This is a genomic window from Paenibacillus macquariensis (assembly GCF_900156375.1).
Taxonomy (GTDB): domain Bacteria; phylum Bacillota; class Bacilli; order Paenibacillales; family Paenibacillaceae; genus Paenibacillus_AQ; species Paenibacillus_AQ macquariensis.
Genome location: NZ_FTNK01000013.1, coordinates 57,672 through 115,342, shown reverse-complemented (window position 1 = coordinate 115,342; position 57,671 = coordinate 57,672). Strand labels below are relative to the sequence as shown.

51 protein-coding genes and 1 riboswitch (1 of these 52 only partly in view) are annotated in these 57,671 nt (G+C 40.6%); of the genes, 38 read left to right on the top strand and 13 right to left on the bottom strand.

Annotated elements, in window-relative coordinates; translation table 11 throughout:
- The first annotated feature begins 65 nt into the window (after positions 1-65).
- The 4 genes from BW961_RS20625 (at position 66) to BW961_RS20610 (ending at position 5,620) form a co-directional block, all read left to right on the top strand.
- Positions 66-962: a carbohydrate ABC transporter permease gene (locus tag BW961_RS20625; RefSeq protein WP_068591419.1), complete on the top strand. Its 897-nt coding sequence runs from the start codon at positions 66-68 to the stop codon at positions 960-962.
- Positions 955-1,779 (top strand): carbohydrate ABC transporter permease, encoded by an 825-nt coding sequence (locus tag BW961_RS20620; protein WP_068591421.1) that lies wholly within the window; start codon positions 955-957, stop codon positions 1,777-1,779. The genes BW961_RS20625 and BW961_RS20620 overlap by 8 nt, the downstream gene beginning before the upstream one ends.
- 83 nt (positions 1,780-1,862) lie before the next feature.
- Entirely contained in the window at positions 1,863-4,901 is a 3,039-nt protein-coding gene (gene lacZ / locus BW961_RS20615) for a beta-galactosidase, LacZ type (protein ID WP_068591422.1), read from the top strand.
- Positions 4,902-5,074: 173 nt separating this feature from the next.
- Positions 5,075-5,620: a hypothetical protein gene (locus BW961_RS20610; protein ID WP_068591424.1), complete on the top strand. Its 546-nt coding sequence runs from the start codon at positions 5,075-5,077 to the stop codon at positions 5,618-5,620.
- A 98-nt stretch (positions 5,621-5,718) separates the two neighbouring features.
- Here BW961_RS20610 and BW961_RS20605 read toward each other — a convergent pair whose 3' ends face one another.
- Positions 5,719-6,330 carry a DedA family protein gene (locus BW961_RS20605; protein ID WP_068591425.1) on the bottom strand — a complete coding sequence of 204 codons (612 nt, stop codon included), beginning with the start codon at positions 6,328-6,330 and terminating at the stop codon, positions 5,719-5,721.
- 196 nt (positions 6,331-6,526) lie between these two features.
- On the opposite strand from BW961_RS20605, the gene BW961_RS20600 reads away from it, so the two are divergent.
- Complete coding sequence (locus BW961_RS20600; RefSeq protein WP_068591427.1) at positions 6,527-8,473, top strand: ATP-dependent DNA helicase; 1,947 nt, start codon at positions 6,527-6,529, stop codon at positions 8,471-8,473.
- Positions 8,474-8,618: 145 nt separating this feature from the next.
- Here BW961_RS20600 and BW961_RS20595 read toward each other — a convergent pair whose 3' ends face one another.
- On the bottom strand, positions 8,619-9,860 hold the full coding sequence (locus BW961_RS20595; protein ID WP_068591428.1) for a serpin family protein: 1,242 nt from the start codon (positions 9,858-9,860) through the stop codon (positions 8,619-8,621).
- 183 nt (positions 9,861-10,043) lie between these two features.
- Between BW961_RS20595 and BW961_RS20590 the strand changes: the two genes are divergently transcribed.
- A complete protein-coding gene (locus BW961_RS20590) occupies positions 10,044-12,677 on the top strand; it encodes a PAS domain S-box protein (protein ID WP_169810353.1) in 2,634 nt (877 codons plus the stop codon).
- A 95-nt stretch (positions 12,678-12,772) separates the two neighbouring features.
- On the opposite strand, the gene BW961_RS20585 is transcribed toward BW961_RS20590, so the two are convergent.
- From BW961_RS20585 to BW961_RS20575, 3 genes are all read right to left on the bottom strand, one after another.
- Positions 12,773-13,480 (bottom strand): DUF3600 domain-containing protein, encoded by a 708-nt coding sequence (locus BW961_RS20585; protein ID WP_068591432.1) that lies wholly within the window; start codon positions 13,478-13,480, stop codon positions 12,773-12,775.
- On the bottom strand, positions 13,470-14,030 hold the full coding sequence (locus tag BW961_RS20580; RefSeq protein ID WP_068591433.1) for a sigma-70 family RNA polymerase sigma factor: 561 nt from the start codon (positions 14,028-14,030) through the stop codon (positions 13,470-13,472). The genes BW961_RS20585 and BW961_RS20580 overlap by 11 nt, the downstream gene beginning before the upstream one ends.
- 195 nt (positions 14,031-14,225) lie before the next feature.
- The gene (locus BW961_RS20575) at positions 14,226-15,509 is read right to left on the bottom strand and encodes an MFS transporter (RefSeq protein WP_068591435.1); all 1,284 of its coding nucleotides are present in this window, start codon (positions 15,507-15,509) and stop codon (positions 14,226-14,228) included.
- Between the two features lie 204 nt (positions 15,510-15,713).
- A riboswitch (cobalamin riboswitch) is annotated at positions 15,714-15,908 on the top strand.
- A 152-nt stretch (positions 15,909-16,060) separates the two neighbouring features.
- On the opposite strand from BW961_RS20575, the gene metE reads away from it, so the two are divergent.
- The 6 genes from metE to BW961_RS20545 all read left to right on the top strand — a co-directional run bounded on the left by metE (position 16,061) and on the right by BW961_RS20545 (position 24,546).
- A complete protein-coding gene (metE, locus tag BW961_RS20570) occupies positions 16,061-18,346 on the top strand; it encodes a 5-methyltetrahydropteroyltriglutamate--homocysteine S-methyltransferase (RefSeq protein ID WP_068591437.1) in 2,286 nt (761 codons plus the stop codon).
- A gap of 159 nt (positions 18,347-18,505) precedes the next feature.
- On the top strand, positions 18,506-19,369 hold the full coding sequence (locus tag BW961_RS20565) for a VanW family protein (RefSeq protein WP_068591439.1): 864 nt from the start codon (positions 18,506-18,508) through the stop codon (positions 19,367-19,369).
- Between the two features lie 429 nt (positions 19,370-19,798).
- Entirely contained in the window at positions 19,799-20,614 is an 816-nt protein-coding gene (gene speD, locus BW961_RS20560) for an adenosylmethionine decarboxylase (RefSeq protein ID WP_068591442.1), read from the top strand.
- A gap of 320 nt (positions 20,615-20,934) precedes the next feature.
- Positions 20,935-22,260 (top strand): glycosyltransferase family 2 protein, encoded by a 1,326-nt coding sequence (locus BW961_RS20555; RefSeq protein WP_068591444.1) that lies wholly within the window; start codon positions 20,935-20,937, stop codon positions 22,258-22,260.
- A gap of 44 nt (positions 22,261-22,304) precedes the next feature.
- Complete coding sequence (locus BW961_RS20550) at positions 22,305-23,405, top strand: acyltransferase (protein ID WP_068591446.1); 1,101 nt, start codon at positions 22,305-22,307, stop codon at positions 23,403-23,405.
- A 4-nt stretch (positions 23,406-23,409) separates the two neighbouring features.
- On the top strand, positions 23,410-24,546 hold the full coding sequence (locus BW961_RS20545) for a glycoside hydrolase family 18 protein (protein WP_068591597.1): 1,137 nt from the start codon (positions 23,410-23,412) through the stop codon (positions 24,544-24,546).
- Between the two features lie 70 nt (positions 24,547-24,616).
- Here BW961_RS20545 and BW961_RS20540 read toward each other — a convergent pair whose 3' ends face one another.
- Complete coding sequence (locus BW961_RS20540; RefSeq protein ID WP_068591448.1) at positions 24,617-25,327, bottom strand: peptidylprolyl isomerase; 711 nt, start codon at positions 25,325-25,327, stop codon at positions 24,617-24,619.
- A 176-nt stretch (positions 25,328-25,503) separates the two neighbouring features.
- Between BW961_RS20540 and BW961_RS20535 the strand changes: the two genes are divergently transcribed.
- On the top strand, positions 25,504-26,433 hold the full coding sequence (locus tag BW961_RS20535) for a hypothetical protein (RefSeq protein ID WP_068591449.1): 930 nt from the start codon (positions 25,504-25,506) through the stop codon (positions 26,431-26,433).
- Between the two features lie 21 nt (positions 26,434-26,454).
- A complete protein-coding gene (locus BW961_RS20530) occupies positions 26,455-26,823 on the top strand; it encodes a hypothetical protein (RefSeq protein WP_068591451.1) in 369 nt (122 codons plus the stop codon).
- A gap of 88 nt (positions 26,824-26,911) precedes the next feature.
- On the opposite strand, the gene BW961_RS20525 is transcribed toward BW961_RS20530, so the two are convergent.
- On the bottom strand, positions 26,912-28,192 hold the full coding sequence (locus BW961_RS20525; protein WP_068591453.1) for an ArsB/NhaD family transporter: 1,281 nt from the start codon (positions 28,190-28,192) through the stop codon (positions 26,912-26,914).
- Between the two features lie 213 nt (positions 28,193-28,405).
- On the opposite strand from BW961_RS20525, the gene BW961_RS20520 reads away from it, so the two are divergent.
- Both BW961_RS20520 and BW961_RS20515 read left to right on the top strand, forming a co-directional pair.
- Positions 28,406-29,149, top strand: a complete 744-nt coding sequence (locus BW961_RS20520) for a GTP pyrophosphokinase (protein ID WP_068591455.1) — start codon at positions 28,406-28,408, stop codon at positions 29,147-29,149.
- A gap of 578 nt (positions 29,150-29,727) precedes the next feature.
- Positions 29,728-31,674, top strand: coding sequence for an endonuclease MutS2 (locus tag BW961_RS20515; RefSeq protein WP_068591457.1), 1,947 nt, complete (start codon positions 29,728-29,730; stop codon positions 31,672-31,674).
- A 121-nt stretch (positions 31,675-31,795) separates the two neighbouring features.
- On the opposite strand, the gene BW961_RS20510 is transcribed toward BW961_RS20515, so the two are convergent.
- Positions 31,796-32,281: a GAF domain-containing protein gene (locus BW961_RS20510; RefSeq protein WP_068591458.1), complete on the bottom strand. Its 486-nt coding sequence runs from the start codon at positions 32,279-32,281 to the stop codon at positions 31,796-31,798.
- Between the two features lie 243 nt (positions 32,282-32,524).
- A complete protein-coding gene (locus tag BW961_RS20505; RefSeq protein WP_068591460.1) occupies positions 32,525-33,304 on the bottom strand; it encodes an alpha/beta hydrolase in 780 nt (259 codons plus the stop codon).
- A 311-nt stretch (positions 33,305-33,615) separates the two neighbouring features.
- Between BW961_RS20505 and BW961_RS20500 the strand changes: the two genes are divergently transcribed.
- From BW961_RS20500 to BW961_RS20470, 7 genes are all read left to right on the top strand, one after another.
- On the top strand, positions 33,616-34,368 hold the full coding sequence (locus BW961_RS20500; RefSeq protein WP_068591462.1) for a DsbA family protein: 753 nt from the start codon (positions 33,616-33,618) through the stop codon (positions 34,366-34,368).
- 2 nt (positions 34,369-34,370) lie between these two features.
- A complete protein-coding gene (locus tag BW961_RS20495) occupies positions 34,371-34,802 on the top strand; it encodes a disulfide oxidoreductase (RefSeq protein ID WP_068591464.1) in 432 nt (143 codons plus the stop codon).
- Between the two features lie 128 nt (positions 34,803-34,930).
- On the top strand, positions 34,931-35,512 hold the full coding sequence (locus BW961_RS20490) for a GNAT family N-acetyltransferase (RefSeq protein WP_068591466.1): 582 nt from the start codon (positions 34,931-34,933) through the stop codon (positions 35,510-35,512).
- Positions 35,509-36,282 (top strand): energy-coupling factor transporter transmembrane component T family protein, encoded by a 774-nt coding sequence (locus BW961_RS20485; RefSeq protein WP_068591468.1) that lies wholly within the window; start codon positions 35,509-35,511, stop codon positions 36,280-36,282. The genes BW961_RS20490 and BW961_RS20485 overlap by 4 nt, the downstream gene beginning before the upstream one ends.
- Before the next feature lie 95 nt (positions 36,283-36,377).
- A complete protein-coding gene (locus BW961_RS20480; RefSeq protein ID WP_280175215.1) occupies positions 36,378-36,995 on the top strand; it encodes an ECF transporter S component in 618 nt (205 codons plus the stop codon).
- On the top strand, positions 36,976-38,577 hold the full coding sequence (locus BW961_RS20475; protein WP_068591470.1) for an ABC transporter ATP-binding protein: 1,602 nt from the start codon (positions 36,976-36,978) through the stop codon (positions 38,575-38,577). Before BW961_RS20480 ends, BW961_RS20475 begins: the two co-directional genes overlap by 20 nt.
- 150 nt (positions 38,578-38,727) lie before the next feature.
- Positions 38,728-40,236: an MDR family MFS transporter gene (locus BW961_RS20470; protein ID WP_394327650.1), complete on the top strand. Its 1,509-nt coding sequence runs from the start codon at positions 38,728-38,730 to the stop codon at positions 40,234-40,236.
- 131 nt (positions 40,237-40,367) lie between these two features.
- On the opposite strand, the gene BW961_RS20465 is transcribed toward BW961_RS20470, so the two are convergent.
- Positions 40,368-40,832, bottom strand: coding sequence for a MarR family winged helix-turn-helix transcriptional regulator (locus BW961_RS20465; RefSeq protein ID WP_394327651.1), 465 nt, complete (start codon positions 40,830-40,832; stop codon positions 40,368-40,370).
- A gap of 454 nt (positions 40,833-41,286) precedes the next feature.
- On the opposite strand from BW961_RS20465, the gene BW961_RS20460 reads away from it, so the two are divergent.
- Genes BW961_RS20460 through BW961_RS29995 form a run of 3 tightly spaced genes read left to right on the top strand, consistent with a single transcriptional unit; the run spans position 41,287 to position 43,279 of the window.
- Positions 41,287-41,997 (top strand): ABC transporter ATP-binding protein, encoded by a 711-nt coding sequence (locus BW961_RS20460; protein WP_068591605.1) that lies wholly within the window; start codon positions 41,287-41,289, stop codon positions 41,995-41,997.
- Between the two features lie 17 nt (positions 41,998-42,014).
- Positions 42,015-42,881 carry an ABC transporter permease gene (locus BW961_RS20455; protein ID WP_068591472.1) on the top strand — a complete coding sequence of 289 codons (867 nt, stop codon included), beginning with the start codon at positions 42,015-42,017 and terminating at the stop codon, positions 42,879-42,881.
- On the top strand, positions 42,809-43,279 hold the full coding sequence (locus tag BW961_RS29995; protein WP_139331703.1) for an ABC transporter permease: 471 nt from the start codon (positions 42,809-42,811) through the stop codon (positions 43,277-43,279). The genes BW961_RS20455 and BW961_RS29995 overlap by 73 nt, the downstream gene beginning before the upstream one ends.
- Positions 43,280-43,443: 164 nt before the next feature.
- On the opposite strand, the gene BW961_RS20450 is transcribed toward BW961_RS29995, so the two are convergent.
- Positions 43,444-44,706 (bottom strand): BaiN/RdsA family NAD(P)/FAD-dependent oxidoreductase, encoded by a 1,263-nt coding sequence (locus BW961_RS20450; protein ID WP_068591474.1) that lies wholly within the window; start codon positions 44,704-44,706, stop codon positions 43,444-43,446.
- Between the two features lie 157 nt (positions 44,707-44,863).
- On the opposite strand from BW961_RS20450, the gene BW961_RS20445 reads away from it, so the two are divergent.
- The 5 genes from BW961_RS20445 (at position 44,864) to mutY (ending at position 49,970) form a co-directional block, all read left to right on the top strand.
- Positions 44,864-46,618 (top strand): two-component system sensor histidine kinase NtrB, encoded by a 1,755-nt coding sequence (locus BW961_RS20445; RefSeq protein WP_082867678.1) that lies wholly within the window; start codon positions 44,864-44,866, stop codon positions 46,616-46,618.
- A 137-nt stretch (positions 46,619-46,755) separates the two neighbouring features.
- Entirely contained in the window at positions 46,756-47,190 is a 435-nt protein-coding gene (locus BW961_RS20440) for a BrxA/BrxB family bacilliredoxin (protein WP_068591476.1), read from the top strand.
- A 138-nt stretch (positions 47,191-47,328) separates the two neighbouring features.
- Positions 47,329-48,138: an ammonia-dependent NAD(+) synthetase gene (gene nadE, locus BW961_RS20435; RefSeq protein ID WP_068591478.1), complete on the top strand. Its 810-nt coding sequence runs from the start codon at positions 47,329-47,331 to the stop codon at positions 48,136-48,138.
- Between the two features lie 222 nt (positions 48,139-48,360).
- Positions 48,361-48,759 (top strand): holo-ACP synthase, encoded by a 399-nt coding sequence (gene acpS / locus BW961_RS20430; protein WP_068591480.1) that lies wholly within the window; start codon positions 48,361-48,363, stop codon positions 48,757-48,759.
- Between the two features lie 47 nt (positions 48,760-48,806).
- A complete protein-coding gene (mutY, locus tag BW961_RS20425) occupies positions 48,807-49,970 on the top strand; it encodes an A/G-specific adenine glycosylase (protein WP_068591481.1) in 1,164 nt (387 codons plus the stop codon).
- A gap of 71 nt (positions 49,971-50,041) precedes the next feature.
- Here mutY and BW961_RS20420 read toward each other — a convergent pair whose 3' ends face one another.
- Positions 50,042-50,653, bottom strand: coding sequence for a superoxide dismutase (locus BW961_RS20420; RefSeq protein WP_068591483.1), 612 nt, complete (start codon positions 50,651-50,653; stop codon positions 50,042-50,044).
- Positions 50,654-51,136: 483 nt separating this feature from the next.
- On the opposite strand from BW961_RS20420, the gene BW961_RS20415 reads away from it, so the two are divergent.
- The 6 genes from BW961_RS20415 to folE all read left to right on the top strand — a co-directional run bounded on the left by BW961_RS20415 (position 51,137) and on the right by folE (position 56,116).
- Positions 51,137-51,568 (top strand): GNAT family N-acetyltransferase, encoded by a 432-nt coding sequence (locus tag BW961_RS20415; RefSeq protein WP_068591484.1) that lies wholly within the window; start codon positions 51,137-51,139, stop codon positions 51,566-51,568.
- Positions 51,569-51,711: 143 nt separating this feature from the next.
- Positions 51,712-52,317, top strand: a complete 606-nt coding sequence (gene lepB / locus BW961_RS20410) for a signal peptidase I (protein ID WP_068591486.1) — start codon at positions 51,712-51,714, stop codon at positions 52,315-52,317.
- A gap of 32 nt (positions 52,318-52,349) precedes the next feature.
- Complete coding sequence (queG, locus tag BW961_RS20405) at positions 52,350-54,068, top strand: tRNA epoxyqueuosine(34) reductase QueG (protein WP_068591487.1); 1,719 nt, start codon at positions 52,350-52,352, stop codon at positions 54,066-54,068.
- A gap of 44 nt (positions 54,069-54,112) precedes the next feature.
- Positions 54,113-55,147, top strand: a complete 1,035-nt coding sequence (locus tag BW961_RS20400) for an HD-GYP domain-containing protein (protein ID WP_068591489.1) — start codon at positions 54,113-54,115, stop codon at positions 55,145-55,147.
- A 92-nt stretch (positions 55,148-55,239) separates the two neighbouring features.
- On the top strand, positions 55,240-55,473 hold the full coding sequence (locus BW961_RS20395; RefSeq protein WP_068591490.1) for a YneF family protein: 234 nt from the start codon (positions 55,240-55,242) through the stop codon (positions 55,471-55,473).
- A gap of 46 nt (positions 55,474-55,519) precedes the next feature.
- Entirely contained in the window at positions 55,520-56,116 is a 597-nt protein-coding gene (folE, locus tag BW961_RS20390) for a GTP cyclohydrolase I FolE (RefSeq protein WP_068591492.1), read from the top strand.
- A gap of 84 nt (positions 56,117-56,200) precedes the next feature.
- On the opposite strand, the gene BW961_RS20385 is transcribed toward folE, so the two are convergent.
- Entirely contained in the window at positions 56,201-57,211 is a 1,011-nt protein-coding gene (locus BW961_RS20385) for an alpha/beta hydrolase (protein WP_068591494.1), read from the bottom strand.
- 170 nt (positions 57,212-57,381) lie between these two features.
- Between BW961_RS20385 and BW961_RS20380 the strand changes: the two genes are divergently transcribed.
- On the top strand, positions 57,382-57,671 hold the beginning of the coding sequence (locus BW961_RS20380) for an IclR family transcriptional regulator (RefSeq protein ID WP_068591495.1). It continues 454 nt past the right edge of the window; 290 of the gene's 744 nt are visible here — the first part of the coding sequence; the start codon lies at positions 57,382-57,384; its stop codon lies beyond the right edge, outside the window.

Here is a 57,671-nt window from a genome sequence, read left to right as displayed (position 1 = left end):
AAGGGGGTACGGGTCAGCACTCAAGGTTCTATTTAATATTACCTACAGAGAGGAGTGAGACAGGTATGAAGCAAGCCAAACCACACTTAAGTTTAGACAGAAGAAATGGTATTACCGGCTGGTTATTTATCATCATTTCTGTTGTGATGATCTTTACCTTTTATTTCTATCCGATGGTTCAATCGCTCATATTATCTTTCAAAACAGGTACAGGGGCTAACTTAACATTTGTGGGATTGGATAACTATATTCGGTTGTTCAGTGATCGTACTTTTCTAACAGCGGTTAAGAATACGTTTATTTATTTGATAATACAGGTACCTGTAATGATCATTCTGGCATTGATGATTTCAGTCCTTTTAAATGATAGTAAGCTGAAATTCAGAGGGTTTTTCCGCACAGCGATATTCCTTCCTTGCGTTACGTCGCTCGTTGCATACTCGATCATTTTTAAATATTTATTTGCAGGCGATGGCCTTGTGAACTCATTACTATTGAATATTCATCTGATTAATCAGCCGATCGAGTGGATCACAGATCCATTCTGGGCCAAGGTGACGATTATTATCGCAATTACTTGGCGCTGGACAGGGTACAACATGATCTTCTACTTATCCTCCCTACAGAATATTGATAATTCTATCTATGAAGCAGCTAGAATTGATGGCGCTTCATCGATCCAGCAATTTTTCAAAATAACAATTCCACTAATGAAGCCAATCATCTTATTTACATCCATCACATCAACGATTGGTACACTACAACTCTTCGATGAAATTGTTAACATTACGAAGGGTGGACCGGGGAACGCCACGATGAGTATTTCCCATTACATTTATAATCTTTCATTTAAATATTCTGCGGATTTCGGTTACGCCGCAACGGTATCTTACTCCATCGTAATTATGATTATTGTGTTAGCCTTCATTCAGTTTAAAGTGGCAGGTGAGAAGAATGGCTAAAATGAAAAGAACGTTTGTATATTTGTTTCTGAGTGTCGTTTCCTTCGTCTCTATATTTCCTTTTCTATGGATGATTATCAGTTCTACGAATCCATCAGTTGATGTTACTAAAGGTAAGCTTCTTCCAGGTAGCTACTTCATGGACAATTTAAGAAAACTAATGGATTCAACAGAATTGTTGCAAGCACTATATAACTCGGCTGTTATTGCTATCGTGACTACGGTATTGGCGATGGTTATCGCTTCACTTGCAGGTTATGGATTCGAAATATTCAGAAGTAAGACTAGAGACGCCGTATTTAACATTTTACTGCTCTCTATGATGATTCCATTTGCTGCACTTATGGTACCGCTATATCGCTTCTTCGCGGATATATCGCGCTTTGCGCCTGCTATAGGTATAAACAGTATTTCTGCAGTTATTCTACCGACGGTAACGACAGCGTTCTTGATATTCTTCTTTCGTCAAAGCACAAAGATGTTCCCGAAGGATATGCTTGAAGCAGGTAGAATTGATGGTCTAACGGAGATTGGAATTTTCTTTAAAATATTCATGCCAACGATGAAAACAACGTACGCTGCTGCAGGTATTATTACGTTCATGGCGAGCTGGAACAATTATTTGTGGCCATTGATTGTATTGCAGACACCAGAGAAGAAGACGATGCCACTCTTGATCTCGAATCTGGGTGCGGGTTATGCTCCAGATTACGGTGTGATTATGACAGCGATTGTCATTGCAACGATTCCGACAGCGTTAGTGTTCTTCCTATTGCAGAAGCATTTCGTAGCGGGTATGACAGGCTCGGTTAAATAAAGAAGCTATAAATCGGATGGACAATCCGTCATCGTAGCGGCCATCACATACAACTGTTTGTATATTTGAGGGGAGCGTTTCAGATGTTAATTAAGGATAATATACCTACATTAGAATGGTTAACGGACTTAAATATGTATGCGGTGAATCGATTGGATCCACATTCGGATCATCGATATTATGAAACGATGGAGGAGGCGGAAACATTAGGAGCAATGCCTCTTCGGTATTCATTAAATGGTGAGTGGAAATTTAGTTATGCTAAACATCCAGATAGCCGACCTCAGAACTTCTACAAAGTAGACTATAACTGTGCCGGATGGGATCATATTGATGTTCCAGGACACATCCAGCTACAAGGATACGGGAAACCACAGTATGCGAACACGATGTATCCATGGGATGGTGTTGAAGAATTACGTCCACCACACATTCCACAGAATGATAATGTGGTTGGAAGTTACGTGAAGTATTTCTCAGTACCCGATAACATGAAGAATAGACCTGTGATGGTATCTTTTCAAGGCGTGGAATCAGCCCTTTATGTGTGGGTAAACGGACAGTTTGTAGGGTACAGCGAAGATAGTTTTACGCCATCGGAATTCGATATCTCTTCTTACTTAGTGGAGGGAGAGAATAAGCTAGCGGTAGAGGTTTATCAGCGGAGTACAGGGGAATGGCTAGAGGATCAAGATTTCTGGAGATTCTCAGGAATATTCAGAGATGTATATTTGTACACGGTGCCGGAGATTCATGTTCGAGATCTATATGTTCATACGGGTCTGGATCAGGAATATTCCAAAGGAACGTTATCTGTAGAACTTGATTTTCTTAGTGATGTGAAAGCATCCTTAGAACTGGATTTAAGAGATGCAGATGGAGAACAGGTAACACTTGTTCATTCGTCCGTTGAAGGAAGAACGCTAGAGGTGTCTTTGGATGCTGGACGAGTTCAGTTATGGAGTGCAGAGAAGCCTTACTTATACACACTATTTATACACGTCCTTGATGCATCAGGTAATCTAGTGGAAGTCATTCCACAACGCGTAGGATTTCGTGTCTTCGAGCTTATAGATAAAGTGATGTGTCTGAACGGTAAGAGAATCGCCTTGAAGGGTGTTAATCGCCATGAATTTAACGCTAGACGTGGTAGATCCGTTACGAAAGAAGATATGTTGTGGGATATTCGAACATTAAAGCAACATAACATCAATGCTGTACGCACATCGCATTATCCCAATCAGACAGATTGGTATGAACTATGTGATGAGTATGGGATCTATGTGATCGACGAAATGAACTTAGAGACGCATGGTTCATGGCAGAAGCTAGGCGCTGTGGAGCCTTCGTGGGTCATTCCAGGAGATCGGCCAGAGTGGCAAGATATCGTTCTTGATCGTGCCAGATCGATGGTAGAAAGAGACAAGAATCACCCATCTATCCTGATTTGGTCCTGTGGTAATGAGTCTCATGGTGGCGAAGTCATCTATAACGTGTCGCAATACTTCAGAGAGAAGGACCCGGATCGATTGGTTCATTATGAAGGGATATTTCATGATCGGCGGTTCAATGATACGAGTGATATGGAGAGCCGCATGTATGCGAAGCCAGCTGACATCGAGACGTATTTACTTGATGATCCGCAGAAGCCATTCATTAGCTGTGAATACATGCATGCCATGGGTAACTCACTTGGAGGCATGCACAAATATACAGAACTTGAAAGGAAATATCCATTGTATCAAGGTGGATTCATCTGGGATTATATCGATCAGGCATTGTTCAAAAAAGATCGCTATGGCAAGGAATTCTTAGCGTATGGTGGTGATTTCGGAGACCGACCTACAGACTATAATTTCTGTACAGATGGCATTGTATATGCTGATCGTACGCTATCTCCTAAGATGCAGGAGGTTAAAGCGTTATATCAGAACTTCCGTTTGCAACCTGAACTTAAGGGTGTGACGATTGTGAATGAAAGCTTATTCCAGAATGCGAATGATTACAGGTTGGAATATAGCGTGAATTATGAAGGAAGCGAACTGTATCGTGGAAACATGGAAGTGGATGTAGCACCACGATCAGAACAATATGTGGCATTGCCTTATCTTGCAAACTTTGTTGATGTAGCAGGTGAATATTACATTAATACATCACTGGTCTTGAAAGAGGATATGGTTTGGGCGCAAGAAGGTTATGAGATTGCATTTGGCCAGAACATATTCCAACATGGTTCGGTAGACAGACAGCCAGAAGTAACAACAGGTAAGCTGAAAGTGATTCATGGCGACGTCAATATTGGTGTTCAGGGAACGAACTTCAGTATGTTGTTCTCTAGAGCGCAAGGTAGTCTGGTCTCACTTGGATATTCAGGCAGAGAGATGATCTCTCGTCCTCCATATCCAGAGTATTGGCGAGCGATGACCGATAATGATAGAGGTTGTAGCAAAGGGTTCACGCATAGTGGATGGTATGCAGCTAGTCTTATGCCTAAATGTGTTAACGTGGAGACGACGGAACAAGATGATTACGTCTTAGTATCGTTCACATATGCGGTTAGTATCAGTGACGATGTTAAAGTTACGGTGACCTACGGAGTGCGTTCAGATGGTGCTTTGCGAGTGAAGACACGATATCAAGGTGCAGCTGGATTGCCGTCATTACCGATCTTTGCACTTTCCTTCAAAATCCCGATGGATTACAGTCATTTAGATTGGTATGCTATGGGACCAGAGGAGAACTACATCGACCGTGTTCATGGCGCTAAGCTCGGAGTATTTCATAATGAAGTATCAGACAACGTATCAGGTTATGTTAAACCTCAAGAGTCAGGGAATCGTACGGGTGTTAGACAAGTCAGCATAACGGATGATCTCGGTCATGGTATCCTAATTGATGCGGACGTACCTGTAGAATGTAACATTTCGCCGTATACAGCATTTGAGCTAGAGCATGCAGCGCATCATTATGAGTTACCGCCAGTCTATTACACGGTTGTAACCGTAGCGGGTAGACAGATGGGTGTGGGTGGAGATGATAGTTGGGGTGCTCCAGTCCATGATGAATATCTAATTCCATCGGATGGTGAAATGGAGTTCGAATTTGTGATTAAGGGTTTGTAGTTAAATAGTGAGAGCAGCGCTTTATTATGGGTTGCAAGCCTTAGAGATCAATGAATTGATCTCTAAGGCTTTTTTTCATGTAAAAGGACTTCATGAGTATCCAAAAGGATTGCCAATTGGTATTATAAGGAACGTGTTAGGCGTGCCAAAAAGAGCTATAAGGGGACTAAGCTATGAATTGGATCATGTTCATGATTATAGGGTGTGAAATTGCCTTTTGGGTATTCATCTTGCTTGGGTTAACAAGTAGATATATCTTGAAGTTGGAGAAGTTAGGAATGCTATTATTAGCATGCACACCGGTTATTGATCTCATCTTATTAATTGTTACAGGTGTTGATTTATATAAAGGAGCGATAGCGACTACGGCCCATGCACTGGCAGCGGTCTATATTGGTGTGTCTATTGGTTTTGGTAAAAGCATGATTGCTTGGGTAGATACACGATTTAAATATTACGTCACAAAACAAGTTGTCGCGCCTATAAAATTATCAGGTATGGAGCATGCAAGGCATTATTCAAAAGGATTTGTTAGGCACTTGGTAGCCTATGGAATAGGATGTGGTCTTCTTGTAGGTGTTATTTACATTGTAAATGACACATCACGAACAGAGGCACTAATGAATATGATGAAGATTTGGAGTGTCATCCTAGGTGTAGATCTGATGATTACAGCTAGTTACTTCATGTGGCCACGTCAGGAGAAACGCAAAGCTTAGGCCTTTCACTATGTAAAGTAAATACGCTACTTAGCCGAATATAAGCTGGGTAGCGTACTATTGTTAGAGCATTAATAGGGTTTGTTTATGTTATAAGATTACGCTTTTTTTCTACTTCTTCGAATCCAAAAATACAACGCTGTCACGATACCAAGGGCGATGATTACATAAGCGACATTGGAATACACATCCATATATTCGACGACGTTCTCCCAATTGTCTCCGACTGCGGCACCCACCATTACAAGAGCGATATTCCATATTACACTGCCAGCTATTGTGAAAAGTAGGAATAGCCAGAACTTCATTTTAGCCATGCCTGCTGGGATTGAAATAAGACTGCGAATCAGAGGGATCATCCGGCAAAAGAACACCGTCCAATAACCGTAGCGCTCGAACCAAGCGTCTGCTTTACGAATGTCTTCTTTCTTTATACGGAGATATCGTCCCCATCGATCTATGATAGCTTCTAATCTATCCACGTTAAGCAGATGACCAACACCATATAGAATAATGGCACCAATCGTAGAACCAAGTGTTGCCACCGCAATAACGCCTGTGACCGTCAGATCAGAATGGGTTGTCATAAACCCCCCGAAGGTAAGAATGACTTCAGATGGAATCGGAGGAAATACATTCTCCAAGGCAATCAGTAGAAAAATTCCCCAATATCCGAATTGTTCCATAAAACTTGTAATCCAATTTTCCATGTTGAAAGATCCTCCAAGTAAGTGCTAGCTGATAGCTAGTTTTCAATAGTATAACTGAAATATTCATAATCTAACAATTGGGTGTAATTAAAGGGGTTAATTGCTTTTATTTTCATCCTATGGCATAATGAAACGTTAGCTCATGTTTAAATATTGGGCTTTTTTGCAATATAACTTCATGGAGGTAAACAATATAGTGGACCGTTATCCTTTTGAGCATGATCCTACCAAGCCTTTTATTTCGCAAGTTGGCGATTGGGTAGCAGATGTATTCTATGAACTATTACCAGAAGCGGGCTTTGAAGTCCGTGATGAACAGATATATATGGCGTTCCAATTGGAACGTGCTTTTGCAGATAAGAAAGCGATCTTTGCTGAGGCAGGGGTTGGAACAGGCAAGACGTTGGTCTATTTGTTGTATGCCATTTGTTATGCTAGGTATACTCGTAAACCGGCTATCATCGCTTGTGCGGACGAGTCATTGATTGAGCAGTTAGTGAAGCCAGAAGGGGATATTGCCAAGTTGGCTCAGCACCTTAGCTTAGCGATTGACGCACGGTTGGGCAAATCTCCAGATCAGTATGTATGTCTAGTGAAGTTGGATGAAGCTAGATTTAAGGACGAGCAGGGGGCACAGTGGGAAGACTTGTACGAGAATCTACCTGAATTTGTTCATAGTCCTCAACCGATGCAGACGTTTTATGCATACGGCGATCGTAAGAACTATCCTCATCTAAATGATGAACAATGGCACAAGATTAACTGGGATTCCTTCCAGGATTGCTTCACATGTGACAGACGACACCGTTGTGGACAGACACTTTCCAGAGAATATTATCGTCATTCGTCGGACCTCGTAATATGCTCACACGATTACTATATGGAGCATGTATGGACATTTGAGGGAAGAAAGCGTGAGGGACAACTTCCGCTCTTGCCTGATCATTGTGCGGTTGTATTTGATGAAGGACACTTGCTAGAGTCGGCTGCGATGAAAGCACTTGGATATAAAATGAAGCATGTCATATTCGAAGAGTTGATTTTACGCTTGCTACAAGGGGAAGTGCGTGAAGCGCTTGCCGTGCTTATTGATGAAGCGATTGATCAATCTGAAATCATGTTTCATTTGTTAGAGAAGCACAGTGAGAGTATCCCGGGATCTGATCGGAAGCAGATTCATCTGAATGACACGCTTCTACAGGCAGTTCACCATTTCCGCAGTATCTTAACGGCTATCGAGGAAGAGCTTGTATTTGAAAGTGAACTATACACGTTAGATGATTATCAACTGCGAATTGTGGAAGAACATATTGAGATGATGCAGAAAGCATTGGGTCTTTTTGAGAATTCTGAAGCTTTGATATGTTGGGTGACGGATAGCGAAGATGGATTAACCTTATCGATTATGCCGAAGGCGGTTAAAGAAGTGTTGCAAGAACGTGTATTCAATACGAATATGCCAATTGTTTTCTCTTCCGCAACGCTTTCTGTTGATGGATCATTCCATTATGTAGCAGATAGTCTAGGACTGGACAATTACTTATCCTTCTCCGTGAATTCGCCGTATGATTATCCTAATCAGATGCAAGCTTTTGCGCCCAAATTAACGCAGGGGACTTTTGCTGAGAAGTTGGAGATTGCGGGGCAATTGTTGGAACGTACGAATGGAAGGGCACTAATCCTCTTCCGTACGCATGAAGAGTTACAACAGTTCAAACAGCAGATTACGCTAGATCCAAGATGCGCAGATATGCCGTTTTATTATGAAGGTGATCAGGAGATTAGTTATCTGATCTCGGCTTTTCAGAGGAATGAAGCAAGCGTGCTATGTGCGGTGAGTCTGTGGGAAGGACTGGATGTACCTGGTCCATCCTTATCGAACGTGATTATATGGTCGCTCCCATTCCCTCCGAACGATCCAGTGTTTATGGCGAAGCGCAATGCCTCTGCCTCTCCGTTTGAAGAAGTGGATCTACCTCATATGCTCTTACGCCTAAGACAAGGTATGGGACGTCTGATTCGATCCCGTGGGGATCAAGGAATCATTGCTATTCTTTGTGAAGAATTACAGCAGAAGGATTCTGTGCGAGAGCATGTCCTATCCGTGATGCCAGAAGGCGTTACCCTACAAGAGACGTTATAGAGATAGATATACAGTAAAAAACCTTAATTCATCAGAAATGATGGGTTAAGGTTTTTTTTGCTATATAGGCTGTTGGGAATTTGAATTATGGGAAGTAGCTAATATTAATTAAAATGCGTGATAACACCAGGGGCATTAGAAAGCCTTAAGGTTCGGTAATCGTACCTAGAAACAGCCAAACCTTAGTCTGTGTATCTTCAATCGCAAAGAAGAAGGGACGATCTATGGTCATATCAATAGGGGGTGATGGAGTACCGGCTGCTGGTACTAACACGGCTGTTACAGCTGCGGCTTCTGTTCCCTTCTCATTGACTTCAAGAAAAGTTTTATGCAGTACTTCACTGATATACAATGGTTCCGTGGACATTTGTGAGAAATCTGCTTTACGTGGATCGAAGGCATCGCTCATTCCAAGAGTCTGGAGTGCTTGGTTTAGTGTCTTCGCATAGTCCGCTGTGAACCGCGGTAGGCTTATATGGACATGCTTAGATTCAAATGACTTGTGCAAAGGAGAAGAATCTTTAGCAAGTTGTTGGACAAATGTATCTATGGTTGATTGTTTACGCGGAAGGATAATGAGCATAGACATGCGACCATCACCATACGGAAGGTGGATAGCTTGCCAATCTGCCGTTTCTTCGTAAGGAAAGTCGTGAGTCTGTTGCATCATTTGTACGTTCTGTATGGAACCATCTCCCATTGTGAAGGGACGCGCCTCAGTAAAATCCTCTGAGAAGGGATGTTCCCAGGTTCCCTTGAAATAGATAGCGTTAATAAGAATGGATAAGGTATCTATGCTTAAAGGCTCGCTTAGTATGCTAGTGATTTTATCCTGTGTGTTCTTCTTCACCCAATCATTGATGTTATCCAGCGTACGGGAACTACTCAAGTTGTCTTCAGCATTAATCTCTGCTTTGTAGCTGTTCTCTCCTGTATTGAGGAAGGAAGGTCTGATCTCGATACCTTCTTGATACCAGATGGAGTTGGCAATACTTAACTCGACTCCCTCATCGGAATGTTCAAGTAGCTTTCTTTGCTGCTCATTCGCCCGATTTAATTTCTCTAACGTCGTTCCACCCCAACCAAGCGCCTTAGCCATTTGTGTGGCTGTATCGCTAGAAGCCCCATTGTAAGCCAGGGATAATGCGGTTGAAATGCTGTAAGGGGAGATGATCACATTCTTTGTCTTATCGCTTTTTATAAATTCCTGAAGAAGCTGGATACCTAATGTATTCTCGGATTGAATGACTTGTTTATCGATAAGCTGTGCTTCTGCTTGTCTATCCTCGTAGGATAGCGATACCGTTGTATTCTTGTATGCTCCTGAGCAAGCAGAGAGTAAGGTTAGTAGGAGTAAGCCGCTTAGAACACGCATTTTTAATATCATGGCAGGAGAACCCTCCTTATAATAATTCCATATAGATCTCAATAATAGGAACGTATTTTAGAGATGAAATGTTGCATAATTGTGGAAATAATACGAGTGAAACTGATGTGAAATATATCGCTTTTTATCGGAAATATGATTATTATATGTATGATCTAATAAAAGTGAATGGAGGGTCCGGTTTTGCAAAGTAAACATTCGGAACAACATTCTTTATATGAGCGTGTGTTTGCCAGTGCTCCAACAGGGATAGCAGTGGTCACAGAAGATGGGAAATGGGTTAATGTAAATCCTACATGGTGTCAATTATTTGGATATTCCATAGAAGAATTAATGAAGCTTAAATTAAAGGATATTACATTTCCAGAGGACTGGAATTTAGAGCAGAAAGAACTACAACAAGTATTTGGGGGGCAATCTTCGTCTTGTTCATTGGAAAGACGTTATCTTCATAAGGATGGAACGATCATATGGGCCTCCGTTCATATTTCAGCATTAAAGGATGAATCAACGGGAGAAATTCTTTATTTTATAATACATATCATTGATATTTCTTGCGAAAAAGAGGCAGAAGAACAACTTCTGTATACCAAGAAATTATTTCAACTTGTGTCTCAGAATACGCAGGATATTATTTATTGTTGTGAACCGGATGGACACTGCTTATATTGTTCACCGTCTATTCAGGGGCTATTAGGATATTCTCCAGAAGAAATGCTGCATAAGAATGCAATAGATTTAATATATCCTGACGATTTGCAAGCATTGAAACAAAAGAACGTCCTCGAAAACGGTCTTCGGCAATTTAGAGTTCGTCATCGTAATGGAAAATATCTGTGGTTCGAAGGTTCATTTAATGCTAGTCCGAACGAAGACGGGGTTATGAATATTATGGCGGTCGGTCGCGATATAACGCAGCGCAAGAGAAGCGAGCACATTATTGCGGAATCACAGCGGATCGCCTTAATGGGGAGTTGGGAATGGGATATTGAGCATCATCAATTGATATTCTCGGAACAAATGCTGGAGGTATATCATTGGGATGCAAAGGAAGTTGGACAACAATCATTAGATATACTTGACCTTGTACATGGGGATGAGCAGCAAAGGTTTAAAGAGAGCATTGCGAAGGTGCTACATGAAGGAAGCGAACTTTGTTTCGAATTCCAGTATATCCAAGCAGATGGAATAGTTCGTTACTTACATCTTCGTGGGGTTCTTGCATTGGATGAGAATGGGAATACTACCCGTATGAATGGAACGGTCCAAGATATAACAGATAGAAAAATGGTTGAGTTGAAGCTTCAAGAGATGCTGGAACGGTACACCTCACTTAAGAAATATAACTATGATGCCGTGATTTCACTTGATTTGGAAGGGAATATCATGAATTCCAATGCTAGGGCTCAAGAACTTACGGGTTATTGTGTCAATGAAATGGCAGGTTTGTCTATATCCAACATTATAGGAATCCAGCATGTACAGAGTATTTTTGCGTATTCGATGAATGACGTGATCATTGAGAATAATATTGAGAGTATCTTCCATAAAAGTGGTCATCGTGTGGATGTATTGGTAACGATCGTTCCTATTATTATTAATGAAGAGAATGTCGGTTTCTATATCCTGATCAAGGACATTACAGAACAGAAGAAGTTATTGATCGCGAAGGAAACAGCAGAGAGTATGAACAAAGCCAAAAGTGAGTTTCTAACGATCATGAGTCATGAGATACGTACACCGATGAATGGCGTGATTGGTATGGCAGAGCTATTGTTGGAGACGACACAACTTGATGCGCAACAGAAGGAGTATTTGGAGATTATTCGTAAGAGTGGCGATGGTCTTCTAGGCATTATTAATGATATCTTGGACCTTTCCAAAATTGAGTCAGGGAAGGTTATTTTACAGGAGAAAGATGTGGATGTGAGAAGTTGTATAGCCGATATACTAGATGTACTATCACCTACTGCTGGAGAGAAGAAGCTTAATATGAGTTACTGGGTGAATCCGAACGTGCCAGCGTCATTCATTGGGGATACTGATCGTTTGAAGCAGGTGTTGATGAACCTCATCGGTAATGCTGTAAAGTTTACATTCTCAGGAGATATCACGATTAACGTAGATCTAATATCGCGGAACTACAATGATACAGAACTTAAATTTGTCATTAAAGATACGGGGATAGGTATCCCTCAAGATAAAGTGAAGCAACTATTTGAGCCGTTTAGCCAAGTGGATCATTTCATGACACGCAATTATGAAGGAACCGGACTTGGTCTTGCCATTAGTAAAAAAATAGTGGAGTTAATGGGTGGGACGATTTCTCTGGAAGATTTGGATGAAGTCGGTGCAACCTTTGTATTTACGATTCATCTAAAAAACAGTCATGTGAACGTTGAAGCTACGGATACCAGATTAATATATATTGATCATAAGGAGTCTGAACCCTCTCTGAGGATTTTAATAGCCGAAGACAATGAAATCAATCAACTGGTATTGCAGAAAATGCTTGAGAAACAAGGGCATACCACTCAAATAGTGAGTAATGGACATGAAGTCATTCAACAATTGGCATATGAACGTTATGACATTATATTCATGGATGTACAAATGCCAGAGATGAATGGATTTGAGGCAACGGCAATTATTAGAGAGAAGATATCACCTGAATTGTGTCCTATTATTATAGCTGTCACTGCAAATGCCTTGAAGGGCGATCGTGAGAAGTGTTTGGATGCTAGAATGGATAATTATATTAGCAAGCCAATTAAGACCGTAGTATTAAGAGAAGTTATCGCGGAATACTTCAGATGAACAGTTGAGGTACGTATCTAGACTACAATAGAATGGAAGTAGAAGAAGGCTTGGCTGCATTTGTGTAGCCAGGCCTTCTATTTATGGAGCTGATCTCACCATGTCATTACAATGCCCAACTTATCAAAGTAAGGATTTAACTGTAGTTGAAGTACCTTAATAGCTGCCTCATCCCGTACTTGGGAGTTCTGGACTTGATTCAGATATTCAATCACAATGCCTTCGTAGTCCTCCAATTCATCTTCACTGAAAGTACTCTGGGCTTTATCAAGGGTGCTTGCCCAAAAGTCGGTAACAACGATGTTTGTACCTGATTTTTTTGTATCATTTAATTTGGTGAAGAATGGCTCGAGTGCCTCGGTCAACGCCGTATATTTCCCTTGTTCCTCAGTATTCATTTGTTCAGGATGAAGTACCCCTTCAGAATCTGAGAATTTCAGGTTGTATTCCCCTAATTCTTTCAACAAAGGCATAAAGGTCGCGAATTCTTCCTTGCTTAATATCTGTTTGGCTTGTTGAAGTTTGACTTCTAACTTATCATACTTTTGCTGTGTGCCCCCAATGTGAGTAAGATTTTCTTGCGAACCGTAGATCGAGTCAGCCAGATAATTATATGCAGCATAGGCTCCTGTAGGAATGAGTAGAGCAGTAGCTAGAATACAGGGTAGTAACCATTTCTTCATTCGTCTTCCCCCTTGTTTAGCGGTTACTTGATCCATTATTCTTGTTTTTAGATCAGGTGGAGGTAATAAATCTGTCGTTTCTTCTTTGAAGGCTGATCGTAATTGTTCTTCAAGATTCATGAAGGTTCTCCACCTTTCCTGTGATGAGAATATTGTTTTTCTGTTTGTGACGTAGTTTCTGTAAGGCTGCATGAATACGAGATTTCACGGTTCCAAGAGGAATTCGTAAGATGTTAGCCACCTCTTCTTGCGAATATTCGCTTAAATAATGTAAAATCACGACTTGCTTCAACTTGTAGGGGAGATGTTCAACATTCATTAGTAGCGAATGATTCGACAATTTATCCACGACTTCATGAGTGAAATCATAGGCCATGCCTTGTTCATATCCTTCGGCTTTTTTAGTTGTCCGGAGATGCGTCCATCTCTTTCTTCGATAAGCATGAATTTGCCGAATGACGAGACCCATTAACCAAGGACGAAAGGGTCTGCTTACGTCAAATTGAGGAAGGGACCTATGAACTTGAATGTAAATCTCCTGAGCGATATCATCTACATCAAATGGATCTCCAATGAGGAAATGAACGGTCTTGTAAACATCCTGAATGGTTATTTCGTATAACTCACTGTAGGCTTCACGGCTGCCGGCTAGGGTGAGTGCAATGAGGATTGTTCATCCGCCATTCCCCCTTTGGTCATACACTATATATTGGCGATGTGGAGTTATATCGTTCGATTTATTTGTGTTCGGCAAGCGTGAACGAGTTGTTTGAGGAATAATGGGTACTTGGATTGAATGAAAGGTAAAAGTAAAGGGCGTCTCTCAGTCATATATGGCTAAGAGATGCCCCTTTAATTTGGGAAATTAGTCGGTAAGTAATGTGTCGGTGTTTGGTTGTAGACGTGGCTTCCTAAACATTGTGTAATAAAGGGCGGCGGCACTGACATATAACACACCTGTGATGCTGAAAGTGACGGCATATCCCCAATAATAACCGTAAGTCGTAACAAAGTAGGATTGAATAGGTCCCATGAATGCCCATCCGAGCATAAATGCAGTCTGGGTAATGGAATTGGCTATGCCTCGGCTAGAATCAGATACACGATCAATCAAGACGGAAGACTGGATAGGATTGGCTGCATTCATCAATGCTTGTCTGAATAAGAAGCTCACAGCTGCAATTGCAAATAGATTCGTAAAACCAGTTATAAGAAGGAATGGAAGGGAGAGTAATTGAAAACACACCACGGCCTTCACAGAACCAACTTTTGCAGCTAAAGATGGACCGATTAACATAGATACAATCGTCATAATCTGTCCAAGTGAGATAAGTAAACCCACGGCACTAAGGGATACAGTGAACCGGTTGGTGAAATACAAATTCAAGTAAGGAATAACAAGTCCAGAACCAATACCGATAATAAGCTGGACGAGTGCAAACTGACCTATCATTGTATAATCTGATTTCAAGTTCCTAGAAACAGTTTTTAATGGTTGATCTATTGTTGTGGCAAGGTTCTCTTTGGATTTAACTTTTCGTGTAGCTTCAATGATGAATAGTAATGGAATGAATGCTGCAAAAGTAGCTACGCCACCTACAGCCAGAACGATTTGCAGACTAGAAATACGGCTCATACCGAATGTTTGGAAGAGGTCGGCTAACATGCCGCCACCCATACTACCTAGTACTTGTGATGCAAGGACGAGAGAAGAATAATAACTGAAAATACGTAGTCTCTGCTTCATAGGAATACTCTCAGCAAGGAATGGAATAGCCAACACTTGAAAGATGGAAGCGAATAAGCCAGAGACGACAGCAAGTGATAATAGGCTGAACTCCGAATCGAAGAAGGATCGACCGATAAAAGCTAATCCACTAAACATAGCTCCAATGATGAGTAGTTTCTTGCGGCTCGTCCGATCTCCAAGAAGGCCAACAGGAATGAACATGAGAGCTGTAGCTAATGACTGAATACCTACAACTTTTCCAGTCATGGCATCTTCATAACCAAGGTCTTGGATGTAGAGATTATATAAGACGGAGAACATTCCGCCTCCGATCTGAAATAATACATTTGCTAGAAAGAACAATTTAATATTGAGGGAAAGATCATTCCATCCCTTTTTGACTTGATGTAAATAGCGCATGATGTATTCTTATCCTCCTAATATGTACTACCAACTATACTATTTTAGCAGTTTTTGAGTGGACTAGGGAGTGATCTTGTATAAGTTATTTGTATTTGATATCGTATTTAATATCAACTATAATCATAGGATAACTAGTATTTGTAAATAAGTTGTTGCATAAATATACATAAAGATGTATTATATGCACAGGAAGAAAACAGAATAACATTGTGCAAATAAGGTGCTTTAGTTGAACTAACTTTAGCTTAAAAGGGAAGTCCGGTGTAATACCGGCGCGGTCCCGCCACTGTAACAGAGGAGTCGCTGCTTAGTAACCACTGATCGTAGGGATCGGGAAGGAGAGCAGATGGATTACGATTCTGGAGCCAGGAGACCTGCCTATTTTGTCAACACTGATGTACCTACGGGAGATAGGGAGGTGTTAAAGATTGCGACTAGAGTAAGTATATCCTAGGGCATCTTTATCCTTTTTATAAAAGGGTGAAGATGCCCTTTTTGGATATTTTTTTGAATATATATAGTTAAATATGAGGAGGCGTAATGTACACATGTTAAAGAGTAGTAATCTAGGGTACCCACGTATTGGGGCTAATAGAGAATGGAAGAAGACACTTGAGGCGTACTGGGCAGGTAAGTTGGATGAATCGCAATTGATTAGTCAACTGGAGGACATTCGTTTAGATCATTTGAAGCTTCAACTAGCTAAAGGAATTGAACTTATTCCTGTGAATGATTTCTCGTTCTACGATCATATATTAGATACCTCAGCGATGTTCGGACTTGTACCAGAACGCTTTTCGTATGATGGTGGTGTAGTTCCGTTCTCTACTTATTATGCGATGGCAAGAGGAGACAAAGGTGCCGCTGCATGCGAGATGACGAAGTGGTTTAATACTAATTATCATTATATTGTGCCAGAGTTAAATGGGGCTGCCCCAACGTTAACTGAGAACCGTCCTCTTAAAGCTTATCAAGAAGCGAAAGAAAAGTTAGGGATTGAAGGTAAACCGGTATTGGTTGGATTGTACACGTTCTTGAAACTTTCCAAAGGATATGAGCCGGACCAAATAGATGATAAGATCGAACAATTCTTACCAATCTACACGCAAATTGTACAAGAGCTTGCACAAGCAGGTGTTCAATGGGTCCAAATCGATGAGCCTATTCTAGTAACATCTACTACGAAAGTAGATCTAGAGAGAATTCGTCGTATTTATACCGCTTTGAATGAAGCTGCGCCAGCGTTGAATATTATGTTACAGACGTATTTTGAAGCAGTCGACCATTATGAAGAGATTATCTCACTTCCAGTTCAGGGATTTGGACTTGATCTTGTTCATGGATTAGAACAGAATTTACAGTCGATTAAGAGATTCGGATTCCCAGAAGGCAAAACACTTGGTGCAGGTCTGATTGACGGTCGTAACATTTGGCGTTCAAGTCTAGAATCTCCACTTCAATTACTTAAAGAGCTATCTGAATTTGTACCTAATGATCGAATTGTGGTGCAACCATCTTGTAGCTTACTGCATGTTCCGGTTAGTACGAAACCAGAGACAGCATTAGATCCTGTGTTAAAAGAAGCTTTGGCTTATGCGGATGAGAAGTTAGATGAAATTGTTCTTCTTGTGGCAACTTCTAATGGATATGAGGGTGTAGATGAGAAATTAAATAATAGCAGAAAAGCAGTTGAAGCGTTGAATGCTTCACAATCAAGAAATCGGGTTGAAGTTCGAGAAGCTGCGGCGAATAGGAATTCACAGCCATCGACAAGAAAGAATGTATTTGCTAAGCGTCAGATTAGTCAGCAAGAGAAATGGCAGCTTCCATTCCTACCGACAACGACGATCGGAAGTTTCCCGCAGTCACCAGAGATCAGAAAAGCTCGTCAAAGCTTCCGCAAGGGAGATTGGAATAGCGAGCAATACGAGACTTTCATTGAAGATCAGATTCAAATCTGGATCAAACTTCAAGAAGAGATTGGTATTGATGTACTCGTTCATGGTGAATTCGAAAGAACGGATATGGTTGAGTTCTTCGGAGAGAAATTGAATGGGTTTGCCTTTACGCTAAATGGCTGGGTGCAATCTTATGGTTCACGCTGCGTGAAACCGCCAGTGATCTACGGCGATGTAGAATTCATTGCTCCAATGACTGTGAAAGAAAGTGTGTACGCTCAGTCTCTTACAGACAAACCGGTCAAAGGGATGTTGACGGGTCCACTAACGATATTGAACTGGTCTTTTGTACGTGATGATCTTCCTCGTAATGAAGTAGCCTTCCAGATTGCATTAGCATTAAGGGAGGAAGTTGAGGCGCTAGAGAAGGCTGGCATTGAAATGATTCAAGTGGATGAGCCTGCACTTCGAGAAGGATTGCCGCTGAAGAAAGACAAGTGGGATAGCTATCTAGAAGATTCCATTCTTGCTTTCCGTCTATCTACATCTACTGTAAAAGACACAACGCAAATTCATACACATATGTGTTATTGTGAGTTCCACGAAATGATTGATGCGATACGTGCATTAGATGCTGATGTTATTTCCATCGAAACATCACGTAGTCATGGAGAACTTATTCATACTTTTGAAGAATCCACATATGAGCTAGGTATTGGCTTAGGTGTGTATGACATTCATAGTCCAAGAGTTCCAGCTGTAGAGGAAATGGTGTCGATGATTGATAGAGCGCTACAAGTATTAGATCCATCATTATTCTGGATTAACCCAGATTGTGGATTGAAGACTCGTGGAATAGAAGAGACGGTTGCATCTCTGAAACATATGGTGCAAGCGACTGAAATCGCAAGAGAAGCAAGAAGTGTAGCGAACTAAATAAATTATAAATAATATGAATGGGCTTCCCTGCTAGATAGGGGAGTCTTTTTTTAATGCTGTTGAGGGGTCTTTTAATTATTAATTAGAAACACCCACAAATGAGATTATATAAGGTAAAATATATCCAAATATAAAGATAGTATGTTTATAAGAAGTATGGGATGTTCACAATCCAAGGAGGAGATATCGGTGAAGCCTAAGAAAAGGTCGCGACTGAGACTATTTGTAGGGAAGCATTATTTTGTCACTCGAAGATATATAAAGTGGATCTTGGGTAAAGAAAGATACGCTAAGAAGATATCTCTAGATCCATTTGGGCATACTGTAAGTTCGCATAACACACCATTGTTAAGAGAGCTTAAGAATGTAGATATGTGGATGCAGCATAATAAAGTGATCAACATGAAGATTGCGCTTAAGAAACTGAATGGTATTGTTCTTCAACCTGGAGAGACATTTTCTTATTGGAAACTAATTGGGAAACCTACGAAGCGTAAGGGTTATCAGGAGGGGATGGTTCTATTTTATGGCGATTTCAAAGCAGGCGTAGGCGGTGGATTATGTCAGTGTTCAAACCTCATTTATTGGATTACGTTACATACCTCGCTCACGATAACGGAGAGACATCGTCATAGTTATGACGTGTTTCCTGATGCAAGACGTACACAGCCTTTTGGAAGTGGAGCAACGTGTGCATATAACTATCTAGATCTTCAGATTCGTAATGATACTGAAGTTCCATATCAGTTATGCCTTTACATGGACGCTAACGATTTAGTTGGGGAATGGAGAGCGATGAATCCGGAGTCCTATACATATGAAGTATACGAACGAGACCATCGGATTACGCTTGAGCCATGGGGCGGATATATAAGGCATAATATCATTCATCGTAATAAGTATAATGCTCAACATGAACTGATCGATGATCAGTTCGTCACAGAGAACCATGCGATTATGATGTATCAACCCTTCTTAAAGGAACCAGAGCATGATATTGAAATGGAGAAGAATGCTTAAGATTCAACCTAAATTTTAGCATTACGGTTCTTTGGACGTGAGAGACCGAGATGCTCACGCCTAATTTCATTTGACGATTGTTTTGGCTCATAATGATATCCTCCTTTTGGTTCGACAGTAGTTACTTTCTAAGCGGCAGAGCATAGATTGTTCATATGACGTATCAAGTACAAAAGCCAGAGATAATCCTAATGAAAGGGGATATCTCCGGCTATCCGGTAGAACTAGAATATATGTATATACATCAACATAAATTCAAATCATAATTTCATTTCTCTGAAGGGAACAAGTCTTCTCTATGGTGATGTGTTTATTTTGACTATAATGGGTAAAGACAGTTAAGCAGCAAGTTTTATTACCAGTTCACTTCGAATACAAAAAACTATGTTAGAGTTCGAATGTTGGAACAACGAGAGGAAGAATTGACGTATGAAGATCACACCAGAACAAACGATTAAATTGCATGGCTTCAATAACCTGACGAAATCCCTAAGTTTCAATATGTATGATATTTGTTATACCAGAACGAAAGAAGAACGCGAAGCTTATCTAGAATATATTGATGAACAATATAATGCAGATCGTTTAACTACTATTCTACAGACCGTATCTAACATCATTGGTGCACACGTACTCAACATTGCGAAACAGGATTATTTCCCGCAAGGAGCGAGTGTAACTATGCTGGTGTCAGAAGGACCCGTAGAAACAGCGCCAACAAGTTCGTTTCAGGAGTCACCAGGACCATTACCAGAGACGGTGCTGATGCATTTGGACAAAAGCCATATTACGGTTCATACCTATCCTGAGTACCATCCTGATGAGGGTATTAGTACATTTCGAGCAGATATTGACGTATCTACGTGCGGGGAAATTTCTCCTCTTAAAGCACTCAATTATCTCATTCACTCGTTCGATACGGACATTATGACGATAGATTACCGAGTTCGAGGTTTCACACGAGACATTAGCGGACACAAGTTATTCATTGATCACGATATTAACTCCATTCAGAATTACATCCCAGAAGAAGTGCAAGAGCAATATGATATGATCGATGTTAACGTATATCAAGAGAACATATTTCATACCAAGTGTAAGCTTAAAGCATTTGATCTAGATAACTATCTCTTTGGATACACCAAAGTAACGCTAGATGCAGGGGAACAAGAGAAGATTACGAAGAGGATAACGGAAGAAATGGATGAAATCTATTACGGAAAGAATATGAAACGTGGGACTTGATCAATGATTAAAGTCCTGGCGTATGATTAGGAAATAGAAATAGGCAATGATGGTGAATTCACCATCATTGCCTATTTTTATTATTTTCGTAAGAAAAACACGACTTTAGATCACATTCACCACATAAAATGTAAATGATTGTATGCTGATTAATAGCAAAAATAAGTATATTTTCAGAAAGTTTTGAAAATAACGCTTTCAATGGTTGCTATTTTTAACTTTATTTACTATCATTTATAATTAATTAGACTAAAAAGGGAGTTAATGGTAAATATGTTTAATCATACTTAGATTCAAATTAGAGAAAAAGGAGTGAGTCCATGCAGTACTTTTTTTACTTATCTACATTTATTTTTATTGGTTTTCAAATTATTTACACGATTATCCCCTTATTTGCAAGTAAAGTTAAGCCATTAAATATCGATCTTTCAGAAAAGACGATCTCCGTTCTAGTACCTGCTTACAACGAGGAGCTAACCATTAAGAATTGTATAGATGCAATGGAGGGCTTAAATTACAGCAACTATGAAGTCATCATCATTAATGATGGTTCAAAGGATCAGACGCTTGATAAATTAAACGAGCTTTTAGATCTAACCATAAGTGATCGAGAAGCAGATGGTAAGCTTACCTATGCGGCGATTAAAGGGATATATCATTCGGAGAAATACGACAATATTTATGTAATCGACAAATTCAATGGAGGAAAGGCAGATTCCCTCAACGCCGGTATCGATTGTGCAAATTCTGATATTGTTATTACGTTAGACGCAGACAGCATGTTAGAGATTAATTCGCTTAAATATGTGAATCAATATTTCCATGATGACAAGGTAATCGCATTAGGTGGTACTGTCAAAATCGTACAAGGGGCTGAGAAGAAGGACGGCGTTATCCTAGATAAATTTACGGGTAAAGGCATTATTAAAAGCCAAGTTATCAGTTACATACATGGTTTCTATTGTAGAAAACTAACACAATCTGCATTTAATTCAATTGTTGTTATTTCAGGGGCATTCGGTGCTTTTTATAAAAGTATCCTGGTTGACGTAAACGGGTTTAGAAGCACGGTAGGGGAAGATATTGATATCACCCTCAAAATTCATGAGTACATTAAGGCGAATAACTTAAATAAGAAGCTTGTCTATGCACCAGAAGCAGTATGTTACACGGAATGCCCAGAGAATATAACGAACTTCTATAAACAAAGAATACGTTGGCAAAAAGCCTATGTCGATTGTATTCTAATCTATTGGTCCAAATTATCACGAAAGTTTAGTTTTGGAGTCAGCATCTTTTTTGCGATAGATGGATTTGTTCTAGGCACACTAACGGCATTTACAACGATTTTTTATCTCATACAAGCATGCTTTCTAGGTACAAACTTATCGCAAGTGATCATCCTTATGTCGTCGGTTCTTCTCATTAATGCGCTACAAATTGGAGTGTCATTGATCCTATGTAAAAAGTACGGAAGTAATTATTCATTAAGAGATTATATTCGTATGTTTGTCTTTAGCCAATTTGAATTACTGACTTATCGAAATTTGCTTCTTTATATGAATATCGTAGGCACATTTAAGTACTTTGACAACGACGAGGGCTGGGGATTCGTTGAGAGAAAAGGCGTTTCAAGCATCAGTTAATTCCTACTTTAAATATATGAAAACTACGATTACGGGAGGTTTATATGAGTCATATACTAAAAGATAAACGAATTATTTTCATAGATATACTAAGAATATTGTCCATCGTAGCCGTCATCATATTGCATTACACGGCGGACTTGCTTACAAGGACAAATGATTTCAATACAACATCATGGTGGATCAGCAATTTTTTTAATTCCATCTCGAGATTTGCCGTTCCGGTGTTTTTTATGATTAGTGGCTCGATGATTCTTAGAGTTGAAGTGAAATCATACCGACATTTTTATTTGAAAAAAGTGCTTCCTTTAATCATTTCATTACTTAGCTGGTCCTTAATATATGCCATTTACACGCAATACTTTATTCTGAAGAGCGGTATGAGTGTTTATGGGTTTCTCGTTCATTTTGCAAATGGTTTGATATACGATCGAAATTATGTTCATTTATGGTTTCTTTATGCCATCATTGCGATATACATAACTGTTCCATTAATTAGTAAGCTAGTAAAAGCGTGCAGTGAAAAGGATTTGAGGTATTATCTACTGTGCTGGTTCTTAATAAGTGTGGTATATAAATTTATCTCTGACGTTGTATTCCGAGTAACCTCTGAATATATCAGTATACCCATAACGAATATCCCTTTATTCATGGGTTATCTAGGTTATTTTATATTAGGCTATTATCTCTACAACTATCAGATATCGATTAAAATTAAAAATATTTCCTTTAACTTAGGCATCATATCTTTTTTTATAACACCAGTAGCTACGTATTTTGCATCCTTTTATAGTGGCGTGCTAGATGAGATGTTCTACGGAAATTACTCGATCACCACATATTGTATGGCTGTAGGAATATTTATTTATTTTCAAGATAAAGAAACGGTTATTAGTGAGAAGCTTAATTATAAAGTCAAAAAAATAATTAGTTCGGTCTCGAAAGCGAGCTTTAGTATTTATCTCATTCATTTGTTAGTGGAGATACTTGTATCGAAGAGAGCAGCGATAGAAGCGAATTTATTTGAAACCACATGTAGCCTTATCTTTAATGTAGCGGTTATTTTCTCAATAAGTTATGTCACGGTTAAAGTTCTAAACCTAAATAAATATGTGACACAAGTGCTATTTGGAGGGAAAAGTTAACATGATCAAAATAAGTCTTTTTACAAAAGCCTTCGTAGCTCTATTAGTTGTAGGTATGGGAATCTACTTCTACGATACTATTTATTCAGACAAGAAGGTAACCTCCGTGTACATACCCATCTGGAAAGACTTTAAAGATATCGATTTAAAAGGGAAGAACGTCGATATCGCTATTATTGCCTTCGCCAAAATCGATAAAACAAATATATATTTTGATCTAGACCCTGCTAAAAATGAGGTCATTAAAGAAAACATAAAGAAGCTACAAGAAAACAATAAAAAGACGAGCTTTATACTGGGCGTTGGTGGTTATAAAGCAGATGGGTTCTCCGATGCTTCCATGGACGGGAATCGGTACTCTTTTACTGAAAGTATTCTCGCTATGGTGAAAGAATTAGATCTAGATGGGATCGATATAGACTGGGAGTATCCAGCTTTTGATTCGTGGAATACGACGAAAGCTAGCCCCAAAGATACGATTAACTTTACCAATCTGATGAAAGAACTGAAAGAAAAATTGGATAGACTCCCTCGTAAAAATAAAAATTATTATTTGAGTTTTGCTGCTGGGAACGAAGATTGGTATTTCAAAAACGTTGAGGTTAAAAAAGTAGAAAAGTATGTCGATTTCATTAATGTCATGAGTTATGACTTAACGGGAGCTTGGTCAGATACGACAGGATATAATTCGAATTTATTCTTAGACAAGAATAAGAAGAGCAGAACAAGCGTTGATCGTATTATTAACTTATATTTAGAGCGTGATATTGATCCTAGCAAGCTGCTATTAGGAATTCCCGCGTATTCTTATGGATGGGAGAATGTGAAGAGCGCCACGAATGAGGATGCTGCATTTGCCTTAGGTAAACCGATCAATATCGATAAGGTAGATTTAAGCTACAAGACGATACAAGAGAAGTATGTAGACCAAGGTGGATTTAAGCGGTACTTTGATGATACAGCGAAGACAGCCTTTTTATATGATGGTAATACGTTTATAACCTATGAAGATGAAGAAGCCCTGGAGGCAAAAGTTAAATATGTTAGAGATAACAAATTAGCTGGTGTCATGGTATGGGAGTATTCTCAAGACTCCGACGATGGGATTGTAAAGTATTTAGCGGATAACCTGAATAAGTAACACAATCAAAGAGACCGCGTGATCCTTGTGACAGGATGACGCGGTCTTTTATGACAACAAACAGAGTGGTTTATTTCTCAGTAATCTTAACATCTTGAATCTGAACCTTCTCGGTTGGGGAGCTCACTTCACCGCTCATACCTGCTTCAACAGGTGTAGCAGCAATCTTATTCACGACATCCATTCCGTTCGTGATTTTACCGAAGATGGTGTAGTTAGGCTGACTGTTTAGGAAATCACTATCTGCACCAGTACAGATGAAGAATTGGCTTCCATTTGTATTCGGTCCTGCGTTAGCCATAGCTACAGTACCTGGCTCATATTTATAGGTAGTCTTCTCATCTTCGAATTGATATCCAGGTCCACCTGCACCAGTACCTTGTGGATCTCCAGTCTGTATCATGAAGGTCTCAATAATTCGATGGAAAATAACGTCGTTGTAGAAACCTTGTTTAGCTAGGAACACAAAGTTGTTGACGGTCTTAGGTGCATCCTTAGCATAAAGCTCGATAGTGAAAGTCCCTTTGTTCGTTGTAACTTCAGCTGCATAGGATTTCGTGCTGTCGATCTCCATAGCTGGAGGGTTGTCCCAACTCTTTGTTGTTTGAGTAGGTGTTTCTTCTGCTGGTGGAGTCTGCTTGTCAGGTGTTGTTTGTTCTGTGTTACTTCCTGTTGTTTGATCGGTTGCAGGCTCATTGGTCGGCTTGTTACCACAAGCACTTAACAATAGAGCAGCAGTAATAAGCGTAATTAACGGCATGAATACATGTTTCTTTTTCATAAATACGTGTTTCACTCCTTTATATCAAATATCTTGTATTATCATATCGATATTTCGACCAAAAATCTAGTTCACCTCATGTGAGTTCTTCTAATTACCAAGAATTTGAAACTTGTTGAGGTGTAATAACGTTTAATATGATTATGGGGATAGGGTTGCAATGGGAGGGATTGCTCATGTTTCATGAATTAAATGTACGTCTGGCTGAAGTGAAAGAGAAAGGTCGTAGCTACAGAAAGTGGGATAGGCGTCTTGAGGATCTCGGGCTTGCGTTAGAACAGTATGAGCGTGAAGCAAATAACTGGGAACAGCGCCTACAACGTGAAGAGCAGGAAGTAGAAAGACTGACAGGCATGACATTATTTAATCTGATCTACAGTATTATAGGCAAGAAGGAAGAAAAGATTGAACGAGAACAGCTTGAAGTACTTGAAGCTAAGGTGAAATATGATGAAGCGCTACGTATGGTGAAAGATACGACAGACCAAATACATGACGTCTCGCAAGAACTTTCACATGTCAGAGGTTGGGAAGTGGAATACGACGCAATCATAAGAGAAAAAGAACAATCCCTCCTACACAGTAACAAGGAGCTTATGGCACTTGTTGACCGACAAACGGATCTGCAACTGACTCAGAAAGAGTTGAAGGAGGCCATCCAGGCGGGTAATTCAGTCATGGATAGTCTGAAGAGTGCATCTGATGGACTTCAGAAAGCTAGAGACTGGGGAACTTATGACCTACTTGGCGGGGGGATGATCGCCACCCACATCAAGCATAACAATATTGATGAAGCCATGGCGTATATTCATGATGCTCAAAGGGATTTGAGCCTATTCTCGAAAGAACTAAGAGATGTCCAGTTGAGCGCATCGATGGAGATAGATATTGGAGATTTCCTTAGATTTAGTGATTATTTCTTCGATGGATTTATTTCAGATTGGATGGTTCAAGGTAGAATTAATGATACACTGGATCAAGTGGAAGATAAGGCATATGCAATAAACGAGATACTAAGTCAACTAGACAATGAATATGAGAAGCTTGAGTCTGAATTAATGACTGTAAATCTTCATTATACAATGGCTCTTGAGCAAGCAGAATAGAATATACGGAGGTAAGCATATATGAGTTTTTTTGATAAATTGAAATCAGGGGTATCGGAAGCTGGGAATAAAGCCAAGGTAGCTGTAGAAATTAATCGACTGAAGATGCAGAACAGTTCCAAACAAAGAGAAATATTAGATCATTATCAGGAGATTGGACGCTCAGTATTTATGTCATTAACGAATGAGAATCAGTCACTTAATAATGATCATCTTGAACCTATCATCCAGCAAATAATATCATTGAAGGAAGAGATTCAGAGAAATCAGGATCAGATGGGGTTTGTTGGGGATGAGAAAGATTGTGCCTGTGGCCAAAAGGTTACGATGGAAGCTCGATATTGCCCAGCATGTGGGCATGCATTTGAAGTTATTGATATCGGACAGTAAAGTTAACTCATTAGCGATTAGTTAAGATATAAAAAAGCAGGACCATTAACTATGATGGTCCTGCTTTTTTCATATCATAAAATATGAATTAAATTAAATACCGCAGATAGATATATATCGTTGAAATGATAATGGACAGAATCATAAGCGGGAATCCGTATTTAAGAAATTGTACAAACGAAATCGGTTGCCCTTCTTTGGCAGATAACCCAGCGACAATAAGGTTTGCACTGGCACCGACTAACGATCCGTTTCCTCCGAGACAGGCACCTAACGCTAGGCTCCACCACACAGGTTCTAGATTACTTACGCCCATAGAACCCATATCCTGAATTAGGGGAATCATGGTAGCTACGAAGGGGATATTATCTACAAAGGCGGAGGCAATGGCACTGAGCCATAGGATTAGCATGGACGTTGAAGCTACATTTCCACCGGTCAGAGCCATAGCTTGTTTGGCTAATGCTGTTATAACCCCCGTCTCAATCAATCCAGATACGAGTACGAATAACCCTACGAAGAAGAATATGGTGGTCCATTCAATTTTAGCAAAAGCCTTCTCTAGGAAATGTTCTCCACTAAGAAGAAGCAATAGAAAAGCTCCAGTCAAAGCAATGGTAGCCGATTCTAAATGTAGCATCTGATGTACGAAGAATCCGATCATCGTAAGTCCCAGCGCTGATAAGCATTTGATAAGTAACGTACGATTCGTGATGACTGCTTTTTCATCCATGTCCATCAAGCTATGCATTAACTCGGGTTTTGTCTTCAATTGTTTACGAAATATGAGAATAAGAATAGGAATCATAACCAGCATAATGATGATAATAACTGGCGCTAGATTTTCAATGAAGGCCATGAAGGTTAGTTCCTTTACAGCACTTCCGATCATAATGTTCGGTGGATCTCCAATCATCGTCGCTGTTCCCCCGATGTTAGAAGCCAATATTTGAGAAAACAAATAAGGAAAAGGGTTAACTCGTAATTGACTTGTAATGCTAAAGGTAACAGGTACCATGAGTAGTACGGTAGTTACATTATCTAAGAATGCAGAAGCGAGTGCTGTAATAAGCGTCAGCGAGATAAGAATACGTATGGGGTGTCCTTTAGCTTTTTTAGCTGCCCAGATGGCTATGTACTTGAATAAGCCAGTCTCAGCAGTGATATTGACCATGATCATCATACCAATGAGTAGACCGAGTGTATTGAAATCGATATGGTGTAGGGCTGTTTCTTGATCAACAACACCCAAAATAACCATAAGAATACCGCCAATCATGGCTACGATCGTACGGTGTATTTTTTCAGATATAATAAATCCATACACAATTAGGAAAATACCAATAGCTAGAATCGTCTGATGTTCCATAAAGCCTCCTATAGTTGTCTGGTATATACTAACGACAATAACCTGATTATAGAGGATAATGAAAGGCACAACAAGGGAATTCCTATCATGTAGCTTCATGATTAGAGGCGAAATATGATATTAAGTTAGCCAGTGTTATACTGAAATGGAGATAGCTTAAGAATTTAATATGATGACTTATTATTAAGTATTTAGTTGGGAAGGAAAATGAATATGAATGCTCACAATCAAATGGAACGACTCAAACAGTTTAAGCATGATATAACGCGATTTATGATGGTTTACAAATTCGCCTTGGACGAAATGGAGACTAAAGTTGATATATTGAAGGAAGAATTTCAGTCTTTACATGACTATAGTCCGATCGAACACACGAAATCACGATTAAAGTCTCCAGAGAGCATTATGAAAAAGATGCTTCGCAAAAATTATGAATTAACATTTCCAGGTATAAAAAGTAATATTAAAGATATTGCGGGTCTTCGGATTACTTGCTCCTTCATCTCAGACATATATCGCATGCAAGAAATGCTCCGGAAACAAAGTGATCTCATTATTCTGGAAGTGAAAGATTATATAAAGAATCCTAAACCGAACGGTTATCAGAGTCTTCACTTATTGATTGAAGTCCCCGTATTTCTGTCGGATGGCGTAGAACATGTATGTGTGGAAGTACAGATCCGTACGATTGCTATGGACTTCTGGGCAAGTCTGGAGCATAAGATTTTCTACAAATATAATCAATCTGTACCTGAACGCCTTACGCAAGAGCTGAAAGCAGCAGCAGATTCGGCAAATGCACTAGACTTACAGATGGAGCGTCTAAATGATGAGATTCAGGAAATTAAGGATGCTCAAAGTGAGGATTCGGTGGATGAGTTAAGACGTATTATGATTAACAACCAACAATTTCACCTACCTGTAGATCTCTTGAAGCTACTTAATAGCGCAGACTAATATGGATTGTTAGTCGTATGACCCCCAACCCAGCATCGCATAGGTGCTGGGTTTAGTGTTTCGATGGGCGAATATCGTCGTGCCCATTGATTTAGCAGAGTGTTATTGGTAAAATGGTGTCATCCTAACCAAAGGGGAGAGATTTTGATGACGGGGTATGTTCTTAACTAATACAACTCCATATGGACTAATGTTCGATAAGAAAATTTCGCTCGATAGAGCGGGTTTATTTAAATATAAGAAATTATAAGTTCCAACTTATTCTTAATTCTTATATTTCTACTTTTCTTATGCGGTACAGAGGTCTTGGAATAGTTAAGAACACGCGAAGCATCAAACGGCGCCTTTGGCTGTTTATTTCTTTGTAAATATAGGATGAATGGGAGTTCCTCACTACCTCAATAGTGGGGAGACGTCTCAATCAGACTATACGCGGTCGTGCTCTTGGAGCACGACTTTTTTGCGTTTACATTTACATGAGGAGAAACAACTGGATTTGAGGGCAAAGAATGACGATATTCGTCTATTCTTTGCCCTCTTTTTTTATTATACAAAATCGAAGGAGGAACATGAATATCATGGATAAAGCAACTTTAAGTATGTTGGAGTACGGCAAGATGAAGGGGAATGTTATGGCATACGCAGTATCTTATGCGGGAAGGAAGCGGGTTGAGGAACTTCATCCCATGAATCAGATTAGGGCGATTAAGCGTGCAATGGAGGAGACAGATGAAGCAAAGGCATTGATTGAAAAAGGGGCTAGCATTCCGTTGCCTTCCTTAGAGGGGGTTGATTATGTTGTTTCTTTGCTTAATACAGGTTACATGTTCACGGAACAGGATCTTATGGCGATGTATACCTTTCTCAATAGTTGCAGCCAGTTGAAGAGGTATATGGCGAGTAAGGGGCATATCGCGCCTGTCATTAGTACGTATGCTTCTTCATTAGACGATCTTTCGAAAGTGAGAAGAGAGATTGAGCGCTGTATTCAATACGGTAAAGTGATGGATCAAGCGAGTAAGAATCTGGAGAGAGTTCGTAAGAAAATAGGTGTGAGTAAAGAACGTATTCAGAAAAAGCTAGCGAGTGTTCTATCCAGACACCAATCGATTCTTCAAGAGAATTTAGTGAGTATGAGAAATGGACGATACGTCATTCCAGTGAAGAAGGAGTATCACAAGCAGGTCAAGGGCGTGGTCTTGGATCAATCGACAAGCGGCCAAACGGTGTATATGGAGCCAGATGAAGTCTCGGATCTACAAGTTGAGATGTACATGCTAGAAGCAGATGAAGCAAGGGAAGAAGGAATTGTATTATATGAATTAACCCGGTTACTTGAAGCTGAAGTTGCAGCCATTCATCTGAATATTGAAGTCACAGGGACGTATGATTTCATTATTGCCAAAGCGAAGTATGCTTGGTCCATTGGAGGCGTGGCTGTTCAGTTGAATGATAGGGGGATCATCTCTGTTCAAGGAGCAAAGCATCCGTTGCTTCTACAGAAGATGATTCCGTTATCTGTTGAGATCGGACAGGGATATCGATCGCTTATCATTACGGGGCCGAATACAGGAGGTAAGACCGTTGCACTCAAAACAGTGGGATTACTCACGCTCATGGCACAATCGGGCATGTTGGTACCTGTGGATCCTGGAAGTGAGTTCGCTGTATTTTCCAATGTCATGACGGTCATTGGTGATGGCCAAAGTATCGAACAATCACTGAGTACCTTCTCAGCACAAATTCAGAGAATCACTCATATGGTAAGTGCTGCGGATCGTTCAACACTACTTCTGATAGATGAACTGGCAGCGGGAACCGATCCGGGAGAAGGAATGGCTTTGTCGATTGCGATTCTGGAAGAATTGAACGCCCGAGGTGCCTCCATGATGGTTACGACACATTTCAATGAATTAAAGAGCTTTGCATCACGAACTGCGGGATTTCAGAATGCAAGAATGGAGTTTGACGTAGAGACGTTAGAGCCGCTATATCGCTTAACCATAGGGGAGTCAGGTCAGAGTTATGCTATTGAAATTGCTAAGAAACTCGGGATGATCTCTGACATCGTCAAGCGATCACAGGAAATTGTCAGTAAGCAGCGAAGTCATGTCTCTGGTAACTGGGAGCAACAGGTATTCATTGAGGAGATAACGAATGAAGTCGAGCCTTCAGTTGAACCTTTGATCGTAGATAAAACCCATCGTGACGGTACCAAGAAGAGCACTGTTCCTGCGACTAAGTTTGAATTGGGAGATAGTGTTTATGTGAGCACTTTCGGAAGGACAGGAATTGTCTACAAGCAGGAGGACGCGATGGGAATGGTAGGTGTGATGATTCAGAAGCACAAGCACCAAGTGAATAAGAAAAGACTTCAATTATTTATGGATAAAAGCGAACTGTACCCTGATGATTACGATTTAAGCATTATTTTTGATTCCAAAGAAAACCGGAAGAAGAGAAGAATCATGGAACGTAGACACGTAGATGGACTTATGATTACTCGGGAACCAGGGGAAGAATGAGATGTTTATGGAGCGCATGAAGATATTTGCAAAAGAACAGCTATAATGTCATGAATATAGAGGTTGCCCCTTCGTTTAAGTTATTTGACGAAAAGGGGCAACTTCTTTTTGTTGAATTATCCTAGGATGACAGTTGAGCTGTCAGTATTTCTACGAACTTCTCTAGAAAGTGCTGATCCTCGCTGTCAAATCGGTTTTTTAGAGGACTATCCACATCTAGGACACCGTACAATTCTCCGTCTTTAATAATCGGAACTACAATTTCACTATTTGTGGCCCCATCACAGGCAATGTGACCGGGAAAAGCATGGACGTCATCGACAACGAGCGTTCGCATTTGCGAAGCAGCACCACCACAGACACCACGGTTTAATGGAATACGTATGCAGGCAGGTAGTCCTTGGAATGGACCAAGTACAAGCTCCTTGCCATCATAGATGTAGAACCCAACCCAATTAATGTCGTTCATAAATAGGTTGAGTAGTGCTGAAGCATTAGCAAGATTAGCGATGGAGTTAGGTTCATCATGAATAAGTGATTTTAATTGTTCTAACACGGCTGTATATGAACTGCTTCGGTCGCCCTCGTAGGGAATCGCTTGAAACATTACACTCCACCTTTCTTTTAACCACTGGTTAATTATAAAAGATAGTACAACGGAACCTCTCTCGTCAAGTGAAAATTACTTTTAAAGGAAAATGTAAAGATGGCACCCTTTGATCTTCACAACATCGAGAGAAGGTAGCACATTAATCAATTCATTCGTTCAAGACTGAGGAAGTTTAATATCACAAACAAACCTGACGATTACACATCTCGTCAGGTTTGTTTAAATGGGAAGACTTATTCATTAAAGTGGTTTACGCAATGGGAGCCATTTCAATACGTCCTGTATTTTGGTATCCCAATATCCCCAGTCATGCCCTCCGAGTTCTTCCTCATAAGTAAGATTGAGATCGGTACGAGCGCAGGCATCTCTAAATGTTTGGTTGTCTTCGTAGAGGAAATCTTCAGTCCCACAGCATTGATAGAGAAGAGGCTTAGGGCCATCTGCTTGATCACACTGCTGGAGCAAATGAAGAATATCATTATCTGTACCGCGGATATCCTTATCGCCAAAGATGTGAGTATAATTCACAGGGGAGTTGTTCATTTGGATATGATTAGCCATATCTAAGGCACCTGACAAGCTTGCAGCTGCCGCATATTGATCGGGTCGGCGTAGGGCAAGCTTCATCGCTCCGTAACCACCCATGGATAAACCTGCTACATAATTATCTTCTCTAGCTTCTGAGAGCGGAAAGAATGATCGAGCAATTTCAGGCAACTCTTCGTTGATAAAAGTCCAATAGCGATTTCCCTGAGCCATGTCTGTATAAAAGCTAAGATGAACCTGTGGCATCACAACAGCAATTCCAAGCTCAGCCACATAACGTTCAATAGAAGTGCGACGTAGCCAGACGGAATCGTCATCCGTCAGTCCGTGTAACAAATACAAAGTAGGATGCTTATCTCCTAATTTATTATTATTCATACCGATCTGTGTTCTCGTCTGTTGCGGTAGAATCACAGTCATAGAAGTGCTCAAACCGAGAACCTCAGAGTAAAAGTTACATTGGAATAATGCCATATTGGATAACCCCTCATCTATTATTTGTTAGTAATACATAGATTATAATTGAAATGACTGTAAATGAGCTAGCGATAAATTGCAGAATATGGTGCATAAAGGTTTGACTTGATCCGCGGATTGTTACTATAATTGTGATAGTTTAAAAGGTTCACAATGAATGACTATGAGAGATAGAATGGACAACTGAGTTTGTAATAATGAATTCGAAATTGATTTAAACAGAATCTCGAAATCATTAAATAATGCATTCGAAATGGATGCACAAGAGTTGTTGAATTTATTTGTAAGAAAGGGGTTAGAAGAGGTTCATGAAACCAAAGAAAAATGCTAATGCGATCGCCATGCGTAAATTGGAAAAGGAAATGAAAATCAAACGAGTGCAAAGGACTATGTGGATTACTGGAGCCTGTATTGTTGTCCTTGTTATTCTAGCTCTGGTATTAAGACCGAGTTCGAATGACAGTTCGGATACAAAAGTTGCATCATTTGCATATGAGAGTCTACCTATTATCGGGAAGCCCGATGCACCGGTGAAAATAGTAGAGTTTGGCGATTATAAATGTCCATCCTGTCAATATTTTAGCCAGAATTTCAAGCCGCTTTTGATGAAGGATTTCGTGGATAAAGGACTTGTATCTTTTCACTATATGAATTATCTGGTTATTAGTCCAGAAGGTGACTCCAATACGGCAGCATTGGCAGCACAGTCAGTATTCCATCAGAATAATGATGAGTTCTGGAAGTATTATCATGCTTTGTATGATAATCAGAAGGATGAGAATTTAGACTGGGCAACACCTGAATATCTAGTTGAACTAGCTCGTCAAGAGAAGCTCGCCATCGATTACGACAAGCTAGCTGCGGATATTAAGGATAAGACGTATCAAGATGAAGTGAATGAACATCAGAAGATAGGTAGTGAAAATGATGTGCAGAGTACACCTTCAGTCTTTATCAACGGAAAACAGTTTGTATTTAAAGACGGTATGAATTACGATGACCTTGCAAAGGCGATCAATGACGAAATAACATTACAAAATGCAGGGCAAGAAGGGAAATAACCATGAAAGTTAAAGGGTTCTTCAGTACGTATTCCCTATACTTAGCTTGGGTTGTATCTATTGTAGCCACTTGCGGTAGCTTATATTTGAGTGATGTGATGCTATATGAGCCATGTAAGCTTTGTTGGTTCCAGAGAATATTTATGTATCCTCAGGTGATTCTGTTGGGTATCGCAAGTTATAAAGATGATAGAAAGATCATTTCTTATGTGCTTCCTTTGAGTATCATTGGTGGAAGTATATCGATATTCCATTACTTGGAGCAGATGGTTCCAGGATTCGCTAAGATTGCACCTTGTTCTGTAGGAATTCCTTGTAATTTTGATTATCTGAATTGGTTCGGATTTATTACCATTCCATTACTTGCCCTTATTGCATTTGTAATGATCATTAGTATACTGCTGTGTGGAAGAAACAAAGTAGAAGAAGAATAGGATCTCAACATGGAGTGCAGGCTGGAAACAGCTGAGCACTCTTTTTCTTTTTGTTTATGAGGATATTATTATGTAAGATACGAGATAGAGGGATTATATTTAAGAAATGAGCAGGGAGGTTCATACATATGTTCGTTTGTGGTGGGAATATTCCGCAACTCGAAGGAAATCGAATTCAGCTTCGCAGGATGCAAGCGGAAGATGCACGATCCTTATTTGAGTGCTGGTCAAGACAAGAGGTTCGTGAATATTCAGGTATTCCAGAGCTTGAATCCATAGATCGTGGTATGGAGATGATTCAGTTCCTGAACGCCTTGTCAGAGACGGAGGATGGGGTGAGATGGGGAATTGTGAATAAACAAAATAGCGAGTGGATAGGCAGCTGCGGGTTCAATATGTGGCAATTGGAAGGGGCATATCGTGGGGAAATCGGTTGCGAGTTATCTAGTCTTTATTGGGGACAAGGGTATATGAATGAAGCGATAGAGCTTTTATTACATTACGGATTTCAAGAGATGGGATTACACCGTATCGAGGCCCTAGTAGATACACGGAATGAACGTGCCAGTAGACTATTCGCTACTCAACAGTTTCAGATGGAGGGTATTCTTAGGGGTTACCGTCATACGGATGAAGGATTTCATGATGTACATATGTATTCATTATTACAACATGATTGGCTGTTAAAGCATAAGGAGACACCGCAATGATCATCCCGTATGCTCATGGACAATCATGGTTACAACGAATTGATCCACTTAGTAAGTTAGTGTTAATTCTGTGCATCGCGATACTCGCTACTCGATTTCAGACGTCAACAGAACAGGCAGGTCTATTGTTGTTTAGTATGGTGACTGCTCGATTCGCAGCGGGGATAACGTGGGGTGGACAATGGAAGGCACTTTCCTTCTTGATAGTCTTTGTAGTGCCTTTGTTCATCATTACAGTGTTTACTGCACCGGGGACCACGCAGTTGTTGGAGATTGGGAAGTTGTCCATTACGATGGAAGGGATGGATATGGCCGGTTCGGTTAGCCTTCGAATGTTTACGCTGTTTTTGACTTCGTATGTATATATTAAGACAACGGATCCGCAAGACTTAGTATCGTCGTTAACGCAGGTTTTACGTATTCCATATCGATTCGCATTTGGTATTTCAATGGCACTTACATTTCTCCCATTATTGCAAGAAGAAGGTCGCAGTATTTCAGCTGCACATCATATCAGAGGCGGAAGACAAGGAAGAGGTCTACGGGGGCGGTGGTCATGGTGGACAACGCTAACGTCTGCTGTTTTATATAATTCGATTCGACGTGTGCAACAGACCGCTGCTGCGATGGAGTCCAAAGGATTCGGAGCTTATCCTGATCGGACCTACTTAAGACCTCTTATGCCAGTTCAAAAGGGACGTATACTGGCGATCCTAGGGATTCTGATTACAAGTGGATTGTTGTGGTTCACTTATAACGTTAACTTATAAATTCATAATGGTTGACGTTGGCGGGTTCATCGTGTAAAAATAACGTGAGAGGTAATGATACTCTCTTGTTTACATACGAAGGAGCTGATCTGGATTTGAGTAAGTTCTCTTTTTTGAATTGGAAACGCGAAGCATTTACAACAGTGGAAATTGTGCTAATGGCGATGCTTGCGACGGCTAACGCAGTCATGACTTTTTATTTATCGTTTATCAACAAAATTTTGAATAGTGCAGGCGGGCCAATTGCAACAGCGACAATCGTAGGGTTATATATGATTTATGGGCTGTTGGCCTATTATATTATTCGTAAACCAGGTACAGCTATCATTACATATGGTATCGGTGGAACGATTCAATGTTTCATAGGTACGAGTTACGGGATTACTGCAGCGATCGTAGCTGCACTATGTTACATGGTTGTTGCTGAAGTGATGTTTGCATTATTTCGATATAAAAGATGGGGAATAAGTGCTCTTATGTTCGTAGGTGGTGCGATGGTGCCCATCTGGTTCCTTTGTGCGGCGTATATGTTTGGATATACGGCATGGGGTTGGGAGGTACTGACCATTGCATTAGTCGTACGGGTGTTAAGTGGGATGCTATTATGTGGTCTTATGACGAAGTTGCTTGGAGATAGCTTAGAGCGGACAGGGCTACTTCGGCGCTACAAAATTAAGAAAGAGGAAACATCTTATGTTACAGGGAGTCATTAATCTTGATGGATTATCCTATACGTATGAGGGTGATTCCAAACCTATAATAAAGGACATAACACTATCCATTCCTAATGGACAATGGGCAGCTATCATTGGACCAGGAGGCAGTGGCAAGTCGACGTTATGCCAACTATTGAATGGCTATTTGCCCCGAAGTGGTGGAGGGCATAGGGAAGGAATCGTCTCAATAGAAGCAATAGATCCTGCATATGCTTCTATTGCGGACATCGCTGAACGCGTCGGCGTCGTCTTCCAAGACGCCGACGCGCAGCTCGTGCAGGGCAACGTCGAAGCCGACGTTGCCTTCGGGCCCGAGAATCTGCGGGTTCCCCCCGCAGATATAGCCCGCCGCATAAGCGCTTCGCTAGCGGCGGTGGGCCTAACCTCGCACCGCTACGCGCGGGTGCGAGAACTCTCAGGCGGCCAACGCCAGCGGGCCGCCACAGCCGCGGTGCTTGCGCTTGAGCCGCGGCTGTTCGTCTTCGACGACTGCGCCGCGAGCCTCGACGGCGCGGCGCAAGTGCAGTTCGTGCAAGTATGTGCAAGCTTGCACGAACAGGGTCGGACGGTGATTAACACGTCCGGCCGATTCGACGATGTCGCGCGTGCAGCGGAGCGCGTCATCGTCTTGCAGGGTGGGGCCGTTGTCCTCGACGGCCCACCGCAGGAACTGCTGCGCAAGCATGCGGAGCAGCTGGTGCTGCTTGGTCTGCTGCCAACCCCGGAGGGGGCAGCAGCTACTTCCGCGCAGCACATCGCAGCTACTTCCGCGCAGCACATCGCAGATGCTTCATCACCCGACACGGGTGTTTTCGATACTACGAAGCATCCCACAGACGTTTCCTCACCCGACAAGGGTGCTTCCTATATCACGAACCCTTTCACAACCGTCGATTTACCTAGCAAGGAGGGCGCTACTGCGCTATTACAACTTCATAAATTAAGTTATACGTATCCCGGTGGACAGCAAGTTCTACGAGAGGTTAGTTTTACATTACAGCCTGGAGACTGGGGCATCTTGGTTGGGGAGAATGGGTCGGGTAAATCCACGCTAAGTCGGTTATTAATGGGACTTATTCGCGTTCCACGTCACAGCATATTCTGGGGTGGTAAAGATATTGCAGGCTTGTCCGTTGCTGATCTAGCTGAGGATATTGGATATGTATTTCAGCAACCTGAGCATCAATTCGTTACACACTCTGTCTGGGATGAAGTGACATATGGCTATAGATCCAGGAGACATAGGCATACTGCGTTGACGGCACAGGAAGTGGCGTCAGCTGAACAAATGTTAGAAGCTGCGGGTCTACTCGGAAGACGCCATGATTCACCATATTTACTGAGTCAGGGCGAGAAGCGGATTTTAAGTGTTGTATGTCAATTCGTCATCCCGAAGAAGTTAGTTATTCTAGACGAACCTACATCTGGCATTGACTATGCTGCTGCGGAACGCATTCTAGCTCTTTGTCGTGAGAGGGTAAAACACGGGACGGCATTACTCATGATCACGCATGATCCTAATCTAGTGGCAAGAGATACCTCCTTCGTCCTTCAGCTACATCATGGGGAATTACAATGAAGTAGGTCGACTACGAAATCGTTAATATACAGTCCTTCCTAATCGTTCACATCCAAATAATTAACAAATAGTGGTATGCATTCATGTAAGATTTACGGTAAAATACAAGAAGCGTATCGTTACACTGAACATTAGAAAGGAATTACATCCGTGAATCCATCAGTAAATATTAAACGTAATTTTATTTTAGCGGGTCTTTTGCTCTCAACTTTCATGTCAGCCATTGAAGGAACCGTTACTGGACCAGCTGGACCAGCTATTGTAAGTCATTTCGGTGGAATGCAACTTATGAGCTGGATATTTACAGCTTATCTTTTAACGATGGCTGTAACCACACCGATTTTCGGTAAAATCAGTGACATATATGGGCGTAAACCGGTGTTTATCGTGGGATCCATCATTTTTATCCTGGGATCATTACTCTGTGGATTATCTCAGAATATGGAGCAGCTTATCATATTTCGCGCAATTCAAGGGATTGGTGCAGGGGCTATCGTTCCCGTAGCCTTTACGATTATTGGAGATATCTATCCATTAGAACAACGTACCAAGGTTCAAGCACTCATTAGTTCTATCTGGGGTATATCCTCTTTAATTGGACCGTTACTTGGCGGTTATTTTGTTGATTATTGGAGCTGGCGCTGGATATTTGGATTTAATGTGCCGTTCGGATTAGTGTCCATCATACTTATTATGCGTTATCTACCGAAACATACGGTGACTAAGAAAGCTAAAGTAGACGTAGCTGGAGCACTTACATTTACAATTGGCGTGACGGCACTTTTGTTCACAATGGCTACGGGAGGGCAATATTATGATTGGAACTCGCCCTTATTAATTGGATGTATGGTCATTGCTGTTGTATTCCTTGCATTGTTTCTTATTGTGGAAAGAAAAGCCGAAGAGCCTATGCTTCCGCTTCAGCTTTTTCGAATTCGGGACATTGCAGTATCCTCTGTAGCCAATCTACTTATTAGTTCGCTCTTGATTGGGATTACAACGTATACTCCGTTGTGGATTCAGGGTGTCTTGGGTAAGAATGCGACTTTCTCAGGTCTTGCTTTAGCACCAATGTCGATAGGGTGGGTACTGGGGTCTATTGCAGGTGGGAAAATGTTACTCACGGCAGGAACACGAAAGACAACGTTGATCGGGGTTTTCGCTATTGTCGTCAGTGCAATAGGAATGGCCATGATGACGGGTGAGACATCTAATTTGATCTTATTGCTACTAACCTTTATTTATGGGATTGGCTTTGGATATACCTCGACGGTATTTACGATTATTGCACAGTCTTCTGTTGGGTATAATCTACGTGGTTCCTCAACGGCCCTCAACTCATTTATTCGTTCTTTGGGTCAGACGATTGGTGTAGCCGCTTTTGGTTCATGGATTAATATAAAAATAGCAGTCTTGTTAAAAGATACACCAGGAACAGAAAACGTGTCTCAAGACGACATAAATAAGCTACTTTCACCTGAAGAAAGTAAGAGTATTGCGGAGTCTCTATGGCTTAGTATGCGTTCTGTTTTAGAAGGAAGCTTGCATTCGCTCTTTATCATAATGGCTGTCATTTCTATTATTAGTATGCTAGTGATGACTAGATTTAAGAATAAGGCACCTTCTTCTGAAGAAGAGGCAATGGTTACGAAGAATTAAAAGGAAATGAATGATTATTACGATACATGACAAAGAAGCTCCAACATCACTTGAAAGTGGCGTTGGAGCTTTTTTATCAACATATAATTAGGATACGTTGTACGTTATGCCTTTTTAATAATTGTAACTTGTTACTTCCTCGACGAGGGAGATAGACGTTCAGCTTGAATGCCCATTTTTTTGAGAAGAGAGATCATTTGGCATTTCTCCTCGGCATTTAATCCGCTTAGTGCTCGGTGAATTCGTTCGGAGAATTTAGGATACAGGTCGTTCATCAGTTGTTCGCCTTCAGAAGTAAGTTCTGCGAATATAACACGTCGATCGGTAGGACAAGGTCTGCGACGAAGGAACCCGCGTTCTTCTAATTTATCTATAACATATGTGACATTTCCACTCTGTAGTAACAGTTTTGCACCAATCTGTTGAATGGGCTGAGCCCCTTTGTAGTAAAGAACCTCCATAACAGCGAAGGCTGTTGGATTGAAGCCTTCAATTTTGCTGCCAGTTACGGCATGTTCATTTACACTTTTGAATGATTTGGCAAATACACGATACAAATGAAGAGAAATTTGGGTATCGACTTCGACTTCTTGGATTTGAATCAAGCTTCTCACCGCCTTTATATTCATAAATGGATGAATTTGATGATGTTGTATTCATTTTAAGCGAAGTGATGCACGCATGGACATGTGATTTGTCACAATTACAATGCTTTTAATATTTAAAAATAAAAGTTTTTCCCCTCGAGGCTCCAAATAAAACGATTATTGGGAATAACTCCTAATTCATTCTCGAGACCGATGGAGGGTAATCCTTCATATCATATCCTATAGATATGTTTCCAAATCGAAGATGTACAAGAGCTGTCCCTTTCATGAAAAATCTCATGTATATGAAACTTTTTGTAGTATCTATGGTATTTAAAGAATGAAGCTAGTAGTAGGGTATTGATATATCGAACTTAAGGTAGATTGCTACTGTACGAATACGTGGCACTTCTAATAGAAGGAGAAGATCTTCTTGGCGATAAGTATAGATGTAAATGATGAAATGGACTTGAATTTGGTGTTAGAAGTTAGCATTGAAGAAGCGGGATATGGCGGGGGGATCCCCTGCATTTCAGACATCTGTTTTCAGGTGAGAAAAGGTGAGTTATTAGGAATTATTGGACCCAATGGTGCAGGCAAGAGTACTACCATTAAAGCTATACTTGGACTTCTGAAACATGTGAAGGCGAAGGTATCCATTGGAGGTAGTTCAGGTACATATGCATATATTCCAGAGCAACCTATATTTTATGAGGACTTAACGTTATGGGAACACTTGGATCTTGCAGCTGCAGCCTATGAAATAGCGTATGAAGATTTTGTTGAACATGCAGAAGAACTGCTCACGCGTTTTGGTATGAGTCAGTCGCGCGATCTATTACCTGCGGGTTTCTCTAAAGGGATGAAGCAAAAGATGATGTTGATGATTGGCTTTCTGGCGAAGCCTGATATTTATATTGTAGATGAACCTTTTATTGGGTTGGATCCTCGAGCAACGAAGGATTTCCTTCGTTTACTTGAAGAAGAGCGGGAACGAGGTGCAGGGGTGTTGATGTCGACGCATGTGCTGGACACAGCAGAGAAAATCTGTGACACCTTTATCATGATCTCAGATGGGAAAATGGTTGCGCAAGGGACGTTAGAGGACATTCGGATAACTGCCGGGCAACCAGAGGAAGCTTCGTTATTTGAATGTTTCGATAGGTTGATGTAATGGAAGGGGGCATGAAGATGAAGTCAAGGAGGGACTATCAGTTCAGAGGAGCAGGCGCCCTTTTTTGGCGGCGTTTGAAGGAGTACTTCCGAAGTCAGGCTTCTGTTTTTCGTTCCATTTCGGATTGGACCGTATGGCTCTATCTTCTTATTCCAGGTGTTTTATTGTCCGCACGATTATATTACGGATTATGGGTAGAGGGATTACCTAGCTTTAGCGAAGCTCTTCCTGCGGGTATATTTCCATCGCTTATGTTGCTGATTATTTACAGAGCGAGCATACTTCTCTTCGTTCAAGAGGGGGACGTGTTATTCATTCGTATGGCTAAGCGTTTCATGTCTGGCATTATGCTGCGCGGAGCGATATATAGCATGACGATGATCGGGATCATGATTACGTTAGGGTTTGTCGTTCTATTGCCGTTCTTGGTACAACGACTAGACATGAGTACCGTAGAGGCTACAAGTTATTTGTTATTGTCAATTACGATGGGTTGGACTGTTGCTTGGATTCGTCATTTGGTAAGTGTGAATTATATAGGATGGAGACGGACGTTATTATTAATTCCTACTGTAGGAGCACCTTGTTTTCTATATACGCAGGTTTCTTTACTGTGGAGGGCTGAGCCACTTTGGTTATTTGTGATTTCTTTATTACTAGTATTCACTGTGATCCTATTGATTAGAGTGAGGTTAAAGATGCAGGGAACATTCATGAATGATGTACAAGAGGATAATAAACTGCGGATAAGATTTACTAGCCTGATACTTACTCAAGCGGTAGACAAACCTAGAGCGACGAGAATTAAAACGTGGATGTTCAGAACTTCGCCTTATTTGTATCGTTCCCGTTCAGCGGACAGACGACTAGCGGTGCTGCTGTAAAGGCATTATTCCGTAACCCACAACAATCGTTGCTTTATTTACAATTTACAGGGGTGTGTCTATTAGCTATGATATGGCCACCCATAATAATCAAATGTCTGTTATTGTTAGCCACATACATATTGTTTACCTATTGGCATTATCGTTATTGGATAAGTTTTATCAATGATGAATGGATTACATTACTTCCATGGTCAGAGGAAATAATCTCACAAGCGCGAGTGGTAGCCATTCGTACCATGCTCCTACCATTTTCGGTGATCATGTCGATCACTTTTTCATTATCTTGGTGGGATCTCGGTTGGGGTTGGATACTACTCCTTCCTCTTTTAGTCATCACTTTGTATGGTTTGACTAGCTACATATTGGTATTCCTAACCTTATCCAACCATAAATAAACAGCGGTAGTATAAGGCACTCGGCCTTTATACTACCGCTGTTGTATATTCCTTTAGCATGATCATCAGTTGTGTAGGATAATCACTAACGTTTCTTTAGGACCCATTCAGCTCCTAAGCCACTATTCTTTCGAAGGGGGGGCTTGATTTCCTTAGTAGTTCCTTCACGAATAGCTTTTTGCTGCGTGCATGCCTGCGGTATAACCAGTAGAGAATGCAGCAGTGATGTTATATCCCCCTGTGTAGCCATGAATGTCTAGAATTTCTCCGCAAAAGAATAATCCCGGCATTAATTTCGATTCCATTGTTGAGGGATTTATTTCTTTCAGATGAACTCCGCCACCTGTAACAAAAGCATCGTCAAGTGATTTTGTTCCTGTTACGTAGAAGCTGAATTTTTTTAATACGCTTAAGAAAGCTAGCCATTGTGTTTTTTGCAAATGAGCGTAAGTTGTATCTCCGTCTAATTCAGCTTTCGATAAGAGAAGTGGAATCATCCGCTCAGATAACGTACCCTTCAAAACATTCTTGATCGCCTTCTTAGGCTCTGATTCTAGACGTTCTTTGAGAAGGGCATCGAGTTCTGTTGGAGAGTAATCTGGGAATAGATCAACGGACATTTCGACTTTCTGGACGTTAAATTTCATTTTAACTTGACGAATGAATTGGCTACAACGAAGCGCAATTGGACCCGATATCCCGAAATGGGTGAAGATAAAGTCGCCTCGATGATGAATGACGTTTTTTCCTTTAGGGTTCCATACGGATAGTTCTACATCTCGAAGGGAGAGACCCTGTAATTCACGATCTTGAATCCATTTCTCTTGGGAAACGATTGGAACCTCGGTAGGATATAATTCTGTAATGGTATGCCCAGCAGCCTCTGCCCAAGGATATCCGTCTCCTGTAGATCCAGTCTGCGGTACAGATTTACCTCCCGTAGCAACGATTACGCTAGAAGACTTAAATGTCTCCCCTGAGATAAGCTTCACGCCAACGGTCTGTCCATTCTCGTAGAGAACTTCAGCGATCGGACTATGAGTCATGATCTTTACGCCTAGCTCTTGTACTTTGCTTAGCAACGTATTAACTACGCTAGAAGCTTTATCTGTTACGGGAAACATTCTTCCATGATCTTCTTCTTTCAAAGCAATCCCCAGACCCTCGAAGAAATCCATAATATCACGATTATTAAAATGTCCGAATGCACTATAGAGAAAACGGCCATTCCCAGGAATATGGGCAATCAAATCTTCTGTCTCTTTGGCATTCGTTACATTACAACGCCCGCCTCCAGATATCCCTAGTTTACGTCCTAATTTATTACCTTTATCAAGTAGTAGAACGGAAGCACCTTTACTTCCAGCGGCAACACAGGCCATGAGTCCTGACGGACCTCCGCCTACAACGATAACATCGTATTTCATTTATTAATCTCCTTTTTAGCAGTTAACCCTTATGTCAGTTAAACATTCTCTTCTTTAAGATCATAACAAATAGATATAGGTTACAACAACTCTAGTAAGAGATATAATTAGAATATATTGTAATATGTCGTACGCTGTTATTTAATAGGATTATATAATGGTTAATAGCACATTGTGGGAAGGAGGGGCGGCTATTTATAGTGTCCTAAAGAATATCTTATTACAGGTATTGATATCTGGTTCTTTTGCAGTTCTTTTTCCTCTCATTCTTGATAAATACATACATTGCAAGGGGAAATCAAGAAATCTAAATGCGACTGGTTTTACGATGGTTATCGTGTTATCTAGTGCCGTCAGTCTAATGTTATGTTCTATGTTTTCATCTGAACTGTACGGAGGGGTCATACCTCTTAATATGGGTATTGTGCCGCTTTTTGTTGCGATCTTGTATGGAGGATATAAATCAGGTGTGCCACTGGCTATGTTATATATTACTTTTTATTTCATATTTACAGAGAATTATTCCATGTATGGTTTAATTGTTCATACGGGGATATTGATGTATCCGGTGTTGTTCTGGACTTCTTCTTTATTCTTGAAAGCTTCGCTAAAAGGAAAAATATCTCAGATTGTTATAAGTTTATTCCCTGTGATGTTACTGGTTGATTTCCCACCTTTATTTCAATGGGATAATCCAAGTTTATTTAATATGAACTCTTTACTTATGATTACCTTTTACTTATTAATTAGTCTTTTTTGGGGAGCCATTATTATTTATTTGATTGAATTTTCTTTAGAGAGGCTGTTTCTTAAGGAACAGATTATGGGGATGTCAGAGAAATATTTACGTGAAGAGGATAAATTACAGCAGGTCATGGATATGACACCCCTCTGTATGGTTTCTTTAGATCGGAATGGCAGAGTCACTAGCATTAATGAAATGATGATGAATCTATTTAAAATAAAGATGCCTAATTTGACCAAGATAGAGGTTATTGGGCAACATGTTACACTGTTTACTTACGACATGATGGTTAAGGAGCATATTGAATATCGAGTGTCTCAGGCACTTCAAGGAATAATTATGGATCATGAATTAACACAAAATGAGTCTAAAATATATTATACGAATACTTCCCCGCTTACGAACTCTTATACAGGTGAAATACTGGGGGCTATATTGGTCATTCAAGATATTACAGAAACCGAAAGACTTCGCAATGAGCTAGGAAATATGGAAAGACTTAGCTTGGTAGGTCAGATGGCAGCAAGTATAACACACGAAATTCGTAATCCTATGGCAGTAGTTCGTGGTTTCTTACAGCTCATGCACGAGAAGAGCCCAAGCACGTTAGATCATTATTACCGAATTGTTATGGAAGAGTTAGATCGGGCGAATGGTATTATTAATGACTTTTTGTCCCTTGCACAGAATCGAGTAACTGAGAAAGCAGATTGCCACTTACATAAAATTATTTATGATCTGAGTCCATTATTATGGGCAGATGCAAATTTACGAGGTCAGAGTATTGAGTTAGAACTGGATGAGAATGTACCTGAACTCAGTCTGAACTCAAAAGAGATTAAACAATTAATTCTAAATTTAGCGCGTAACGGAATGGAATCTATGCATGTTAAGGGACAGCTCACCATCCGAACCACAGTGGATGACAATTATGTAGAACTGATTGTATCAGATACAGGAGCAGGTATCCCGCAGAGTAAGCTAGATGAATTATTTGTCCCCTTCTTTACAACCAAAGATCAAGGGACAGGGCTTGGATTGGTATTATGCCTAAGCATTGTTGAACATCATAAAGGCAAAATTACGGTTCACTCTGAAGAGGGCATTGGTACATCGTTTGTTGTGAGATTTCCTCATAATAACACCAATGCATTACATTTATTGTGATTAATGTTTCATTATTAATGGATAAATAATCTGAAAAAGTGCTGTCTATCTTGCTCAGTTACTTGCTTTCAAACATTCAGAATAGGTATAATCTAATGAAGTCATTGTTATATATGATTAATGAGGAGTGAATGAGAATGTCTATGTCTTTTGATCGATATATGCGAGATATGATTCAACCGATGCGGGATGAATTAACAAATTTGGGTATTCAGGAACTTACAACACCTGAAGAAGTTGAGGCACAAGTGGCCAATGCAAAGGGTACAGCTTTGATCGTTATTAACTCAGTATGTGGTTGCGCTGCTGGACAGTGCCGTCCTGGTGTTGCTATGGCTTTGGAACATGCTATTGTACCTGATCAATTATTTACTGTATTTGCTGGGCAAGATAAAGAAGCAACAGCTAAGGCACGAGAGTATTTCGCTCCTTATGCGCCTTCTTCACCTTCCATTGCATTGATGAAAGATGGAGAACTTGTTCATTTCATCGAACGTCACTCCATTGAAGATAGATCCGCACAAGAGATTGCTGCAGAACTAACAGAAGCTTTTGACCGTGTATGTAAGTAATATTTAAGTGTTGGCTGCATCATAAACCCCGAAGTTGCGGCAATCCGACAGCTCCGGGGTTTTGTGTACGGTCTTTTTTATGGAATAATCATGAATTCACGAATGAAACATATTTTTAGAAAAGGGGTGCGCTTAAGAATGAGTTTACAAGAACAGATCATCGCAGAATTAGGGGTTAAACCTGTTATTAATGTGGAATCGGAAGTGAAGGAAAGAGTGGCTTTCCTTAAGAATTACGTGAAGAATGCTGGATCTACAGGACTACTCATTGCGATTAGTGGTGGGATTGATAGTGCGGTTGCTGCTGGTTTGTGTAAATTAGCTACAGATGAACTATCTAAAGAAACAGGTAAAGATTACATGACACTTGGTGTATTCCAGCCCTATGGAACACAGGAAGATATTGATCATAGTTACGCCACAGCGAAGGCATTCGATCTTAAACATACGGTAGAGACGAATATCGAAGATGCTGTGACCGAAGTGGCACTGGAAGTAGAGCAGGGACTCAAAGGTATGGGTATCCATCGTCATATCAGCCACAAAGGCAAAGGTAATGTTAAAGCAAGAACACGTATGGTCATGCAGTACGCATTATCTTTTGAGCTGAATCTAATTGTAGTCGGAACGGATCATGCATCCGAAGCCATTACTGGATTTTATACCAAATGGGGAGATGGCGCGGTAGATATTACACCCCTTAGTTCCCTTAACAAACGTCAAGTTCGACAACTAGCTGCCTTTATAGGTGTGCCACAGTCCATTTTGGATAAAGCACCTACAGCTGGGTTATGGGAAGGTCAGACAGATGAAGAAGAACTGGGTCTTACATATGAGGAGAATAGCGACTATCTAGAAGGTAAAGAAATTAATGCCGAGTCGCGGGAGCTTCTAGAAGGTTTCTACAAAAGAACGGCTCATAAGCGTAATTCTATACCAGGAATCTAAGTATGTTGTTTAGGTGTATTACTTGGAACTGATATAAGATAGAAATAATAAATGGAGTGCACACAGGTAACGGTTGTGCACTCTATTTATTATTTCATCTCATGTACGAGTAATATCAATTAAGACAAATGGTAATATGAGTTATGCTATGAAAGGTCGCAACATATCGCACCGCCTGATACAATAAGGATTGTAGCTTTTGACGGAAGGTGTGTGGAACCCATGATTTATGGAATCGGACACGATATACTTGAGATCAATCGTGTTGAGCAGTTGCTCAGTAGAAGCAATGGTCAAGCATTCATGCAACGGGTACTGACATCGAAGGAGTATGAATTAGCTCAAAGGCGAGGACCGAAGACTACGGAATTTGCTGCGGGTAGATTTGCTGCCAAGGAGGCCATAGTCAAAGCATTCGGCTGTGGAATCGGTGCAATCATTGGTTTTGGAGATATTGAAATTATTCCCAATGACTTGGGTAAACCAATGGTAGAATTAAGCAAACAAGCATGGGAGAATTTGAACCTTCCGGGACAATCAGCGAATTATGCTATTCATTTGAGTATTACGCATCAGAGAGAGCTTGCTTCTGCGTTTGCAGTTATTGAAAGAGTGAATTAAGCTTTAGCTTCTGCCCATGGAATACAAAGATAGATAAGGAGAAGCACATGTCTAATTTAGAACAACAACGCTATTTCAGTGAGAATCTACTGAGCTGGTATCTTGAGAACCGACGGGATTTACCTTGGCGGCGCCATCGTAACCCTTATTATATTTGGATATCTGAAATTATGCTTCAGCAAACACGTGTAGATACGGTCATTCCTTACTTCAATCAATTTATAGAGAAGTTTCCTACGATTGCGGATTTGGCAAATGCACCTGAGCAAGACGTCTTGAAAAGTTGGGAGGGGCTCGGATACTACTCTCGTGCACGCAATTTACAGTATGCTGCCCAACAAGTACAAGACTTACACGGTGGTCAGGTACCTAATGATAAAGAAAGCGTGTTTGCGCTTAAGGGCGTGGGTCCTTATACAGCAGGAGCTATTCTTAGCATTGCATTTAATCAACCAGAACCAGCTGTAGATGGTAATGTTATGAGAGTATTGTCCAGATTCTTCTTAATCGAAGAGGATATCATGAAAGGGAGTACTCGCGCGCTAATGGAAAGATTAGTCGTGGAATTAATTCCTGAAGGACAGGCTTCACACTTTAATCAGGCTCTGATGGAGCTTGGAGCTCTAGTCTGTACACCTAAGTCTCCTTGTTGCTTAACATGTCCGGTTATGGAGCATTGTGAGGCAAGGCTAGAAGGCAAGGAGGGGCAACTTCCCATCAAGTCGAAGAGCAAGCCTCCACGTCCAGAACAACGGTTTGTTGCCTTGATTGAAGGTCAAGGGAAGCATGCTGGGCAGATATTGATTAGGCAACGTCCAGAGAGTGGATTACTTGCTCGAATGTGGGAGCTTCCACATATGATCTCACCTGTAAGTCGTGGTGGAAGAATGGATGATCTACGTGCACAGGGCCTGCTAGGTGTAGAAATGGTGGCTGAGGGAATTCCAGCAATACCTTTGGAGCATTTCATGGATATTGAACACATATTTAGTCATATTCGTTGGAACCTTCAGGTATATCGTTGCAAGGAAGAGGATCAGATGGTTATAGCGGAGAATAGCGAACCCTACAAGATGGATGTGACGGATATAGGGGATACCATCACTGAATATCGTTGGATTAATGAAGAAGATATGACATCGTACGCCTTCCCTAATGCATTTTTGAAGATTATTAATGCTAATTTTGAAGAGAAGAGAATGAAATTATAAATTAAAAAAATGATCCGACCCTAAGTGGGTGGATCATTTTTTTGCTTATAATTAAGTATAAGTTTGTTTAATTATTTAGCCGCTACATAACGTGCAGCAACTGCATCCCAATTAACAACATTCCAGAAAGCAGCAATATAATCTGGACGTTTGTTTTGGAATTTCAAGTAGTAAGCATGCTCCCATACGTCAAGTCCTAGAATAGGAGTCAAACCTTCGCTAAGTGGGTTGTCTTGGTTCGGAGTGCTTGTTACAGCTAGCTTACCGTCTTTACCAACAACAAGCCATGCCCAGCCGCTTCCGAAACGAGTAGTAGCTGCTTTAGCAAAGTCTTCTTTGAATTTATCAAGACCACCAAGCTGACTATCAATAGCTTCTGCTAATTCACCAGTTGGGTTTCCTCCAGCGTTTGGACCAATGATTTCCCAGAAAAGGCTGTGGTTTGCGTGTCCACCACCATTATTACGAACAGCAGTACGAATTTCTTCAGGTACGCTTCCAAGACCTGTTAGCAATTCTTCGATGCTCTTGTTTTGCAACTCAGGTGCTTTCTCAAGTGCTGCATTCAAGTTTGTTACATACGTGTTATGGTGACGATCGTGGTGAATTTCCATTGTTAACGCATCGATGTGTGGTTCAAGTGCATCGTTCGAATAAGGTAGTGCTGGTAGTTGAAATGTCATGGTAAATTACCTCCTGCGGATTGTATTATATTGATAATTTATGAATGAATAAAGGGCCTGACGAAGCATCCTTCATCAACATATGTAGTGAAATGTAATGATCTAAACGTAGAACAATTCAGATAATTACATCGTTGTTATATATATTATTAAACCGTATTTAACATATTAAATCAACATTTATGTTTGTAAAGTCGGTTTGTTAATTATTCATTAACAAAACATTATTTATGATAACCTATTGTTAATAGAAATATGCCAGTAAAATAGTTGATCTTCTATATTATAGCAATAAAGCGAGATATGAAGCGCTTTCATAAGAAAACAGGTGTTTTCTCAATAAAACTGTGGTTTAATGGACTAGCAAGAAGGATTTTCAGGTTATTTGTCGTAATTATTATATTCGAGATTTTTGTAAAGTTAGCTTGTTATGTTAACTTTTATATGGTCCGGATAAAGCTAACGAAAAGGGAGATTTAATTTATGCATGTTCGTTCCTTTCAGTTAAGTGACTGTAATCCAGTAACTGAACTTCTTCAGGTTGCATTATCGGAAGAGTGCTTTGAGAATACGATTCAACCATTCTCTAGACAACTTTCGTGGGATTCTGACCTGATTATGGTAGCAGAAGAAGATGGAGAAATTGTGGGGGCCTTGATCGGTACGATTGAGAATAACCATGGTTGCTACTTCAGAATTGCTATTCACCCAGACTATCGACGTAAAGGGATTGGAAAAGCCCTTGTTACTGCGATGGAACAGCGGTTTCAACAACGTAAAGTAAGTCGTATTTTGATTGCTGGGGATGATCACAACCTTGCAGTAATGCCGTTATTTGAGGCAATGGGTTATGGGGCTAACAAAATTATGGAGGCTTTCCAGAAACTTAGTATTGTTGCTCAAAGTAAGTTTTAGTATAATATATGTATATAAATAGAGGAACCAACTAAATTTTCCAAATATCAAGCATATCTTGCAGCCGTTGCAAAAACGGAGCAGATATGCTTTTCTATTTAATAGGATCGTTTCAGCAAATGATTATAAAAAGAGGTGTATTTATGAATCAAGATCATTCACTAGATGGAATAACATCGGATAGTTCTACATCTCCCGATAAACCAGCAGGACAACATAAGCCTGGATGGAAAGCGGAATTGTGGGATTGGATTAAAACAATTGTTGTCGTTTTTGTGGTTATGATGTTGCTTAATGTATTTGTTTTTAATTTGTCTATGGTTAAAGGGCAGTCGATGCAGCCCACATTAGTAGAAAAAGAACGATTATTCGTTAACAAAATAATTTATGATTTCTCTGCACCTAAAAAAGGTGAAGTGGTAGTATTACATGATCCAAGCCAAGATGATACTAAGAAGGATTTTCTTGTTAAACGTGTGATTGGTGTTCCTGGGGATATAGTTGAAGTCAAAGAACACAAGTTATATCTAAATGGCCAATTACAGCAGGAAAATTATATTGATGTGGACATTCAAGATGATGACTTCGCTGGAATTAAGCTTGAGGATGATCAATATTTTGTCATGGGTGATAACCGTCATCTAGGAGAGAGCAAGGACAGTCGTTACTTTGGTAAGGTTACATCAGATTTGATTGTGGGTAGGGCAGAATTCATATTTTGGCCATTGAATAAAATTAGAGGACTTTAGTCTGTTATATAACATAAGGAGACGATGAGGAGATGACGCTTGAACATGTACGCTCACCATATGCTCCCTCGCCGTCCGTATGGGAGCAACTGAAAAGAGATATCAAATTAGCTGCGCCTAGTTTAGGTATTGATGATATTGGTTTTGCTACTGCCGATCCATTTGTTTCGCTGAAGTCTATTCTACAGAATCACCGCGATAAAGGATATGAGTCAGGTTTCGAAGAACCTGATTTAGATAAAAGGGTGACACCCGTGCTACCATCATCACAACCTGCATCCTTAATTTCGATAGCAGTGGCATATCCATCCAAAATGGTGAACCCTCCGAAATCAGAACCAGGGGCCTACAGAGGAATATTAGCCCGCTCTGCATGGGGTAGGGACTATCATTATGTGTTACGAGAAGCGATGCAGAAGCTAGAGGATTTCATTAGGGAGCGTATTCCCGAAGCCGTGTTAGAAAGTATGGTTGATACCGGTGCACTAGTCGACAGGGCCGTGGCTGAAAGAGCAGGTATAGGCTTCAGTGCGAAGAACTGTATGATTATTTCACCGAAGTGGGGTTCTTGGATCTATCTAGGGGATATGGTAACCAACATTCCTTTTCCACCAGATACCCCTGTAACCGAAGATTGTGGTGACTGTACTAAATGTATTGATGCTTGTCCTACGGGTGCTCTTGTGGGACCAGGACAGCTTGATGCACAGCGATGTGTATCCTTTTTGACGCAAACCAAAGGGCTATTAGAAGAAGAACAGATGCGTAAGATCGGGAATCGTCTTTATGGCTGTGACACATGCCAAATTGTTTGTCCTAAGAATCGTGGGAAAAGCTGGGATCATAACAAACAATTACTCCCTGATCCTGAGATCACTAAGCCGCTGTTGTTACCCATTCTTGATCTTACGAACCGGGAATTCAAGGAGAAGTTCGGAGAGAGCGCGGCGGCTTGGAGAGGGAAGAAGCCAATGCAGCGCAATGCGATTATTGCATTGGGAAATTTTAAAGATCGTTCTGCCGTACCAAGACTCGAAGAAGTGCTGTTAAAGGACCCTCGATTTGAAATGAGGGGGACTGCTGCTTGGGCACTAGGACGTATTGGAGGTGAGGAAGCTTTGAATAGTGTGAATAAAGGATTGGCCGTAGAAGAAGATGTGAAGGTTCAGGAAATGTTAATGAAGGCGAAAGAAAAGTTAGAACCGTCGACTAGCATTGAAGAAGAGCATTCTCAAGAGATCATTTATTACGATGAAATAACAACACCTATTGGGGTATTAACGCTATGTACATCGGTCAAGGGTATTTGTTTAATCGAAATGGATTCTTTTACGACGAAGGAAGCCGTAATACAACAATGGTCCCGCAACTGGGCACAAGACGCTGAATTTATACATGACGGAGAACGTTTATCCGAGGCTAAAACTCAGTTAGAGCAATATTTTGCTGGGGAACGCAAACAATTCGATCTTCCGATTGATATGAGAGGTACTTTATTCCAACTACAAGTATGGACTACACTTGCCGATATTCCTTATGGGGAGACTTGTTCTTATGGACAATTAGCGGAAGCTATTGAGCGTCCAAAGGCGGTTAAAGCCGTTCAAGGGGCGACTAATAAAAATCCGATTCCGATTATCGTACCGTGCCACCGTATTATAGGTGCAGACAACTCGCTTGCGGGCTATGTTTATGGTCACGAAATCAGAAGCCAACTGTTGTCTTTTGAGGGGTCGTTACCTGAAAGATAAAGCATTCGGGATCATAAGTAATTAGGCCATGTGGGGGAACATATATGAGATATGTAAATATTGCAGATGTAGAAGCAGGGCAATTTCTTGGGAAGTCAGTATATTCAGGAAATGGGACAGTACTGTTGGGGGCTGGAATTCAACTTACTGTATATATGGTCAATACGCTCAATCGAATTGGCGTTACGATGCTATATATTAAGGACGCTTTATTTGATGATGTAGAGACCTCTGAAATGCTGACCGAAGCGACGAAACAGAGTCTCATGCATGGGATAAGTGACACGTTTGAAGCTGTGCGCTCAGGTAAGGAATGGAATGCACAATTAATTGGTACAACAGTGGACACCTTACTATCTGATGTCCTCAGTAACAAAGAATTACTGGTTCAATTAACGGATATTCGTACGGTCGACAATGCCCAGTACATTCATGCCATGAATGTCTGTCTACTATCTACAGTTATGGGCATTAATATGGGATTTAATTATATTCAGGCCAAAGAGTTGGCTATGGGTGCCTTGTTGCATGATATAGGCAAGAACAATATCTTGAAGGATGAAGAAGTGGCTCCTGGTGTAAGGAATCACCATACATGGCGAGGATATGAGAAGCTCAAGAATAAGCGAGAATTCAATCTCCTCATTGCACATGTTGCTTTGCAGCATCATGAAAGAGTAGATGGGTTTGGTCTACCACGAGGCTTAGCAAATGATGAAATTCATATTTATGCGAAGATCGTTGCTGTGGCCAATACTTATGATCATTTAATCAGTCATTTGGAGGGAGAGAGAGCACTTCTTCCACATGAGGCTTGCGAAGAATTGATGGCGATGTCCGAGATACAATTAGACCGGGATGTTCTGATCCAATTCACGAGGATGGTCTCGATTTATCCGAATGGTATGGGAGTTAGGTTGTCAACGAAAGAGAACGGTGTTGTCGTAAGTCAGCATAGAGGATTACCCGGGCGACCGGTTATACGTATTATTCGGAATAGTAATGGTGATAGTCTGGAGATTGAAGAAATAGATCTAGCCACAGAAACAACCATCTTTATCGACAAAGTACTTGCTTAGAATTATATTTGCTAGCCTCTAAAGGACATGCTATGATATGTTCGTATGTAAGCAAGTAAGACAAATTCTTGTAAATTATCGAGGTGGCCGAAATGAATATTGCACTTCCTATTATCACGTTAATTGTAGGATTAGCTGGCGGATTCTTCATTGGCGTATATTACTTACGCAAGCAGATGGAGAAAATGCAGAATAATCCGGAAATGCTACAAAAGATGGCTAAACAGATGGGTTATAATCTGAATGGTAAACAGATGCAAAAAGCACAGCAAATGATGAAGAATCAGCCTGCTGTTCCGAAGAGAGGCCAAAGCCGTAAAAGGTAAGTAATCTTTCTATCCGGGAAGTGTGGCCGTGAGAGGAGGATGTACTGTGTCTGGAGTTAAAGACTATGTAAACACTGAAGTGGGTAACAATCGTGAGAAGATAGAATATCACATTGAGCAAATTTTAAACCTCATTGGTGAAGATACAAAGCGTGAAGGATTGCTTGAGACGCCAGCGCGTGTCACTCGCATGTACGAAGAAATCTTTGCGGGTTATGAAGTGGATCCTCGGGACGTGTTAGGTGTGACTTTTGATGAAAATCATGAGGAACTTGTCATTGTGAAGGATATTGTGTATTACAGTCAATGTGAGCATCACATGGCACCTTTCTTTGGGAAAATTCATATTGGATATATCCCAAGTGGTAAAATTGCTGGACTCAGTAAGTTTGCGCGTTTGGTTGAGGCGGTAACTCGTCGCCTGCAGGTGCAGGAACGTATTACATCTCAAATTGCGGATATTCTTAATGAGGTATTACAACCGAATGGTGTAATGGTTGTCGTAGAAGGCGAGCATTTATGTATGTGTTCTCGCGGGGTGAAGAAACCGGGAAGCAAGACGGTTACTTCCGCTGTAAGAGGGATTTTCCGTGAAGATTCAGCTAGTCGTGCAGAGTTCTTATCTCTGCTTAGAGACTATTAATGGATTTGATTTGATAAACAAAAGAGGCCCTGTCGATTTCTCGACAGGGCCTCTTTTGTTAAATATATAATTCATAGTGCTCTATTATTTTTCGAGAATAGAGGTATTAAGGGTCGTTTTAACTTCTTCGAGGAATGAAGAGACGCGACGTAAGTAATCACGAGAGTGCTCACGAAAGATAAGTTCATGATGACTATCATCAACAATCCACGAGGTAGAGAGCGGATTAGTCTGATTGGAAGCTAGCTTTTCAGCAATGCCAAAGGGTGCTTTCTCATCTTTAGTTCCGTGTATGAAGAAGATAGGAAAAGGATAATCCTCGCTCTTTACTTGTTGGTATGGAATCTGATTGAGGCTTGTTCCATTCAATACCGGAAACAGTAACTCTAATATTTCTAAAGAAGGATGACGAGGTAGATCGATTTGGTTCTTAATGTTGTGATATAACGTGTCTGGTTCTAATAGAAAGGTACTGTCGAGAATCATAGCATCTACATCATTCGTTTGAAGACCGGCTTGAAGTGCCGTACCTGCACCCATGGAGAAGCCCCATACAATAATCTGCCCTGCATCACGTTCTTTAGCAAGTTTAATAGCGCCTAGTAATTGCTGCGTTTCAATTTTGCCACCTGTCGCCACATCTTTATTGTACTCAGCTGCAAATCCATAGTCGAACATGAGAACATTATAATTGAGACTGTGGGCATAATGAGCAAGGTCATACATAGGAACCCATGATTCCTCACGATTTGCGCCATAGCCATGGCTGAACACAATGGTTCTTTGGGACCCTTTAGCAGGAATATACCAACCATGCATTAGACGGCTATCATCGAGCGCAGGGAAAGTGACATTCTCATAAGCCATAGACTTAGCAGCTAACGGATTAGAATAGATAGGTGCAACCGTGGGATTAGATAATACCCAGGCGATGTAAGCATGTAGTGCAACGAAACAAAACAATAGGAAAAAGATAATCGATAGAACGAGTGCAACAATAATATGTTTAACACGAATAAATCGAGATGAGTTCGTTGTAGCTAACTTTTGAATGGAATGAGATTGTGGGGCATTAGTCCTAGTTAAAATGTTCATAAATAGCCCCTCCTTATAGGTCTTATTAATCGTATGCCCCATATTAATGAAAGTCAATGTAGTTGGGACAATTGTTAGCTAATTGTAATATGTAGACTTTATTCGGGTTATTTCATATAATTATGTAACCATGTTTCACGTGATGAAACAACAAAGAGGGGCGATTCATCTTGGAAGATCGCAAATTAACGGTCCGTTCCGTAGAACGGGCACTTGATATATTACTGTGTTTCACTAGAAATGTTGATCTCGGATTGACGGAAATAGCAGTGCAGATAGGGCTCCATAAGAGTACGGTACATCGTCTGCTGTCTACGCTTGAAGAGCGAGGTTTTGTTATTCGGGATGCTGCAACAGAAAAGTATCATCTGGGAATGAAGATATGGGAACTATCTACTCATTTATCGAGAAACGATGACCCGGCTATCTTGTTGCTACCCGCAATGGAGAGTGTACGAGA

Coding starts and splice junctions, on each gene's coding strand:
- BW961_RS20455 (WP_068591472.1), top strand. CDS start 42,015: ATGAAGTCAAGGAGGGACTATCAGTTCAGAGGAGCAGGCGCCCTTTTT.
- BW961_RS20490 (WP_068591466.1), top strand. CDS start 34,931: ATGTTCGTTTGTGGTGGGAATATTCCGCAACTCGAAGGAAATCGAATT.
- BW961_RS20605 (WP_068591425.1), bottom strand. CDS start 6,330: ATGGAAAATTGGATTACAAGTTTTATGGAACAATTCGGATATTGGGGA.
- BW961_RS20515 (WP_068591457.1), top strand. CDS start 29,728: ATGGATAAAGCAACTTTAAGTATGTTGGAGTACGGCAAGATGAAGGGG.
- BW961_RS20555 (WP_068591444.1), top strand. CDS start 20,935: ATGCAGTACTTTTTTTACTTATCTACATTTATTTTTATTGGTTTTCAA.
- BW961_RS20595 (WP_068591428.1), bottom strand. CDS start 9,860: ATGATATTAAAAATGCGTGTTCTAAGCGGCTTACTCCTACTAACCTTA.
- BW961_RS20550 (WP_068591446.1), top strand. CDS start 22,305: ATGAGTCATATACTAAAAGATAAACGAATTATTTTCATAGATATACTA.
- BW961_RS20625 (WP_068591419.1), top strand. CDS start 66: ATGAAGCAAGCCAAACCACACTTAAGTTTAGACAGAAGAAATGGTATT.
- BW961_RS20505 (WP_068591460.1), bottom strand. CDS start 33,304: ATGGCATTATTCCAATGTAACTTTTACTCTGAGGTTCTCGGTTTGAGC.
- BW961_RS20395 (WP_068591490.1), top strand. CDS start 55,240: ATGAATATTGCACTTCCTATTATCACGTTAATTGTAGGATTAGCTGGC.
- BW961_RS20415 (WP_068591484.1), top strand. CDS start 51,137: ATGCATGTTCGTTCCTTTCAGTTAAGTGACTGTAATCCAGTAACTGAA.
- BW961_RS20575 (WP_068591435.1), bottom strand. CDS start 15,509: ATGCGCTATTTACATCAAGTCAAAAAGGGATGGAATGATCTTTCCCTC.
- speD (WP_068591442.1), top strand. CDS start 19,799: ATGAAGATCACACCAGAACAAACGATTAAATTGCATGGCTTCAATAAC.
- BW961_RS20540 (WP_068591448.1), bottom strand. CDS start 25,327: ATGAAAAAGAAACATGTATTCATGCCGTTAATTACGCTTATTACTGCT.
- BW961_RS20535 (WP_068591449.1), top strand. CDS start 25,504: ATGTTTCATGAATTAAATGTACGTCTGGCTGAAGTGAAAGAGAAAGGT.
- BW961_RS20530 (WP_068591451.1), top strand. CDS start 26,455: ATGAGTTTTTTTGATAAATTGAAATCAGGGGTATCGGAAGCTGGGAAT.
- BW961_RS20510 (WP_068591458.1), bottom strand. CDS start 32,281: ATGTTTCAAGCGATTCCCTACGAGGGCGACCGAAGCAGTTCATATACA.
- BW961_RS20495 (WP_068591464.1), top strand. CDS start 34,371: ATGAAAGTTAAAGGGTTCTTCAGTACGTATTCCCTATACTTAGCTTGG.
- BW961_RS20400 (WP_068591489.1), top strand. CDS start 54,113: ATGAGATATGTAAATATTGCAGATGTAGAAGCAGGGCAATTTCTTGGG.
- BW961_RS20450 (WP_068591474.1), bottom strand. CDS start 44,706: ATGAAATACGATGTTATCGTTGTAGGCGGAGGTCCGTCAGGACTCATG.
- metE (WP_068591437.1), top strand. CDS start 16,061: ATGTTAAAGAGTAGTAATCTAGGGTACCCACGTATTGGGGCTAATAGA.
- BW961_RS20520 (WP_068591455.1), top strand. CDS start 28,406: ATGAATGCTCACAATCAAATGGAACGACTCAAACAGTTTAAGCATGAT.
- BW961_RS20440 (WP_068591476.1), top strand. CDS start 46,756: ATGTCTATGTCTTTTGATCGATATATGCGAGATATGATTCAACCGATG.
- BW961_RS20620 (WP_068591421.1), top strand. CDS start 955: ATGGCTAAAATGAAAAGAACGTTTGTATATTTGTTTCTGAGTGTCGTT.
- BW961_RS20525 (WP_068591453.1), bottom strand. CDS start 28,192: ATGGAACATCAGACGATTCTAGCTATTGGTATTTTCCTAATTGTGTAT.
- BW961_RS20565 (WP_068591439.1), top strand. CDS start 18,506: ATGGGATGTTCACAATCCAAGGAGGAGATATCGGTGAAGCCTAAGAAA.
- BW961_RS20610 (WP_068591424.1), top strand. CDS start 5,075: ATGAATTGGATCATGTTCATGATTATAGGGTGTGAAATTGCCTTTTGG.
- BW961_RS20420 (WP_068591483.1), bottom strand. CDS start 50,653: ATGACATTTCAACTACCAGCACTACCTTATTCGAACGATGCACTTGAA.
- BW961_RS20445 (WP_082867678.1), top strand. CDS start 44,864: ATGGTTAATAGCACATTGTGGGAAGGAGGGGCGGCTATTTATAGTGTC.
- acpS (WP_068591480.1), top strand. CDS start 48,361: ATGATTTATGGAATCGGACACGATATACTTGAGATCAATCGTGTTGAG.
- lepB (WP_068591486.1), top strand. CDS start 51,712: ATGAATCAAGATCATTCACTAGATGGAATAACATCGGATAGTTCTACA.
- BW961_RS20485 (WP_068591468.1), top strand. CDS start 35,509: ATGATCATCCCGTATGCTCATGGACAATCATGGTTACAACGAATTGAT.
- mutY (WP_068591481.1), top strand. CDS start 48,807: ATGTCTAATTTAGAACAACAACGCTATTTCAGTGAGAATCTACTGAGC.
- BW961_RS20385 (WP_068591494.1), bottom strand. CDS start 57,211: ATGAACATTTTAACTAGGACTAATGCCCCACAATCTCATTCCATTCAA.
- queG (WP_068591487.1), top strand. CDS start 52,350: ATGACGCTTGAACATGTACGCTCACCATATGCTCCCTCGCCGTCCGTA.
- BW961_RS20475 (WP_068591470.1), top strand. CDS start 36,976: ATGTTACAGGGAGTCATTAATCTTGATGGATTATCCTATACGTATGAG.
- nadE (WP_068591478.1), top strand. CDS start 47,329: ATGAGTTTACAAGAACAGATCATCGCAGAATTAGGGGTTAAACCTGTT.
- BW961_RS20585 (WP_068591432.1), bottom strand. CDS start 13,480: ATGAATCTTGAAGAACAATTACGATCAGCCTTCAAAGAAGAAACGACA.
- BW961_RS20460 (WP_068591605.1), top strand. CDS start 41,287: ATGGACTTGAATTTGGTGTTAGAAGTTAGCATTGAAGAAGCGGGATAT.
- BW961_RS20500 (WP_068591462.1), top strand. CDS start 33,616: ATGAAACCAAAGAAAAATGCTAATGCGATCGCCATGCGTAAATTGGAA.
- lacZ (WP_068591422.1), top strand. CDS start 1,863: ATGTTAATTAAGGATAATATACCTACATTAGAATGGTTAACGGACTTA.